Origin of the sequence: Stenotrophomonas sp. CFBP 13718, assembly GCF_014842145.1 — a bacterium.
Classification (GTDB): Bacteria; Pseudomonadota; Gammaproteobacteria; order Xanthomonadales; family Xanthomonadaceae; genus Stenotrophomonas.
In genome coordinates, this window is record NZ_JACYVC010000005.1 from 1 (window position 1) to 56,637 (window position 56,637).

Consider the following 56,637-nt stretch of genomic DNA (forward strand, 5'->3'; position numbering starts at 1 on the left):
CGCGACGCGGAGGCCATGATGGCCTCCGCCTGACAACACAGTTGCTACCGGGGATATCGGCTGCGCCGGCCACAAAAAAACAGCGGCCCGAAGGCCGCTGTTTTCGTTTGCGTCACCGCTGGAGATCAGCCCTGGGGCAGATTGTCCGGCTTGGCCTTCTCTTCATCCGCGTCGGCAGCCCGTGCGTTGGTCTGGCTGACGATCGCGGCCTGCTCGGCGGCGTCGGTGCCGCCGGCCAGGATCGCCGGTTCGGCAGCCGCAACGGCTTCGACCACGGCCGGGGTGGCGACCGCTGCAGGCAGCGGATCCGCAGCCGGCTCAACCGTCGGCTGGACGGCCGGCGTGCTGGCGACCGGACGTGCAACCGCGGCAGCTTCCTGTGCAGCCACCGGCGCACGGGCGGCAGGTGCGTTCACCGCGTCGAGCATGGTGGTCTGCACCGGGGCAGGCGATGCCACCGGCGAAGGCTTGACGGCTTCCGGTTCGGCGGCAGGCACGTGGGCGGGAGCCGACGGTGCCGGCTGCCAGGTCGGGGCGGTGTCGGTAGCAGCTGCCGGCGTCGCAGCAGCCACCGGGGCGTCAACCTTGCTGGCCTCAACCTTCGGGGCCTCGACCTTCGGAGCCTCAACCTTCGGAGCCTCCACCTTCGGAGCCTCGACCGGCGTTTCGACCTTCGGTGCCTCGACGGCCGCGACGGGCGGGGCCATCGGAGCTGCGGCAACGATCGGCGTCTCGACCTTGGGCAGTTCAGCCTTCGGTGCTACTTCCTTCGGCGCCTCGACCTTCGGCGCGGCCGGAGCCACGAAGGCGACCGGTGCGCTGCTGGCTGCCGGGCTGGCCGCGACCGGCACGATCGCCGCCGTGGTCATCACCGCAGCCGCACGCTTCTCGCGCTCGGCCGGCGCAGGCGCATCGCCTTCGTCATCGAAGTCGAACTCCGGCTGCGGACGCGACGACCTGGGTGCACGCGGTTCGGCCGAATCGCCGTCCTGCGCCTCAGCGCCCTGGGCGACGTCACCGTCCTCGTTGTCATCCTCGTCCGCATCATCCTGGCCGAGCGAATCGGTGGCGGTGCCTTCGGCATTGCCACGACGACGGCGACGACCACCACGACGGCCACGACGACGACGCGAGCCGCCTTCGCCTGCACCTTCATCACCGGCGGGCGGCAGTTCGCCGTCGGCCTGGGTGACCGTGTTGGTTTCGTCCGTGTCCGCTGCGTTGTCGGCAACAGCATGGGAAACCGCAGCAATGTCCTGTGCGGCCGGCATGACCGGCGTTGCCGCCACGTCCTGCCTGGACGGGTCGGCGGCAGTCGATGCGGCAGCAACGCCTGCCGTCGCGGTCGCAACGGTGGCGGCGATGGCGGCCGTGTCGATCTGCTCGGCCGCATCACGCTGCGGCTTCTCGCCATTGGCACGCTCGCCATCCTGCTGACGCGGCTGGCGCGGCTGCTTCACCTTCGGCTGCTGCTGGCCCTGTGCGGGCGCCTGGCCTGCGGCCTGCTCGCTGCGTTCGCCACGCGGCTTGCCCTGTTCTTGGCGCTGCTTGGGCTGCTGCTGGCCATTGCCGTTACCGTTTCCGGCAACCGGCTGGGCGGCGACCTGTGCATTGCCACCCTGTGCGTTGCCCTGGCGGCGTTCGCCGCGTTCGGCACGTTCACCGCGCTCGCCACGGTCCTTGTTGCGACCCTGGCCCGGTGCAGCAGCGTTGCCGGCTGCCGCTCCGTTGCGACCTTCATCACGGCGGTCCTTGCGGTCCTTGCCGTTGCGATCCTTGCCGCTGCGGTCCTTGCGGCCACTGTCGTTGCCGTTCGAGCGCGCGGCCGGTGCCGGCGCCGGCGCGGCGGCCGGTTCACCACCGAAGATGCGCTTGAACCAGCCGACCACACCGCCGGTAGCGGCCGGTGCGACAGCAACCGGAGCCGCGACGGGCGCGGGGGTCGGCTGCGGTGCGGCTTCGTCGCGGATCGGGGCGGGCGAGTTGTGCTGCACCTGGGTCACGGCCGGCGGCGGGATGTTCAGCTGGCCCTTGGTCAGGGCATGCACCGGCAGCTTGCGCGGGGTGCCGCGCTGGTAGCTCGGCTTGCCGCTTTCTTCACCCAGCTCGTTCTCACGCAGGCGGGTGACGGTGTAGTGCGGCGTGTGCAGCTGCTCGTCGGCGACGATCACGATCGGGGCTTCGTGACGCGCCTCGATCTCACGCAATGCGCTGCGCTTTTCGTTGAGCAGGTAGTTGGCGATTTCCACCGGGGCCTGGACCAGCACCTGTCCGGTGTTCTCCTTCATCGCGTGCTCTTCGGCGACGCGGATGATCGACAGCGACAGCGATTCGACGCTGCGCATGCGGCCATGGCCGTCGCACTGCGGGCAGACCAGCTGGCTGGATTCGCCCAGGCTCGGACGCAGGCGCTGGCGGCTCATTTCCAGCAGGCCGAAGCGCGAGATGCGCCCGACCTGCACGCGGGCACGGTCGTACTTCAGGGCCTGCGCCAGGCGGTTCTCGACCTCGCGCTGGTGCTTGTTGGACGACATGTCGATGAAGTCGATCACGACCAGGCCGCCCAGGTCGCGCAGGCGCAACTGGCGGGCCGCTTCGTCAGCCGCTTCCAGATTGGTCTGGAACGCGGTGTCCTCGATATCGCTGCCCTTGGTGGCGCGCGAGGAGTTGACGTCGATGGCGGTCAGCGCTTCGGTCTGGTCGACCACGATCGATCCGCCCGACGGCAGACGCACGTTGCGCTCGTAGGCGCCCTCGATCTGCGATTCGATCTGGAAGCGGTTGAACAGCGGGATGTCGTCGGTGTAATGCTTGAGCTTGCGCAGGGTCTGCGGCATCACCTGCTGCATGAACTCGCGGGCGTGCTCGTACATTTCTTCGGTATCGACCAGGATCTCGCCGATGTCCGCACGCAGGTAATCGCGCAGGGCACGCACGATCAGGCGCGATTCCTGGTAGATCAGGAACGGGGCCGGCTTGCTCAGTGCGGCTTCGGCAATGGCGCGCCACACGTTCAGCAGGTAATCCAGATCCCACTGCAGCTCTTCGGCATCACGGCCGACGCCGGCGGTACGGATGATCACGCCCATTTCGTCGGGAATGTTCAGCTTGTCCAGCGCGTCCTTCAGGGCGGCGCGGTCTTCACCTTCGATGCGACGCGACACGCCACCGGCGCTCGGCGAATTCGGCATCAGCACCATGTAGCGGCCGGCCAGCGAGATGAACGTGGTCAGGGCGGCGCCCTTGTTGCCGCGCTCATCCTTGTCGATCTGCACCACGATTTCCTGGCCTTCGCGCAGGAGCTCCTTGATGCCGGCCTTGTTGTGGTCCACACCGGCCTGGAAGTAATCGCGGGAGATTTCCTTCAGCGGCAGGAAGCCATGACGGCCACCGCCGTATTCAACGAAAGCCGCTTCCAGCGAGGGCTCGATGCGGAAGATCCGGCCCTTGTAGATGTTGGACTTCTTCTGTTCCTTGGCCGGCTGCTCGATGTCGATGTCATACAACGACTGGCCATCCACGATGGCGACGCGCAGCTCTTCAGCCTGCGTAGCGTTGATCAGCATTCGCTTCATTGTTGCGTTCCTCGCAAGCGGCTACCGCGCGGAACGCCATGGAGTTTCGCCTCTGGACACGGCTGGCCGCCCATTCGCGCAGGCGCGGGGAGGGAGGCCCGGGTTTCCAGCGCTACGACACCACGGCAGGCCGCGGGAGCGCTCTTCTTATCTGGTTTTGGTAGTACGGGACCGGCGGCAGCTGTCAGCCAAAACTGGAGCGCCACGCGGGACATGTTCAGCGCGATTACGTGTCAGGCAATCGGCGATGGCCGGGAGTGCCGATGAGCCGCTAACATGGCCGCCCCGGGGGCGGTGGTCGCGCACTGTGCCGGATTCGTCGGAAGACAGGCTTCTGGCCTGGAGTAACTTCCAACGAAATCAATCCCTTATCTCGCCGCCCGAGTGTAACAGAATAAACAGGCTGATGACTGCTCAAGACCCCGCAAGCCCCAATTCCGACAAGCCTTCCGTGCGCATGATCACCGTTCCCGATGACCGGGCGGGACAGCGGCTGGACAATTTCCTGCTCGGACAACTGAAGGGCGCTCCGCGCAGCCTGGTCTACAAGCTCGTCCGCAGCGGCCAGGTGCGGGTGAACGGCGGCCGCGCCAAGGCCGAGCGCAAGCTGGAGGGCGGTGAGGTGATCCGCATCCCTCCGGTTCATCTCAGCGAGGAGGGCGACAAGACCGGTCCGCCGGAATCGTTCATGCGGCGGCTGGAACAGGCCATCGTCTATGAGGACGAGCGCCTGCTCGCACTGAACAAGCCGTCGGGCGTGGCCAGCCACGGCGGCAGCGGGATCAGCTTCGGCGCCATCGAGACCTTGCGGGCCCTGCGCCCGGGCAGGACGTTGGAGCTGGTGCACCGGCTGGACCGTGACACCTCCGGCCTGCTGATCGTGGCCAAGAAGCGCTCGGCACTGAGCGAGCTGCAGGCCCTGCTGCGGGAAGACCATGGGGCGGGCATCCGCAAGAAGTACCTGACCCTGCTGGTCGGGCGCATGCCCGATGGCACGATGACCGTGGATGCGCCGCTGCACGTCGGCCTGCGGCAGGGCGGGGAGCGTCACGTGCAGGTGAATGCGATCGGCAAGGAGTCCATCAGCCACTTCAAGGTGCTTGAGCGTCGCGGTGGCCATTCTTATTGCGAGGTGCGCATCGAGACGGGCCGCACCCACCAGATCCGCGTGCACGCCCAGCACCTCGGGCATTCGGTAGCCGGTGACGACAAGTACGGCGATCCTGCAGTCAACAAGCGCTTTCGTGAGCAGATCGGGCTGAAGCGGCTGTTCCTGCACGCCGCGTCGCTGGAGTTCTCGCTGGACGCGGGTAAGACGCCCTATCTGCTCACTGCGCCGCTGGCCGAGGAGCTGGTCGAGGCGCTGGATCGGCTGAAGTAGGGATCAGCGAACGGCGCGGGTCCACGTGATCGCATTCGCGCTGCCGCTCCCACGCTTTGCTGCGCAAACCGCGGGCCCCGTCTCACCAGCACCCACACCCCGCCGCTTCGCGGCACGGGTCCACGTCATCGCATTCGCGCTGCCGCTCCCACGCTTTGCTTCGCAAACCGTGGGCCCCGTCTCACCAGCACCCACACCCCGCCGCTTCGCGGCCGCCCCTGACTCAGGGGCTCCCTCCACCAGACGGCTTGCCGTCATCGGACGGTTCCCGCCAACGGCCCGCTGCGCTCGCCGACCATGGGTCGGCGCTACCGCTTTTCTTTTTTTCTTACGCGGCTGGCGGCCACGGAATGTGTCAGGGGGCCGGGCGGTGGGGCGGGGCGGGGGCGTTGAGTGCCATGGATGGCACGAAACGAGGCCCGCATGGATGCGGCTCTTGCCGTCCCCCGCCCCGCCCCACCGCCCGGCCCCAAGCACGTAATCCGCTTTTCGCAGCAGCCCGCCGCGAGGGGGTCTTACCCGTTCGACTACCCACTCACCACTTGAACAGCACCAGGCTCAACGCCAGCGTCATCATGCCGGCCACCAGCCCGTAGACCGTTTCGTGACCCTTGGCGTAGCGCTTCGCGGCCGGCAGCAGCTCGTCCAAGGCCAGGAACACCATCACACCGGCGATCAGGCCGAACACCCAGCCGAAGGTCGCGTGGTTGAGTGACCCGGAAAGCAGGAAATATCCGATGGCCGCGCCAATCGGCTCGGCCAGGCCGGACAGCAGGCTCGCGGCGAACGCATAGAACTTGTTCTGTGTGGCGAAGTACACCGGGATCGCGATCGCGATGCCCTCCGGGATGTTGTGGATCGCGATGGCGAAGGCCAGCGGCATCCCGACCGAGGGGCTTTCCAGCGTCGCGAAGAACGTGGCAAGGCCTTCCGGAAAGTTGTGCGCGGTGATCGCAACGGCGGTCAGCAGCCCGACCCGCTTGATGTAGGCCTTGTTGTCGTCGCGAAAGGCCGGGTCTTTCTTGTCCAGGCTTTCGTGCGGATTCGGGATCAGGTGATCGATGCCCATGATCAGCAGGATGCCGAGCAGGAAGGCGAACGTGCCGAAGGTGAAGCCCAGTCGCGCGTCGTAGGCCTGGGTGAACGAGTCGATGGACTTGTTGAGAATCTCCGACAACGACACATACACCATGGCACCGCCGGCGAATGCCAGGCCGAATGCCAGCAGCCGGGGGTTCGGCCGCTTGGCGAACAGCACCATGAGGCTGCCGAGGGCCGTCGCCAATCCGGCGGCGAGGGTGACCCCCAGCGCCATCCAGACGTTTTCAGTGGAAATCTGCAACATGGGCCAGCGCGATCCTTCAGGGAGTGCGCGCCCCGCAGAGGCGGGGCGCAATGGGCAGGGAAGGCGGGCGCTGGCTGGCCTTGGGTGTCAGGAAAGGACGTCAGCCGCCGCGGCGCAGGCGCTCTTCCACCGCGAAGCATTCGGTGGGGCGCGGTTCGGGCGGGTTGAAGCTGACCGGTACCTGGATCGTCGCCGGTATCTTCTGGCCGTTGCGGCTGGCCGCATTGAACTGCCACGCCAGCACGGCGGTGCGTGCGTTTTCATCCAGCTGCGCATTGCCGCTGCCGGTCAGCACGGTCACTTCGGTCGGTTTGCCTTCAACGCCGACGACGACCTTCAGCGTGCTGGTGCCACCGACGCCGGTGCAGGCCAGCTCGATGGGGTATTGCGGCGGCGGGGTCTTCACCGCGGCCACCTCCGTCGGGGGCGTACGGGGTGCAGCCGGCGCATCCGCGGTGCCGGTGCCACCACACGCTGCCAACAGCGCCGCGGTGGTCAAGGGGACGATCAACAGGCGCAGTTTCATGGGGCTCACTCCGTCAGGGCCGATGCTTTGGCGGCGCAGATGAAATCATTTTCGCTGAGGCCGCCCACGTCATGGGTGGAGAAGCGCACCACGGCCCTGTCGTAATGAACCCCCAGGTCCGGGTGGTGGTCTTCACGGTGGGCCACGAACGCAAGCGCGTTCACGAAGGCCATCGTGCGGTGGTAATCGCTGAAACGGAACGTGCGCTGCAGGGCCTGGCCGTTCTCCACCAGTTCCCACCCGGGGATCTGCGGCAGCAGTTCCGTCACCCGGGCCTGGCCCAGACGGTGTTCGTTGCCGCGGCGCGGGATGCAGTGGGCCTGTGCCAAGGGGACCAGGTCGTTCATGGGACGCTCCACGTGTGAAAAAGTTGACTGAACAGTGCGCGGTCAGGTGTATAAACCGAATGAGCGCGAAATGATCGCCTGACAGGGTACTTGGTTAGAATAGCCCGATGATCCAGATATCCGACACTGCCCAGACCCATTTCAGTCGATTGATCGAACGCGAAGGCGTGCCCGGAATGGGCGTGCGGTTGAGCGCGGTCGATCCCGGTACGCCGCGTGCCGACGCGCGCTTGGAGTTCGCTGACCCCAGCGACCTGCAGGGCGATGAGTGGGCCGTGGACTGTAATGGCTTTACGTTGTACGTCGCCGCTGACAGCGTGGGCTGGCTGGATGGCGCGGAGATCGACATCGTCACCGGTGCGGCCGGCGGCCAGCAGCTGACCATCAAGGCACCGCGCATCAAGGGCGAAGCGCCCGGCGATGCGGCTTCCCTGGTCGAACGCGTGCACTGGGTCGTGGAGAACGAGATCAACCCGCAGCTTGCCTCGCATGGTGGCAAGGTCGCGGTGCAGGAGGTGTCGGCCGAAGGGGTCGTCCTGCTGCGTTTCGGTGGCGGTTGCCAGGGCTGCGGCATGGCCGATGTCACCCTGAAGCAGGGCATTGAAAAGACGTTGATGGGCCGCGTGCCGGGCATCACCGCAGTGCGCGACGCCACCGACCACGAAAGTGGCCAGGCGCCGTACATCCCCCGCGGCAACGCCGCCTGACGCCCGCTGCGTGCCGTCAGCCCGGGCGACACAGTTGATCGACGCCCTGCTGGCACGCCAGCAGGAGCCGCCCATCCTGGAGAAAAAGACCCGCCTGCCTTATGGCTGGGCGATCTGGTTCCGTGCGTTGTCTCCGTTGCCGCATCCGCTGCATGCACGCGAGATTGTCGCCGTCCTGGTACCACGCCCGCTGCCGGCATCGCCCGGCCGGTTGCCGCAACTCGGTGCGTGGACGGCCCTGCGTCGGCTGGCGTGGCAGCAATGGGAACCGGCACCCCGCGACCAGCGCTGGATGCGCTGGACCTCGGCGGCCGTCAGTGTCCTGCTGCATCTGCTCTTCGCATTCCTGCTGCTGTGGGTCGCGCTGGTGCGGTCGCCTACGCCTGAAACACAGGGCGGTGATGGCGAGCGCGTGCAGGTCGAGTTCGTCGGGCAGGGCGCGCAGGAGGGCGGAGGAGACCAGCCGGGTGGCGATCCCGCTGTGGCCGCCGCCGCCAGCGCAGCGCAGGCCGCGGCTGAGCCGTCGCCTGCTTCGAACGCTGCCGCCGATGCGTCCCCGCCGCCGGCCGAGACCGCCCCGGCGTCTGCTTCGGCAGCATCGCCGGCCGAGACGCAACCGTTGCCGCCACAGCCTGCGCCCGCTCCGCCTGTGCCGGCCGATCCCGCTCCCCCGGTGCAGGCCACCACGGTGGTCGAGCCGACAACCGATTTCATCGTGCCGCCGGTCACTGTGCCGCGTACCGAGGTCACGGTCGTACCGCGCGAGGTCGCGCCGACGGTGCGCGAGCGCGAGGTGCGGCCACTGTCCGTGCCCACGCCTGCCGTGCCCACGGTGACGACCGAGGTGCGCCCGCGACCGGTGACCCGCACCGTCCCGGAGGTGCGCGAGCGGGAAGTGACGCTGCCGGTACAGGCACCGACGCCCGTGCGTGTTGCACCGGCCGAGGTGACCGTTCGCGTGCCGATGCGTGAGCCTGCCCCTGTGCGCGAGCGCGAGGTCACGACGGTGACGGCACCAACCATCACGCTGCCGACGCTGAAGGGCAATGAGCCGGTGGTGCAGCCGCGCCCCGCCGCTGTGGCTGCGGTGCGCGAGCGCAGTGTGGCCAACGCAGTGGCGCCGTCCCCGTCGCGCCCATCGCCTGCCGCGTCATCCGCCTCCTCGTCGTCGTCATCGAATGCCGCCTCCCAGACCGCTGCACAGCAGCGCACGGGTGACCGTGCTGCCGCTGCGCCGGCGCGCGCTGGCGCTCAGCCCAGCCCGACGCCGGGCAACTGGGCGACACCGGCGCGCGGCGATGACTGGGGCGCGTCCAATCGCAACCAGGCCGGTGCTCCAGCGGGCGCGCAGGCGGGCCGCGCGGCCGGCAAGGGCGACGGTCTGTTCAACGCCGATGGCAGCACCCGCGTGCCGGGCCAGGACGGCAAGGGCGAAAGTGAACGTGGCGCGCCGGGCGGTGACAGCGACGGCTGGTCGCGAGAGCGCATCGCCGCCTCTGGTACGTGGCTGAAACGGCCGCCGTACGATTACACGCCGACCTCGTTCGATAAGTACTGGGTGCCGCAGGAATCGTTGTTGGCGGAGTGGGTACGCAAGGGGGTGCAATCGGTGGAGATCCCGATTCCCGGCACGAGCACGAAGATATCGTGCGTCATCTCGGTGCTGCAGTTCGGTGGCGGCTGCGGCCTGAACGATCCGAACATGCAGGAGCAGCCCGCCATCGCCCGCCCGCCGCCGGATATCCCGTTCAAGAAAGAGCTGCAGGAAGACAACGGCAGCCGCTGACGGCCAGCGGCCGTCACTACCTGACTACGGTGATCGGGCCGGTGTAGCGCCGAGCCACGCTCGGCGAGCGCGCAGCGCGGCGCCTTGGTTGGTCCGCCGAGCACGGCTCGGCGCTACCGGAGCACACGCGGGTGCCGATATCGGGTGGCGGGACCGGGGCCGGTGTAGCGCCGAGCCATGCTCGGCGAGCGCGCAGCGCGGCGCCTTCGCTGTTCCGCCGAGCACGGCTCGGCGCTACCGGCGCACACGCGGTTGCCGTTATCGGGTGGCGGTGATCGGGGTCGGTGTGGCGCCGAGCCACGCTCGGCGAGCGCGCAGCGCGGCGCCTTTGCTGTTCCGCCAAGCACGGCTCGGCGCTACCGAGGCACACGCGGGTGCCGTTATCGGGTGGCGGGACCGGGGTCGGTGTGGCGCCGAGCCACGCTCGGCGAGCGCGCAGCGCGGCGCCTTGGTTGTTCCGCCGAGCACGGCTCGGTGCTACCGACGCACACGCGGTTGCCGTCATCGGGCGGCGGGGCCGAGGCCGGTGTAGCGCCGAGCCACGCTCGGCGAGCGCGCAGCGCGGCGCCTTGGTTGTTCCGCCGAGCACGGCTCGGCGCTACCGGAGCACACGCGGGTGCCGTTATCGGGTGGCGGTGATCGGGGTCGGTGTGGCGCCGAGCCACGCTCGGCGAGCGCGCAGCGCGGCGCCTTTGCTGTTCCGCCAAGCACGGCTCGGCGCTACCGAGGCACACGCGGGTGCCGTTATCGGGTGGCGGGACCGGGGTCGGTGTGGCGCCGAGCCACGCTCGGCGAGCGCGCAGCGCGGCGCCTTGGTTGTTCCGCCGAGCACGGCTCGGCGCTACCGGAGCACACGCGGGTGCCGTTATCGGGTGGCGGTGATCGGGGTCGGTGTGGCGCCGAGCCACGCTCGGCGAGCGCGCAGCGCGGCGCCTTTGCTGTTCCGCCGAGCACGGCTCGGCGCTACCGACGCACACGCGGGTGCCGTCACCCGGCGTTGGGATCCGGCGCGGCGGAAAGAAACACCCACATCGGCACATCCTGCCCCAGCCAGAACTGGCTGGCCTCGTCCAGGATATCCAGCAACGTGTCGAAGCTTTTACTGTCCTGTGCGCGCAGTGCGTCGATGCGGTCGAAGAACAGGGCATGGCCCGTTTTCGAGCGCAACCACTGCAGGTCACGCAGGTTGTCCGCCAGCGCATCCCAGTTGCCACCGAAGCCGGCCGGGAAATCCAGCTGCGCCGACAGCCGCGCCAGCAACGTGCGCTTGTCTGCCACACCCTGCAGATCGATGCGGCGCACCTGCAACCCGGCATCGCGCATCGCCGCAGCCAGTGCCGCTTCGTCGCCTTCGGCAATCGCATAGACGCCGGCATTGTTGATGTCGTGCAGGCCGAGACCGAATGCATCCTGGCTCATCGTGTGGTCTCCCGCGCCGGGACGCTGAAGCTGCGGAACGACGCGTAGTGGTCGCTGGTGTAATACCAGCCGTCTGGCGGATCACCGCCGGTGATGATGCGGCGCGCGCCACGGTTCGAGGCGCCAGGCGTGCGCACCGTGTACTCGCGGTAATAGCCGCGCGGACGCTGCGGCAACTGCTGCTCGCGGTTGCCGAAGGTGCTGCCATCCTGCGCATGCGGGTAGGGGCCTCCGCGCTGGATCAGCGCGATGGTGTCCCGCGCCTCGCGCGGCAGGAACGACGGCAACGCGTCGTGCGTACTGCCACTCGCTTTTGCATCGGAGGCGGCCGGTGCGCCAGGCGCCGACAAGGAGGGCGCGAACTGCGGCTTGGCCGGGCGCTGCAGGTAGTGATTGCCGATCAGGCCCAGCAGCAGCAGGCCGATGGCGGTGATCAACAGCCGGGGGTTGCGCATGGTGGCGACGGAGAAAGGGAGGAAGGGGAATATCGTAGCGTCTGTCCGCTGCACCGGGGATGAGACGGCGGCTGTCGCACCACGGTCACCTGCAGGACGAAGTTTCCTTTACATCCCACTTGGTAATCTTCACGCCTGTCCCCATCCTTTACTGCGCACCGCCCGGCAGTCGCCGGGTCCCCAAGTTACAAGGAGATGCACCATGGCCTACACCCTGCCCAAGCTGTCCTACGCCTACGATGCCCTGGAACCGCATATCGATGCGGCCACCATGGAAATCCACCACACCAAGCATCACCAGACCTACATCAACAACGTCAACGCCGCGTTGGAAGGCACCGAGTTCGCCGATCTGCCGGTTGAAGAGCTGGTGAAGAAGCTGAAGTCGCTGCCGGAAAACCTGCAGGGGCCGGTGCGCAACAACGGCGGCGGCCATGCCAACCACTCGCTGTTCTGGACCGTGATGGCCCCCAATGCCGGTGGCAATCCGGTGGGCGACGTGGCCAAGGCGATCGACGCCGATGTCGGTGGTTTCGACAAGTTCAAGGACGCCTTCACCAAGGCCGCGCTGACCCGTTTCGGCAGCGGCTGGGCGTGGCTGAGCGTCACCCCGGACAAGAAGGTCGTGGTGGAAAGCACCGGCAACCAGGACAGCCCGCTGATGGAAGGCAACACGCCGATCCTGGGCCTGGACGTGTGGGAACACGCGTACTACCTGAAGTACCAGAACCGTCGCCCGGATTACATCGGCGCGTTCTTCAACGTCATCGACTGGAACGAAGTCGAGCGCCGTTACCAGGCCGCGATCGCCTGATCGCAGTTGCTGGGTGAAACGCAGGGGCCGTGCAGCGATGCGCGGCCCTTTTTTGTTGCTTGTGGGGCAGCGAGGGTCACTGCCGGTGCATCAGCCTGCCGGACTCTGCAGCCTCAGCACTGCCATGACGCCCAGCGGCAACAGGGGCTGCTCGCCTTCCGCGGCCAAGTCGACGCGTTGTTGACGCCGGCCGCTGAACGACTTCACCTGGAACAACACATCCAGGCCATGGCTGCCTTGGCTGCCATTGTTTCTGTCCGGATGCGCGGACGGATTTCGCCGCGAGGGCTGGAATCCGGGCATACCCCGCACCACTTCACTGCTGCCTGCGCCGAAGTCGCCCACGATCAGGCTCGGATGTCCTTCCGCCGTGGCCGCGATCCAGGCCATCAGGTCGTTGGCCTGGTGCTGCCGGTTGGCGGCCGAGTCCGGATCCGTACGCAGCCGCGCCGCATAGATGTTGACCTGGGTCTCGCCCAGTGCCACCCGCATCATGCCGGCCGCGCTGTAGGGCCCCGGCGGATGCAGCAGGGTCACCCCGTCTTCTTCGACCCGCAGGCGGCTGAGCAGGGCACTGCCATGGCGTTCTGCTTGGCTGGGCGGATCGGCGGTAATGAAATCGCAGCTGTAACGCAGGCGGCTGGCCAACCAGCAGGCCGGATTGCGTCGACCCTCCTGCAGTACCTGTTGTACCGAGATGACATCCGGCCGCAGCGTGGACAGCAACTGCGCGATGGCCTCCCGGCGCGCCAGCCAGGCCGGATCATCCTGTGCGGGAAGATGCAGGGTCGCCACAGTGAGCTCGGGAACCGGCGCGGACGCGGCAGGCTGCGCAGGTAATGCCAACGGAGTCAGCAGAAGGCCAAGGCAGAGCAACACAGGGGAGGGCAGGGCGCGCATAACGATAAGTTTACGCTTGTGCCGTGCAGGTATCGTGACCCCGGATCTACCATAGCTGCGCCTGCCACGCTTCCATTCGCGTGTCATGCAGCCCTGCAGCGTGCGCAGGGCTGGCCCATTCCGGTAACCTTGGCGCTTTCGTGTCCGCAGGAAAGCATCACAGGATGAGCCATAACGCAGCCGCCCCCGCCGGCAAGGGCACCATGCCGCGCCAGATTCCCTACATCATCGGCAACGAGGCCTGCGAACGGTTCAGTTTCTACGGGATGCGCAACATCCTCGTGCAGTTCCTCATCACCTCGCTGCTGCTGCAGGAGCTCACCGCGGAAGGGCGCGCCGGTGAGGCCAAAGACATCATGCACAGCTTCATGATCGGCGTGTATTTCTTCCCGCTGCTCGGTGGCTGGCTGGCCGACAAGTTCTTCGGCAAGTACCACACCATTCTGTGGTTCAGCCTCATCTACTGCCTGGGGCACCTGTGCCTGGCGCTGTTTGAAGGCAGCCGCGAAGGCTTCTTCTTCGGGCTTGGGTTGATCGCGCTCGGTGCCGGTGGCATCAAGCCGCTGGTCGCTTCGTTCATGGGCGACCAGTTCGACCAGAGCAACAAGCACCTGGCGAAACTGGTGTTCGATGCCTTCTACTGGATCATCAACTTCGGCTCGCTGTTCGCCTCGCTGCTGATTCCGTTGGTGCTGAAGAACTGGGGCCCGCAGTGGGCCTTCGGCATCCCCGGCATCCTGATGTTCATCGCGACCTTCGTGTTCTGGCTGGGGCGCAAGCGCTACGTGTTGACCCCGCTGCCGCCGAAGGACCCGCATTCCTTCTCCAACGTGGTGCGCACGGCACTGACCGCGCGCGTACCGGGCCGCGGTCGCCCCGGCCTGGCCATTGCGGTGGCCGGCATCGTGCTCGCGGTCGCCTCGTTCGGCCTGGTGGGATCGCTGGGCATCGTGATCTGCCTGTGCCTGGCGCTGGTGGCCATCCTGGCCGGCATCGGCGGCGGTACGTGGATGCAGCTGGATCGCGCACGCAGCGTACATCCGGCCGAGGCGGTGGAGGGCGTGCGCTCGGTTCTGCGCGTGCTGGTGATCTTCGCGCTGACCACGCCGTTCTTCTCGCTGTTCGACCAGAAAGCATCCACGTGGGTGCTGCAGGGGCAGCAGATGGAGATGCCGAGCTGGTTCACCGCCTCGCAGATGCAGGCGTTGAATCCGCTGCTGGTGATGATACTGATCCCGTTCAACAATCTGGTGCTGTACCCGGCACTGCGTCGCTTCGGTTTCGAGCCGACCGCGCTGCGCCGGATGACCGTGGGCATCGCCTTCAGTGGGCTGGCGTGGATCGTGGTGGGTGGCATCCAGGTGGTGATGGACGGCGGCAACGCGATGTCCATCTTCTGGCAGATGCTGCCGTATGCGCTGTTGACCTTCGGCGAAGTGCTGGTCTCGGCCACCGGCCTGGAGTTCGCCTACAGCCAGGCCCCGCAGGCGATGAAGGGCGTGGTGATGAGCTTCTGGAACCTGACCACGACGATCGGCAACCTGTGGGTGCTGCTGTCCAACGCCGCAGTGCGCAACGATACGGTGACCCATCGGATTGCCAGCACGGGGTTGAGCGAAGCCGCTTTCCTGATGTTCTTCTTCGCCGGCTTTGCGTTCGTGGCGGCACTGGTCTTCGGCTGGTATGCACGCCGTTACCGCATGGTCGACAACTACCGCGCTGCCTGAGCCTGACATGACGCCCGTAAATCTTCTCCTGATCGCCATCACCGTCATCGTGTCCTGGATGGCATTCAACAACCGCAAGCTGACGGACCGGCTGATCCTGTGGCCGCCGGCGGTGGACCGTCATCGTCAGTACGACCGCCTGATCACGTATGGCTTCCTGCATGCGGACTGGCCGCATCTGATCTTCAACATGATCACGTTGTTCTTCTTTGGTGGTCAGATCGAAGGCTTGATGGTGCGGTTGTCAGGCAGCTATCTGACGTATCCGGCGTTCTATCTGGGTGCGCTGGTGATCTCCATCCTGCCGAGCTACATCAAGAACCAGAAGAACCCGAACTACCTGAGCCTGGGTGCATCGGGCGCGGTGTCGGCGGTGCTGTTCGCCTTCATCCTGCTCAGCCCGTGGACGCGCATCTTCGTGTTCTTCATCCCGGCACCGGCGATCCTCTACGCGGTCTTCTATGTCGGCTACAGCATCTGGATGGACAAGCGCGGTGGCGATCAGGTCAACCACAGTGCCCACTTGGCCGGCGCCGCGTTCGGCGTGCTGTTCATGCTCGCGATGCAGCCCAGCATCTTCAACCACTTCCTGACCGAGCTGGCGAACCCGCGCTTCGGCCTCGTCGGCTGACACGCGTGCGGGTAGAGCCGACTTCAGTCGACTGCGCAGGAAACAGCGGTAGAGCCGACTTCAGTCGGCTGGGCGGATAAACCAGCGGTAGAGCCGACTTCAGTCGGCTGGGCAGGAAACAGCGGTAGAGCCGACTTCAGTCGGCTGGGCGGAGCGCGTGCAACATCAGCCGACTGAAGTCGGCTCTACCAGGGCAGGGCGCGTGCAACGTCAGCCGACTGAAGTCGGCTCTACCAAGGCAGGGCGCGTGCAACGTCAGCCGACTGAAGTCGGCTACCTGGGCAGGGCGCGTGCAACGTCAGCCGAATGAAGTCGGCTCTACCAGGGCGGAGCGCGTGCAACGTCAGCCGACTGAAGTCGGCTCTACCAGGGCGGAGCGCGTGCAACGTCAGCCGACTGAAGTCGGCTCTACCCTAGGGGTCTGGCGGTTACCGTGAGGCGGTGTCTACGCCATAGGTATCCAACAGGCGGGTGAAGACTTCCTCGCCGATCTGCTGGAACTGACGGTCGTCGGTATGGCCTTCCACGGCGAGTTGCAGCAGCCCTTCCAGCAGGGTGGCATCGCTGGCTGTTCCGTCGGGGGCCGGGGTGGGGGAGTGGCGCATCAGAACCTCCTTGGTACGGGGGCGGGGTGCAGCGGCAAGCCACCCCATCGACCCTGTGAGCGGCCGCGCGGCGGTTTTCTTTAGCGTGGCCGCCTGCGACCCCACCAAACCCCTTGCCCCTGTTCAGGCTTCACACGATCATGGCGGCTGGCTGCGCACCATCGGCAGTGCCGCCCAAGGAGTAAGGTCCATGGCTTCGGTCACGCCCCCCGGATTGGCCTATGAGGTCGACCATGATCTGGCCGGCCACCGCTTCACCGCCCGTGTCCGCGGGCATCTGGCGTTGCTGGAGTACCAGCTGAAGCGCCGCCGCATGGTGATCACCCATACGGAAGTGCCCGAGGCGATCGGGGGCCGCGGTGTTGCCGGCGAGCTGACCAGGGTGGCGCTGCGCTGGGCGCGCGAGAACAAATACAAGGTGGTCCCCGCCTGCGCATACGCAGAGGCGTTCTTTGACCGCCACGAGGAGTTTCATGACCTGTTGGCCGGATGACCCGGCAAGGTCCGTTCTAGCAAGGGAACCACAGTGATGTTGTCTGAAAATCAGGGGAAATGCATGGAGCCGGCACCGCGCCGAATTCTCACCGCCTCGCTGCTGAGCCTGGCGGTCACCGTCGTGCTGCTGGCCGGCTGCGGTCGCCAGGGCGATGCAGACGGCACCGCGCAGGCACCGGCGTCGTCGGCGGAGAGTGCCCTGCCTGCGCCGGTGGCCGAGGCCCCGGCCGACGCTCCGGTTGCGTTGACCGATGTCATCGAGACCAGCGGACAAGCGGTGGTAGGCATCAGTTATGCCGCCGGGCTGGATCGTTACCCCGGTCTGGCCAAGGCGTTGCAGGATTACGCCGCCGCCGCGCGTGGCGAGCTGCAGCAGGCGGTGGACGGGTTGGGTAACGACAAACCGAGCATGCCGTACGAGCTGTCACTGGCCTTCGAGAAGCAGTTGGAGACCGCTGACCTGGTCGTGGTCAAAGCGGAGGGAAGCCGGTACACCGGCGGGGCGCACGGCGAACCCTTGGTGGCACGCTTCGTCTGGCTGCCGCAGCAGGGCCGGATGCTGACCGCCGATGAGCTGGTGGCCGATGCGAAGGGATGGAAAGCGATCAGCGATCACGTGGCCGACCAGCTGCGCGAGCGCGTGGCAACCCGCCTGAGCAGCGAGGACATGGAGCCGGGCGAACTGCAGGAGTCGTTGCGCAGCGCATCGCGGATGATCGCCGATGGCACCGGCGCGAAGGCGGACAATTTCCGTCAGTTCGAACCGCTGACCGACGCCAGCGGCAAGGTCACCGCGCTGCGGTTCGTGTTCCCGCCCTATCAGGTGGGACCGTATTCCGAAGGCACGCAGACCGCCGACGTGCCGGCGGCCGTACTCGCGCCGCTGGTCGCGCCGGAGTACGCCCCCTTGTTCGCGCACGGCTGACCGGGGGACAGGGTGGACGCGGCGCTGCAGGCACGTGTCACCACCCTCCTGCATGACGCCGGCATCGAGGTCGGCGGGCCATGTGGACACGATATCCAGGTGCATGACCGGCGCTTCTTCGCGCGGGTCATCGCCGGTGGTTCGCTGGCGCTGGGCGAAAGCTACATGGACGGCTGGTGGGACGCGCGCCAGCTTGACGGTCTGCTGCTGCGTTTGATGCAGGCGCGTCTGGACCAGCGCGTGCAGGGATGGCGCGACCTGGCCGATGCAGTGCGTGCACGGGTGCTCAATGCGCAGGCGGGCCAGGGCAGCTACGAGGTCGGTCGGCGACATTATGATCTGGGCAATGATCTCTACCAGGCGATGCTGGGCCGACGCTTGGTTTACAGCTGTGGCTACTGGCCCAAGGCGCGCGACCTGGATGCCGCGCAGGAGGCCAAGCTGGACCTGGTGTGCCGCAAGCTTGGCCTGCGCCCAGGGCAGCGTGTGCTGGACATCGGCTGTGGCTGGGGCGAGGCACTGAAGTTCGCCAGTGAACGGTATGGCGTAAGCGGCGTCGGGGTGACCATCTCCGAAGAGCAGGCGACGCACGCACGCGAGCTGTGTGCGGGGCTACCTGTGGAGATCCGCCTGCAGGACTATCGCCAACTGGACGAGCGCTTCGACGCGGTGTTTTCGATCGGCATGTTCGAGCATGTCGGCGTGCGCAATTACCGGCATTTCTTCGACGTGGCACGGCGCTGCCTGGCACCGGACGGATTGCTGTTGCTGCACACCATCGGCGGTAATGTCAGCCGCTATCGCACCGATCCCTGGATCGCCCGCTACATCTTCCCCAACTCGATGCTGCCATCCGCCGCGCAGATCACCCGCGCATTCGAAGGACGCTTCGTGTTGGAGGACTGGCACGGTTTCGGCACGGACTACGACCTCACCCTGCAGGCGTGGCGAAGCAACATTGAAAGCGCGTGGGCGTCGCTGGATCCCCGGCGTTACGACGAGCGGTTCAAGCGGATGTGGCGGTTCTATCTTGCTGCGTCGATGGCCAGCTTCCGCTGTCGCCACGCCCAGTTGTGGCAGCTGGTCCTGTCGCCTGATGGCGTGCCGGGTGGTTACACCGCGGCACGTTGAAAAAAAAATCGCCCGGTTTCCCGGGCGATTCTGGTCACACGTTACGTTTCACGCTGAGTCGCTCAGTTGCCAGCGCCGGTCAGGCCACGCTTCTCCAGCAGCGGCTCGATCTGCGGCTCGTGGCCAGCAAAATCGCGGAACAGCTGCATGGCATCGACACTACCGCCGCGCGACAGCAGGGTCTTGCGGAAATGGTCACCGTTCTTGCGGCTGAGGCCGCCGTTCTCGTTGAACCACTTCTGCGTGTTGGCATCCAGCACTTCCGACCAGATGTAGGCGTAATAGCCGGCCGAGTAGCCGCCCATGATGTGGCTGAAGTACGGGGTCTTGTAGCGCGGCGGAACCGGCGCGTAGAAGATGCCGTCCTTGACCAGCGCATCGGCTTCGAACTTCATCACATCCGCTGGCGCCGGCACCTGGTCGGCACTGATCTGGTGCCAACGCTGGTCGAGCATGGCTGCACCCAGATACTCGGTGGTGGCGAAGCCCTGATTGAACTTGGCAGCCGCCACGACCTTGTCCAGCAGCGCCTGCGGCATCGCCGAACCATTCTGGTAGTGCTTGGCGTAGTTCTTCAGGATGACCGGATTGTCGGCCCACATTTCATTGACCTGCGAGGGGAACTCGACGAAGTCGCGCGGCACGGCGGTGCCGGAGAAATACGGGTACTTCACATCGGAGAACATGCCATGCAGGGCGTGGCCGAACTCATGGAAGGTGGTGGTCACTTCGTCCCAGGTCAGCAGCGTCGGCTTGCCGGCCGGCGGCTTGGGGATGTTGAGGTGGTTGGCCACCACCGGCTTGAAGCCGGTCAGTTCGGACTGGGACACATACGAGTTCATCCACGCGCCACCGCGCTTGGACGCGCGCGCATACGGGTCGAAGATGAAGATCGCCAGCTGGCTGCCATCGGCATCGAACACGTCATACACGGTGACATCGTCGTGGTACACCGGCAGGTCGGTGCGCTGCTTGAAGGTCAGGCCGAACTCCAGCTGCGCGGCATGGAACACGCCGTTTTCCAGCACGTTCTTCATCTCGAAGTACGGCTTCAGCTGCGATTCGTCGAAGTTGTACTTCGCCTGGCGCACCTTCTCGCTGTAGAACGCCCAGTCCCAGGCTTCCAGCTTGAAGGTCGGCTTGCCGGCGGCCTTCTGCTCCTGGTCGATCATCGCCTGCAGGTCGGCGGCTTCGCGCTTGGCATTGGCCACGGCGGCCGGTGCCAGCTGACCCAGCATCGCATTGACCGCTTCCGGCGTCTTCGCGGTCTGGTTGGTCAGGTTGTAGGCAGCGAAATTCGGGAAGCCCATCAGCTTGGCCTTGTCGGCGCGCAGCTGCATGATCCGCGATACCAGCGCGGTGTTGTCGAACTCACCGCCGCGGCTGCCGCGGGTCGTCGATGCCTCGAAGATCTTCTGGCGCAGCGCACGGTTGGCCAGGTTGGTCAGCGGCGGCTGGCCGGTGGTGTTGAGCAGGGTGATCACGTACTTGCCGTCCAGGCCGCGTGCCTTGGCGGCTTCGGCAGCGGCGCTGATCTGCTCCTGCGACAGGCCGTCGAGTTCCTTGACGTCATCCACGGTGAGCGCCGAGGCATTCACTTCGGACTGCACGTTCTGGCTGAACTTCGTGCCCAGGTTGGCCAGCTCGGCATTCATTTCCTTGAGCTTGGTCTTGTCCGCCTCGGACAGCTTGGCACCGGCGCGGACGTAGTTCTCGTAGTACTTCTCGACCAGACGCACGCCCTCGGCGTCCAGGCCCAGCTTCTGGCGGCCGTCGTACAGCGCCTGGATGCGAGCGAACAGCTTGCCGTTCAGTGCGATGGTGTCGCTGTGCGCGGCGAAGCGGGCCGAGTAGTCAGCCTGCAGCTTCTTGCGCGCATCGTTGGTATCGGCACCGACCAGCGAGAAGAACACAGTGGTGGCACGATCCAGCGTCTCACCGCTCTTTTCCAGCGCGATCAGCGTGTTTTCAAAGGTCGGCTTGGCCTTGTTGTTGGCGATCGCCTCCACTTCCTTCAGCTGCTGCGCCATGCCGGCGTCGAAAGCCGGGGCGAAGTCGCTATCGGTGATCTTGTCGAACTGCGGGTAGTGCAGCGCAAGGGGGCTGTCAGCGAAGAACGGGTTGGCCTGCTGTGCGGCAGGGCTGGCTGCCGGGGTGGCGGCGCCGGCCGAATAGGCGGGCAGGGCAAGGCCGAGGGTCATGGCCACGGCAAGGGCAAGGCGGGTGGTCAAGGTCAGTACTCCACGAAAACAAGTCCCCGAGGGTAACCCGGCGTTGAACGGGGCGGCTTGTGTCGAAAGGCATGGACGTTCAGGCTGGGCTGTCTCCTTTCCGGACCGGACCGCCATGGGCAGTGCCTACGACTTCGACATCACGACCCTGGAGGGGGAAACGTACGCGTTGTCCCGGTATCGCGGTCAGCCCTTGCTGCTGGTCAACGTGGCCAGCCGCTGCGGCTTCACCCCGCAATACGCGGGGTTGGAACAGCTATGGCAGGAGCGGCGTGGACAGGGGCTGGTGGTCATCGGCTTTCCGTGCAACCAGTTCGGCGCGCAGGAACCGGGCGACGCCGCGCAGATCCGTGCCTTCTGCTCGCTGGAGTATCCGGTGACCTTCCCGCTGTCGGCCAAGATCGACGTCAACGGTCCGCACGCCGACCCGCTCTGGCAATGGCTGTCCACGCAGAAGCGTGGCGTGCTGGGCACCGCGCGTATCAAGTGGAACTTCACCAAGTTCCTGATCGACCGCGAGGGCCAGGTCGAGGCACGCTTTGCCCCGACCACGAAGCCGGAGCAGATCTTCTGAAACGTGAAAAAGGGGACGGATCCCGGTAGCGCCGAGCCATGCTCGGCGGGCTTTTTTCGGTGCCACGGCCCGCTGCGCTCGCCGAGCGTGGCTCGGCGCTACCGCTCTTCAGCCGGCTTCTGCTTATTTTTCGACGAAGGCGCGTTCGAAGACGTAGTGGCCGGGGCTGCCGATGCGCGGGGAGACCTGGAAGCCCTTGGCATCCAACACCGTACGCAGGTCAGCGAGCATCTGCGGGCTGCCGCAGATCATGGCGCGGTCATTGGCCGGATCAAGTTCCGCAAGGCCCAGCGTGCGCTGCATTTCGCCGCTCTCCATGAGCGAGGTCAGGCGGCCCTGGTTGGCGAACGGTTCGCGCGTGACCGCCGGGTAATACAGCAGCTTGTCGCCGATCATCTCGCCCAGGAACTCATGCTCGCGCAGCTCCTTCTCGAAGTAATCGCGGTAAGCGAGGTCCTTTTCGTAACGCACGCCGTGGGTCAGGATCACCTTGTCGAAACGCTCGTAGGTTTCCGGGTCCTTGATGATCGACAGCCACGGTGCCATGCCGGTGCCGGTGCCCAGCAGGTACAGGTTCTTGCCCGGGTGCAGGTCGCTGATCAGCAGCGTGCCGGTCGGCTTCTTGCCCACCAGCACCTTGTCACCCGGTTTGATGTGCTGCAGGCGCGAGGTCAGGGGGCCGTCCTGCACCTTGATGCTGAAGAACTCCAGGTTCTCTTCCCAGTTCGCGCTGGCGATCGAGTACGCACGCAGCAGCGGGCGCGCTTCGGTCTCAAGGCCGATCATCACGAACTGGCCGTTCTCGAAGCGGAACCCGCTGTCACGGGTGAGGGTGAAACTGAAGTAGGCATCGGTCCAGTGGCGGACCTCAAGCACCGTCTCGGCGCCGAAAGCAGCAGACATGGGGGTAGCGTATCCAGGAAATCGTCCGCGACATTCTACCTCAAATGAGACAGGTTCTCATTGAGGGAAATGAGAGTCGTTCGTGATGGTCCCTCAGCGGTAGCCAGCGGCCTGCAGTTCGAACAGTTCGGCATAGCGGCCACCCTCGGCCATCAGCTGCGCATGGCTGCCACTGGCCTCGATCCGACCATCGGCCAGCACCAGGATGCGGTCGGCCATGCGTACCGACGAGAAACGATGCGAGATCAGCACTGCCGTACGTTGTTCGGACAGTTCGCGGAAGCGCTGGAACACCTCGTACTCGGCCCGTGCATCCAGCGCCGCGGTGGGCTCGTCGAGGATCATCACCTGCGCCTGGCGCATGTAGGCACGGGCAATGGCGATTTTCTGCCACTGGCCGCCCGACAGGTCCACCCCCTGTTTGAAGCGCCGGCCGATGACCTGCTGGTAGCCGCCCGGCAGTGCCTCGATGACATCGGCGGCCATGCCACGGCGGGCGGCCTCGCGGATGCGTTGTTCGTCATCCAGCGCGTCGACCTGGCCCACGCCGATGTTCTCGCCGGCGGTCAGGTTGTAGCGCACGAAGTCCTGGAAGATCACCCCCATGTTCGCCCGCAGATCGTCCAGGTCGTAGTCGCGCAGGTCACGTCCGTCCAGCAGGATGCGCCCTTCATCGGGGTCGTACAGACGGGCCAGCAGTTTCACCAGTGTGGTTTTGCCTGCCCCGTTCTCACCCACCAGCGCCAACACTTCGCCAGCGTGCAGCTGGAAATCCAGATGGCGCACCGCCCAGGTCTCTGCATCCGGGTAGCGGAACCCCACGTCTTCGAAGACGAAGCCCTGGCGGATCGGGCGCGGTATCGGCACGGCATCGGCGCGGCTGTGGATCTCCGGTTGGATCTGGAAGAACGTGAACAGGTCATCCAGGTACAGCGCCTGGCTGGCGACCTGCGAGAAGCCGATCAGCAGCCCTTCCAGCAGTTGCCGCAGGCGCAGGAAGCTGCCGGCGAGAAAGGTGAGGTCGCCGATGCTGAAATCGCCGCGCACCGTGCGCCATGCGATATACGCATAGGCGGTGTAGTAGCCCAGCGTACCCAGCGCGGCCAGCAGCGTGCCCCATATCGCACGTCGCCGTGCCAGCGTCCGGTTGGCCAGGAAGAAGCGGTCGGCGAGCAACTTGTAGCGGTTGATCAGGAAGCGGTGGAGGTTGAAGATCTTCACCTCTTTCGCGGTCTCGACGCTGGCGCCCACCTGACGCAGGTAATCCAACTGACGGCGCTCGGGCGTCCACTGGAAATTGAGGCTGTAGCCGGCGGCGTTGAAGTGCGACTCGCCGATGAACGCCGGCACCAGGGCGAGGGCGAGCAGCACGATCAGCCAAGGCGCATACACCAGTAGGCCCACGGCAAGGCTGGCCACTGTGATCGCATCCTGTACCTGGCCGAACAGCTGGCTCATCAGGTTCATCCGGCCCATGGTCTGGCGCCGCGCACGGTCCAGCTTGTCCTGCAGTTCCGGGTCTTCGAAGTCTTCCAGGTCCAGCGATGCGGCGTGCTCCATCAGACGCACGCTGGTGACATTGGTGAACAGCTCCGACAGCAGGGCATCGGCGTAGCTGACGATGCGCCCCAACAGGTCCGACGCGATCGCCAGGCCGAACTCGAGCGCCAGCAGATACAACAGGGGATTGAGCAGGCCGCTGGCGAGTGCATCACCGAAAGGCGGGAAGCCGGCATCGTGCTGGCTGAGCTGCACCGCCGAGTCGATGATGAGCTTGCCGACGTACAGCATCGCCACCGGCAGCAGCGCGCGGATGATGCGCAGGCCAAGGCTGGCACTGGCCAGGCCCGGACTGGTCTGCCACACCTGGCGCAGGAACGGTGGCAGGTTGCGCATGGCGGAGAAGCGCTGGCGCAGGCTGGGGCGGGCGGACGCGGGGATATCGGGCATGCCGGTAGTGTGCGCCGTCATGGCGTGACGAGGGTATAGCCGACCGGTAGAGCCGCCGGGTAGAGCCGACCGGTAGAGCCGACTTCAGTCGGCTGCGTTGCCCACGGCAGCCGACCGGTAGAGCCGACTTCAGTCGGCTACCTTGCCCACGGCAGCCGACTGAAGTCGGCTCTACCCATCCAATCCCCAGCCGACGGAAGTCGGCTCTACCCGGTCGGCTCTACCGGCCGACATCGCAGCGGGCTTAAGCCAGCGGCGGCAGCAGCCCGGCGCCCAGCCGGTTCCATGCGTTGATCACGGCCACCGCCATGCTCAGGTCGCTGATCGCCTGCTCATCGAAATGCGGTGCCAGCGCATTGAACGCGGCATCGGACGGGGCACCGTCGGGCAGCCGGGTGAGGGCCTCGGCCCAGCCCAGGGCCGCGCGCTCGCGTGCATCGAAGAAGCGGCTCTCGCGCCACGCCGCAACGGTATCCAGCTTGCGCGGTTCGACGCCAGCTTTCCGCAGCGCTGTCGCGTGCATGTCCAGGCAGTAAGCGCAGCCGTTGATCTGCGAGACGCGCAGGAACACCAACTGCTGCAGCTCACTGTCCAAGGGGCTGCCATGGACCGTACGGCTGACCGCCAGCAGGCCGTTATAGGCGTCGGCCGATAGGCGGGTGTAGGGAACGCGCGGGGTGGTGTGACTCATGTCAAAGCTCCAAGGGCGCGCCGGAATGGCCGCCTCTCATGCCAAAGACGCGTCGCCACCGCGCGCTGTGACAGCCCCGCGCAATTTATTTGGATTCAGCACGCTGTACACCGCACTGATGCGATCGTCTTCCACCACGATGGTGGTGACCGACTGCAGCCGCGTACCGTCGAAACGCAGGATGGCCGGCTCGCCGTTCACTGTCCCCAACTGCGCCGGCAACGCACCACCGCGACGCGCGATCGCCCAGTACAAGCGACCGATGCGTTCGGCGCCGAGCAGGGGGCGGATACCGGCGGTAACCAGGCCGCCGCCATCGGAGACATGCCGGGCGTTGGCATGCAGCAAAGCCTGGATCGCCTCGCTGTCGCCGCGCTGGGACGCGTCCAGGAAGCGCGCGAGCAGGCGGCGATGCTGTCCGGCATCGGCGCTGAAGCGGGGCCGGCCTTCCTGCAGGCGCCTGCGCGCCCGATGCACCATCTGCCGGCAGTTGGCTTGGCTGTGCCCCAGCAGGGCGGCCACCTGCGGGTAGTCGTGGTCGAAGACCTCCTTCAGCAGAAAGGCCGCGCGCTCTTCGGGGGCCAGTTGCTCCAGCAACGCGAGGAAGGCCAGTGATACGTCTTCGGCCACGGCATGCACCTGCGCCGGATCGGGCTCAGGTGGCAGGTCGAGGGCGATATGCAGGGGTTCGGGCAGCCAAGGGCCCACATAGTCCGTGCGTTGACGCTTGACGACGCGCAGGCGATCCAGCCCCAGCCGGGTGGTAGCGGTCACCAGCCATGCCAGTGGATCGACGATGTGCGCATGATCGGCGCCGGCCCAGCGCAGCCACGCATCCTGCACCACGTCCTCGGCATCGGCACGGCTGCCCAGCAGGCGATAGGCCAGCGCCAGCAGGCGGGGGCGGTGCTCATGGAAAGCGGATTCGGTGCTCATGGACCCAGGACGCGGCGGCGGCATGCGGTGTGACAGCCATGGCGGCAAGTGAAGCACGGTTCGCGTTTGCGGGATGGCGGGAGTCGGCTCTACCCGCGGCGCGAACGGTTGAAGCCACATGCGCGGGCGCGCGGGGGTAAAATGGGCGGATTACCCCGCCAGCCCCCAGCAAGCGAGCAGCCCGTGACATCGATCAAGCAGGAAGACCTCATCCAGTCCATCGCCGACGCGTTGCAGTACATTTCGTACTACCACCCGGTCGACTACATCAAGAGCCTGTCCGCTGCTTACGAGCGCGAGGAATCGCCGGCGGCCAAGGAAGCGATGGCGCAGATCCTGATCAATTCGCGGATGTGCGCCGAGGGCCACCGGCCGATCTGCCAGGACACGGGCATCGTCACCGTATTCCTGGAAATCGGCATGAGCGTGCGCTGGGACGACGCCACGATGGGCGTGGAAGACATGGCCAACGAAGGCGTGCGCCGTGCCTACAACCATCCAGACAACAAGCTGCGCGCTTCGGTATTGGCTGATCCCGCTGGCAAGCGCACCAACACCAAGGACAACACTCCGGGCGTGGTGAACGTCAAGGTGGTGCCGGGCAATACGGTGGACGTCATCGTCGCGGCCAAGGGCGGTGGCTCGGAAGCGAAGAGCAAGTTCGCGATGCTCAATCCCTCCGACTCGATCGTCGACTGGGTGTTGAAGACGGTGCCGACCATGGGCGCTGGCTGGTGCCCGCCGGGCATGCTCGGTATCGGCATCGGCGGCACGGCCGAAAAGGCGATGCTGTTGGCGAAGGAGTCGCTGATGGAGCCGATCGACATCAACGAACTGAAGGCACGCGGAGCGTCAAACCGCGCCGAAGAGCTGCGCCTTGAGCTGTTCGACAAGGTCAACGCGCTGGGCATCGGCGCGCAGGGCCTGGGCGGCCTGACCACGGTGCTGGACATCAAGGTCAAGGACTTCCCGACCCATGCGGCGAACCTGCCGGTGGCGATGATTCCGAATTGCGCGGCGACCCGCCATGCGCACTTCACCCTGGATGGCAGCGGTCCGGTGATGCTGGACCCGCCATCGTTGGCCGACTGGCCGCAGATCACCTATGACGCATCCAAGGGCACGCGCGTTGACCTGGATACGATCACCCCGGACGACGTGGCCAGCTGGAAGCCGGGCCAGACCCTGCTGCTCAACGGCAAGCTGCTGACCGGGCGCGACGCAGCGCACAAGCGCATCGTGGAGATGCTGGACAAGGGCGAGCCGCTGCCGGTGGACCTGAAGGGACGCTTCATCTACTACGTCGGCCCGGTGGATCCGGTACGCGACGAAGTCGTGGGCCCAGCCGGCCCGACCACCGCAACGCGGATGGACAAGTTCACCCGTCAGGTGCTGGAACAGACCGGCCTGCTGGGCATGGTGGGCAAGGCCGAGCGCGGCCCGGCGGCGATCGAGGCGATCCGTGACAACAAGTCGGCCTATCTGATGGCCGTGGGCGGATCGGCGTACCTGGTGTCCAAGGCGATCAAGGCTGCCAAGGTGGTGGGTTTCGCCGACCTGGGCATGGAAGCCATCTACGAGTTCACGGTGGAGGACATGCCGGTGACCGTGGCGGTGGATTCCACCGGCGAATCGGTGCACATCACCGGCCCGCGCGAATGGCAGGCCCGCATCGGCAAGATCCCGCTCGTGGTGGTGTAAGCCACCACGCCCGCAATGCGCGTGCATTCCACGGTAGCGCCGAGCCACGCTCGGCGAGCGCAGCGGCCTCGCGGCAAGGATCCGTACGGTAGCGCCGAGCCATGCTCGGCGAGCGCAGCGGGGTTTTTGCAGACCCGGGGGAGCCGACTGAAGTCGGCTCTACCAGGGCGGCTCTACCCGCCAGCACTCAAAGGATGTCCAGCACCCGTTCCGGCGGGCGACACAGGCGCGTGCCCTTGTCGGTGATCACCATGGGCCGGTTGATCAGGCGCGGATGGGCGGCCATTGCCGCCACCAGAGCAGCTTCGTCCGCACCGGACAGGCCCAACTCGGTGAACAGCGGTTCCTTGCTGCGCACCAGTTCCAGCGCGCCCAGCCCGGCATCGTCGAGCACCCGGCGCAACGTCGCCGCATCGGGCGGTGTCGCCACATAGTCCACGATGACCGGCTCCACGCCGGCATCGCGGATCAGCTTCAACGCACCGCGCGAGTTGCCGCACGCCGCGTTGTGCCAGATCGTCACCGCCATCAGAACCATTCCAGCAGCGACACACCCACGCCGATGTAGGTGGCCTTGTGGTTGTAGTCGATCATGCTCTCGCCATAGCCGTCGAACACCTGCACATGGCCGCGCAGCAGGTTGCTGATGGGGAAGCCATAATCCAGCTGCAGCGCACCGTGCGAGCGGTCGCCGCCGCGCAGCGAGTGGCGGGCCAGCAGCGCGACCTCGTGGCCCTTGTGGTTCCAGACCAGGGTGGCATCGCCACGGCCCATGTAATCTTCGATGTCCGGATTGTTGTCTTCGCTGCGCGACTCGGGAATGCGGTACCACGGACGCAGGGTCAGGGCCCAGTTCTCGCGGTCCAGGCCGACACTGACGATCACCCGGTTCCAGCTGCGCGAGAACGGATCGGAGCGTCCATTGGACTGATGGTTGACGCCGATCGTGCTCATCCGGCCACGCCAGCCGCCGATGGAATAACCGTTGCGGAACACGGCCATGACCTCCGGCTCATAGTTCGTTTCGCGGAACGGTCGCGAGTTGTCTGCGTTGTAGGCCTGCCAGCGCGAGCTCTGCGTGTAACCGGCCCAGATATCGCCGTTGTCGCCGAACAGGTTCTCGACGATCTTGGTCTTGAAGCTGAGCTGGAACTTCAGCTCGTTGCTGTCCAGCAGCTGCGGCGTGGTCACCGTGTTCGCCGGGTTCGGCGACTGCGGCATCAGGTTCTTGTCGCTGGTCCAGAAGGCGGGCAGCAGATAGACCGGCTTGTAGGCGCGCAGCTGGAAGGGGCCGAGCTTGGAAGCCTCCGCCAGTTCCCAGCGGCTGTCCAGCAGCGAGCCGCGACCGGCATTGGCCACCGCTTCATCGTGCGGGGCGGGGCGAAACAGATCGCCCACGCGCGAGCGGATCTTTTCCTCGCCCTCGCTCACCCGCACGGTCTGGCGTTCTTCGCGACGGTCCTGCTTGGCCGCTTCGGCAGCCGCGTCGGCCTGCGCGGTGGTTTCCTGGGTCGGACCGAACAGCTGGTCATAGCACGCAAGGCGCGCGGCATCGACGGTGATGGCGGCGCAACCGGTGGGCGTGGTCGCTGCAGAGGAAGTGAACTCCTGCGCGGCCAACGGCGCGCTGGCCATGGCGAGCACCAGCGGGGCGATGCGGGGAAAGGGAGAGGTGAGGGTCATTGCTGCGGGCCCTTGCCCAGGAGGCGAAGTAAGGAGAATGGGCGACAGTGTGCTGCCTGCGGTGCATGCAGGCCAGTACCGGCGGCGATATGCCCGCCACTATCGTGAGGTGACCGTGAAGGCGGTGCGTTCAGAGGAACCAGGCAAACGCGAACAGGCCCAGCATCGCCACCACCAACGCAAGCTTGAGCGCGAGGCCCAGCAGGATACCCAGCCAGGTGGACAGCCCCACGCGCGTAGAGCGGCCGAGTTCGCGGGTATGCCAGTACTCCCCCAGCAGCGCACCGACCAACGGGCCGAGGAACAGGCCGATCGGCATGAAGAACAACCCCGCGATGCTCCCGACGAAGGTGCCCCACAGCGCTTTGCGACTGGCCCCCACCCGCTTGGCACCGACGACCGTCGCCAGGATGTCGACCACGAAGGACAGTACGGTCAGCAGGGCCAGCACGAGCAGGGTGGGCCAGCCGACATGGACGAATCCGTCAGCCCATGCGGCAAGCAGCAGGCCGAGAAAGACAAGCGGGATACCCGGTAGGGCGGGCAGGGCAATGCCCGCGATGCCGACAACAACGAGGAGTGCCGCTAGCAGGTACAAGATGAATGAAAGGTCCATGCTTATCCGTAGGGAGGTCGAAATGGTCTTGACACCCGGCAAATCTACCCGTTGCAAATTCGTTTTGCTCGGGTTAAGTTGACCTCGCTGAGCTTGGCAAGGTCACCGTGGATCGTGGCCTGGTGTTGGTGGATCGTCACGAACCGCTGCATCGTTGCACCTCGCTTCCCCCTTGCTGTCAGCCGCCTGCCAGGGCGTATCCAACAACAAGACAGTCAGGGAGTAGGCAAGATGAGTGAGAAGGGCACCGTCAAGTGGTTCAACGACGCCAAGGGCTTTGGTTTCATCAGCCGTGAGAGCGGCGAAGATGTGTTCGTGCACTTCCGTGCGATCGAATCCCAGGGCTTCAAAAGCCTGAAGGAAGGTCAAGAGGTCGAGTTCGAAGTCGTGACCGGCCAGAAGGGTCTGCAGGCGGACAAGGTGAAGCCGCTCTAAGCGCGCACCGCACATCCTGCGGGAGAGACACCAGAAGGGCCCGCTCGCGCGGGCCCTTCTTTGCTTTCATCCGCTTGGAATGCAGAGCAGGCGGACGATCAGCGCAGGATCACGCGGCCATTCACGACGCGAACGTAAGTGTTCTCGCGGATGCCGGCCAGGTCACGCTGGTTGACCACGATGGTGCGGCCGTCGTCCATGCGCACCGAGATGTCGTAGGTATCGCTGGTGACGTTCTTCTGGATCTGGTTGCCTGCCAGGGCACCACCGACCGCGCCTGCTGCAGCGGCGATGTTCTTGTTGCCGCGGCTGCCGCCGGTGTGGTCGGAGATCTCATGGCCGGCAACGGCGCCGACGATGCCACCCAGCACGGCGCCGGTGGCGGTCGGTGCCGCCCGGCCGGAGGCGACGGTGTTGATGCGGGTCACGATGCCGCAGTCCGCACAGCGATTGGTGTTGTAGTTGCCGCCGCTGTTGCCGTAGCTGTTGTTGTTGTTGTAACCGCCGCCGCCGTAACCCGGGGAGGTGGCACAACCGGCCAGGGCGAGCGTGGCAATGGCACTTGCGGCGATGAGCTGGATCTTCATGGTGGTTCTCCTGGCCAGAATGAGGTGGTGGAGCGTCTGGTGCGCGTGGGGGGATCGTCCTGCTTTGAACGTGAACGGAGCGCCAACCACGCCAGGTTTAGATGGCTGGCGGATGAACCGTTTCCGCTTGGCCCCTCGAATGAGCGGGATGCGAGGGAACGCGCGAGCCGCTTTACACTATGCCGATGAATGAATCGATCAAAGAGCGCTTCGCCGGCGTTGAACGGCTGTATGGGCGGGGGGCACTGGAGACGCTGCAGGCACGCCGGGTCGCGGTGGTCGGCATGGGAGGGGTGGGGTCGTGGGTGGTGGAGGCACTGGCGCGGTCGGCCGTGGGCCACCTGACGCTGATCGACGCCGATGACATCTGTGTCTCCAACACCAACCGGCAACTGCCCGCGCTGGAAGGCAACTACGGCCGTAACAAGGCGATCGCGATGGCGGAACGGTGTCGCGCCATCAATCCTGCCATCGACGTGGCCGCGGTCGAGTCGTTCTTGACCCCTGCGAACATGGCGGACCTGCTGGACCACGGATTCGATCTGGTGATCGATGCCTGTGACAGCTTCCGGGTGAAGGTGGAAACCATCGCCTGGTGCCGCCGGCGCAAGCTGCCGCTGCTGACCGTGGGCGCGGCCGGTGGACGCACCGACCCCACCCTGGTGCGCGTGCGTGATGTGTCGCGCACCGAGCACGATGCCATGTTGGCGATGATCCGCAAGAAGCTGCGCAGTGAGTTCAATTTCCCGAAGAACGCGAAGCGCTATTTCGGCGTCCCGGCGGTGTATTCGCTGGAGAACGTGCGTTACCCGCAGGCCGATGGCAGTGTCTGCGGGATCCGGCCGAACCTGGGCGCCGATGCGGCGATGAAGCTCGATTGCGGTGCCGGGCTGGGTGCAGCCACCCACATCACCGGCGCCTTCGCCTTCGTTGCCGTGGCCAAGGCACTGGAGATGCTGCTGGCCCCGGCAAAGCCGTAACGACCGCCGCCATCGGCGGCATGAGCCAGTTGGTGCGATCCGGGCGGCGCGATCCAGGTGGCGCGACCCAGGCGGGGTGATCCGGGCGGCGCGATCCAGGTAGAACCGACTTCAGTCGGCTGCTTAGGGGCGACCGTCCCGGTAGCGCCGAGCCACGCTCGGCGAGCGCAGCGGCAGCGCTGTCACGATCCGCGGTCGGGGCCACGATACGAATCCGCAGGACAGCAGCCGACTGAAGTCGGCTCTACCAGGTCAGCTCTACTCCGTGCCGGTTACACCGCAGGTGGGGCCGAAACGCCGGCCGCCTTCAGCGGCGCGATCCAGGTAGAGCCGACTTCAGTCGGCTGCTCGGGCGACCGCCCCGGTGGCGCCGAGCCACGCTCGGGCGAGCGCAGCGGCAGCGTTGTCACGATATGCGGCCGTGGCCACGATACGGATGCGCGGGACAGCAGCCGACTGAAGTCGGCTCTACCCAGTCGGCTCTATCCAATGCCGGTTACACCGCGGGCAGGCCGAACAGTCGCTGCGCGTTCGCCGTGGTCGCTTCGGCAAGGGCATCGAGCGAAATGCCGCGTAGCGCCGCAATCTCGCTGGCGATGTGATGCAACCGCGCCGGTTCGTTGCGCTCGCCCCGTATACCGCTGTCCGGCTGATCGGGTGCATCGGTCTCCAGCAGCAATTGTTCCAGCGGCATGTTCTGTACCAGGCGGTGCAGCCGCTGCGCGCGGTCGTAGGTGACCGGTCCGCCCAGGCCGAGCAGGAAGCCGGCCTTGTGCAGCAGCGAGGCCTGCTCGGGGCTGCCGGAGAAGCTGTGCACTACACCGCGCAGCCCGCCGACCCGTCGGATGGCGGCGATCACCGCATCGACCGCGCGCCGTGCGTGCACGATCACCGGCAGATCGAACGCGCGTGCCAACTCCAGCTGTCCCACGAAGTACAACTGCTGCTGCTCGCGGTCCAGGTCCTCGATGAAGAAGTCCAGCCCGCACTCGCCGATGGCACAAGGACGCTCGCGCTCGATCCACTCACGCAGCGTCGCCAGATCGGCAGGAACGTGGTCGGCGAGGAAGACAGGATGCAACCCATAGGCGGGGAACAACCCCGCGTCCTGCTGGCAGACCGCCCGCAGCTTCGGCCAACTGGCGGCGGTGACGGCGGGTACCACCTGCTGCCGCACCCCGGCCGCGCGTGCCCTCGCCACTACCGCGCTGCGGTCAATATCGAACTCGCCCGCGTCCAGATGGCAATGGCTGTCGATCAGCACGGTCAGCGCAGCTCCAACGGCGGCGCCGCAGGTTTGCGCGTTTTCCAGCTCGCCAGCAACAGCGTGCCCATGCCCAGCAGGAGTTCGTCGACAAAGGGAATCGGATCGGGCACCACCAAGGTGATCGCAAACAGCCCGGCAGTGAGCTTGAACAGGGTGGGGAAGCGCAGGCGGCGCGCCCAGCCCAGCACGGGCAGCAGCATCGGATTGGCCATCTTGGATTTCCTCGCGGGACAGGCTGCAAACGCTACCACGGCGTCCGGATGGCCGTTTCCTGAATGGGAGGCGGAAAGATAAAGGTCTTGTCGAGATTCCGTTCAGGGAGCGCGTGCTGCAATCCGCATCGTGAACGTTGCGGGTGGTCCGCAAGGAGCAGGTCATGAAAACTACTACTACTACGGTCTTGGTCGCTGCAGGTGCATTGCTGGTCGGTGGCATTGCCACGGCTGCCTTCATGAAAAGCGGCGACAAGAGCCCGGGTTACGTGACCGCCGCCGATGGAACGGTGCTGCCGGACGCTGCGCTGGCCGATGACGGCGCGCGCACCGACGCGCTGGATGTCGATGCCAAGCGCGGTCTGGAATATGCCGACGTGATGAAGGTCGCCCCGATCACCCAGAAAGAAAAAGCCTATGCGACCGTGATCGGGACCGAGGCGGTGCGCCAGACCTCCAGCACCCAGACCCCCCATGAAGTCTGCGAAGACGTCGTGGTGCAGGAACGACTGCCCGAGCGCGACGGCAACGTGGGTGGCACGGTCGCCGGTGCGGTGATCGGCGGCCTGCTGGGCAACCAGGTAGGCGGCGGCAACGGCCGCAAGGTCGCCACCGCAGCGGGCGCCGTGGCGGGTGGCATGATCGGCAACAACGTCGACAAGCGCCACGTCGGCGGTCGCGTGGTCAATCGCACCGAGCGCCAGTGCCACACCGAAACCACCACCTCCGAGTCCAGCCAGGTCACCGGCTACAACGTGACCTATCGCAACGAAGACGGCACCACCGGGACGATGCGCATGGACAGCAAGCCGGGCACCCGGATCGCCATGGGGACCTCCGATGTGGTCAAGGGCTACGACGTGACCTATCGCTACGACGGCGCTGAGAAGACCATCCGCATGAACGACAAGCCGGCCAGCGATCGTCTGCCGGTGGTCGATGGCCAGCTGGTGACCCAGACCGCTGCAGCCGCGAGCAACCACCAGTAACGCGCTTCACTGACCGCGGTCGCTGCAAGGACGAGGCCGGCGCAAGCCGGCCTTTTCCGTATCCAGCGCTGGCCGCAGCCCGCTTGGCAAGGCGGCGCACAGTTGCCAGACTGCCCAGCACGCGCCGGCGTGGCTGGCGGCCCAGAGGGAGTGCAGTGATGGCGGATGAGCGGGTAGGTCTGACAGTCCATGGGATGTCCGTATCGGGCAACTGCCACAAGGTGCGCCTGCTGCTGGAGCAGCTCGGCACGCGCTATCGCTGGGTAGAGGTGGACAGCGCGCACGGACAGACCCACGAGCCCGGGTTTCTGGCGCTCAACTTGAATGCCAAGGTCCCCGTCGTGGTGCGCGATGACGGGCGGGTACTGCCCGAGTCCAACGCCATTCTGTTCTGGTTGGCGGAAGGCACGCCGTTCCTGTCCAGTGATGGCTGGGAGCGCGCACAGACCCTGCGCTGGATGTTCTTCGAACAGTACAGTCATGAGCCATACGTCGCCGTGGCGCGCTTCATCCGCGGATGGGTGGCTGCGGATTCGCCGCGGCATGCAGAGCTGCCGCAGTTGCGCGAGCGCGCGGCGCAGTCGCTCGCCGTGATGGAGCAGCACCTGGCCGGCGCATCGTGGTTCAGTGGCCGCCAGTACGGGATCGCCGACATCGCACTGTTCGCCTATACGCACGTCGCGGGCGATGGCGGCATTTCCCTGCAGGCGTTTCCGTTGATCAGCGCATGGCTGCACCGTGTCCGCGCGCAGCCTGGGTTCGTGCCGATGCCTGCGGTGACGGCCGAGGTGCAGGCGCGGTTCGACGCGCAATAGCCGGGCCGGTCATGGACCCGCCCTGCGCCACGGGCGACAATGTGCAGGTAGCGTCCCATCGCCCTGGGCGCAGGAAGCAGATGCATGTGTGGATTGGCGGGAATGCTGTTGCCGGCACCTTCGATGGAGGCCGGACCCCTGCAGGCGCTGGCCGGGCGGATGGGCGATGCGCTGCTGCATCGCGGACCGGATGATCGCGGTGTGTGGGCTGATGAAGCGGCGGGCGTGGCCCTCGCACATCGTCGCCTGAGCATCCTCGACCTTTCACCGCTGGGCCACCAGCCGATGGCCTCGGCCGATGGCCGCTACGTGATGGCCTACAACGGCGAGGTCTACAACTTCGCTGCGCTGCGTGCCGAGCTGGAGCCGCATGGCCACCCGTTCCGGGGTCACTCCGATACCGAAGTGCTGCTCGCGGCGATCCTGCAATGGGGGCTGGACGACACCCTGCAGCGCTGCAACGGCATGTTCGCCATCGCGCTCTGGGATCGCCACGAGCAGTGCCTGTGGCTGGCGCGCGATCGCGTCGGCAAGAAACCGCTGTATTACGGCTGGGCGGGCAGCACGCTGGTGTTCGGATCGGAGTTGAAAGCGCTGTGGCAGCATCCCGATTTCGACAACGACATCGACCGCGACGCGCTGACCCTGCTGCTGCGGCTGGACTACATTCCCGCGCCGCACAGCATCCACCAGGCGTGCTTCAAGATGATGCCGGGCCGTGTGCTGCGGCTGGATGCGGCCATGGTGGAGGCGGGCGCCTCCGCGCATCGGCCGGAGCAGGCGCAACGTCCGTTCTGGGACGCGCGTGCGCGCATGCAGGCTGCCTTGGCCAACCCCTTCCGCGGCAGCATCGACGACGCCGAACAGCAGCTCGATACCTTGCTGCAGGATGCGGTTGGCCTGCGCATGGTCGCCGACGTGCCGGTCGGCGTGTTCTTGTCCGGCGGCACCGATTCTTCGCTGGTCGCCGCGCTCATGCAGGCGCAGAGCAGCAAGCCGGTGCACAGCTTCAGCATCGGCTTCAGTGATTCGCACCACGATGAAGCGCCGCTGGCCAAGGAGCTGGCCGCGCACTTGGGTTGCGACCACACCGAGCTGTATGTCAGTGGGGCCGATGCGTTGGCGGTGGTGCCGCAGCTGCCGACGATGTTCGATGAACCCTTCGCCGACGCCTCGCAGGTACCGACGGCCCTGGTGGCCCGGCTGGCGCGGCAGGGCGTCACCGTAGCGTTGTCCGGTGATGGCGGCGATGAACTGTTCTTCGGCTACATGCGCTACGTGCGCGCGCTGCGCAACTGGCAGATGCTCGGCCGTGTCCCGGCCCCGCTGCGGCGCTGGCTGTGTGCGCGTTCAACGGGGCAGGGCGAGGCCTCGCGCACGGGGGGGCTTGCGGCATTGCTGGCCGAGACCGGCGCGCGCGGCATCGGCGATGTGTACCGCAACCGGATCTCACGCTGGCGCGACCCGCTGGCTGCCGTGCAGGGTGCCCGCGGGGCAGGGAGTTTCTATGACCTGGCCGATCCGCTGCATGGCGCCGGCACACCCGCCGACGCGATGATGCTGGCCGATTTCGTGAGCTATCTGCCCGATGACCTGCTGTGCAAGGTCGACCGCACCTCGATGGCGGTCAGCCTGGAAGCGCGTGCGCCCCTGCTGGACTGGCGGGTGGCTGAGTTTGCGTGGTCGTTGCCGCTGGCGTTCAAGCGCCAGGACGATGTGAGCAAGGTACTGCTGAAGCGCGTACTGGGACGCTATGTGCCGCAGTCGATGGTGCACCGACCCAAGCGCGGGTTCGGCGCGCCGGTCAGCGACTGGCTGCGTGGCGACCTGCGCCCGTGGGCCGAGGCGCTGCTGGATCCGGGCCGGCTGCAGCGCGAGGGCGTGCTGTCCGCTGCGGCCATCCAGCCGCTGTGGCAGCAGTTCATCGGCGGCCAGCGCAAGTGGCATACCCACCTGTGGAACGTGCTGATGTTCCAGGCGTGGCAGGCGCACTGGCGCGAGACACGCGCCAGCATCGGTGCAGCCTGCCGGCAGGACGGATCTGTGTGACTGCGCGAGCGGGCAACACAGGCCTGCTCGCGTGCCTTCACCCAGCCACAAGGCGGCCGCCACTAGGGTGAAACATCCCCAACGCGAGACCATCCCATGGCCGAGTTCACCATTGCCGTCCTTGTCGGCAGCCTTCGAAAAGAGTCGATCAACCGCAAGCTGGCGCGCGCGCTGGAAAAACTGGCAGCGGGCAAGGCGCGCTTCGACTTCGTGCAGATCGGCGACCTGCCGCTGTATGACCAGGATTTCGACAGCGACTATCCGGCCGAAGGCAAGCGGCTGAAGGACCAGATCAAGCAGGCGGACGCCGTGCTGTTCGTCAGCCCTGAATACAATCGCTCCGTGCCCGGTGTGCTGAAGAACGCCATCGACATCGGTTCCCGGCCGTATGGACACAGCGCGTTCGCTGGCAAGCCCGCCGCCGTGATCGGTGCCTCCATCGGCGTCATCGGGACGGCGGTCGCCCAGCAGCACCTGCGCAACATCCTGGCCTACCTGGACATGCAGGTGCTGGGTCAGCCAGAGGCCTTCCTGCATTTCAAGGAAGGGCTGATCGATGACAACGGCACGATCACCAACGAAGGGACGCAGAAGTTCCTGCAGGACTTCGTCGACCGTTTCATCGCGCTGGTGCAGGTCCACGCCAAGGCTGCCTGAACACCCCTGTCGCGGTCGCCGGCTGGCGGCCGCGATCTGCGATAATGCACCACGCGGGCGTCGCAACGATGCCTGCCATCGGCACCACGACATCGCAGCGCCACGTTGGTCATGCACCGGTGGATATCCCCCGTTTGCCCACGGCTTATCCACAGGCTTGTCCATGGCGGCAGGGGTTCGCGCGTGCCTACACTGATCTCGCCAACCCGTAGGAAATTCCGCCGTATGTCTGCCCGTTCCGGCTTCCGTTCCGACCGTCGTGAGCGTTCCGACCGCCACGACCGCGATGACTCGCGCATTGATTCGCTGCGTGTGCCGCCGCATTCGGTGGAAGCCGAACAGGCCGTGCTGGGCGGCCTGATGCTCGCGCCGGAGGCCTTCGACCGCGTCAATGAGCAACTGGCCGAGGGAGACTTCTACCGGCGCGACCACCAGATGATCTACCGCGCCATCCGCGAGCTGTCCGAGCGTGACCGTCCGTTCGATGCGGTCACGCTGGGCGAGTGGTTCGAGTCGCAGGGCAAGATGGAGCTGGTCGGCGACGGTGCCTACCTCATCGAGCTGGCCAGCACCACGCCATCGGCGGCGAACATCGTGGCCTACGCGGAGATCGTGCGTGACAAGGCGGTGCTGCGCCAGTTGATCCAGGTCGGCACGGACATCGTCAACGACGGCTTCCAGCCCGAAGGCCGCGAAAGCAGCGAACTGCTGGCCAGCGCGGAAAAATCCGTGTTCGCCATCGCCGAGCAGGGCGCTCGCGGCCGGACGGATTTCGTGGCGATGCCGGGTGCGCTGAAGGACGCCTTCGAGGAGCTGCGCAACCGCTTCGAAAACGGCGGCAACATCACCGGGCTGCCGACCGGGTACAACGATTTCGATGCGATGACCGCCGGCCTGCAACCGACCGACCTGATCATCCTCGCGGCACGTCCCGCGATGGGAAAGACGACCCTGGCGCTGAACATCGCCGAGTACGCAGCGATCAAGTCGAAGAAGGGCGTCGCGATCTTTTCGATGGAAATGTCGGCGTCGCAGTTGGCGATGCGCCTGATTTCGTCGAATGGCCGCATCAACGCCCAGCGCCTGCGCACCGGCCAGCTGGAAGATGAGGATTGGAGCCGGGTGACCGGCGCCATCCGCATGCTGAAAGAGACCAAGATCTTCATCGACGATACGCCCGGCGTGTCGCCGGAGATCCTGCGGTCCAAATGCCGTCGTCTGAAGCGCGAGCATGACCTGGGCCTGATCGTGATCGACTACCTGCAGCTGATGAGCGTGCCGGGCAACAGCGAAAACCGCGCGACGGAAATCTCCGAAATCTCGCGAGGCCTGAAGGGCCTGGCGAAGGAGCTCAACGTGCCGGTAATCGCGCTGTCCCAGCTCAACCGATCGCTGGAAACGCGTACCGACAAGCGCCCGGTGATGGCCGATCTTCGCGAATCCGGCGCTATCGAGCAGGATGCGGACATGATCGTCTTCATCTACCGCGATGATTACTACAACAAAGAAAACTCGCCGGACAAGGGCTTGGCCGAGATCATCATCGGCAAGCACCGTGGTGGCCCCACCGGCTCGTGCAAACTGAAGTTCTTCGGTGAGTACACCCGGTTCGACAACCTGTCGCATGATTCGGTGGGGTCGTTCGAGTAAGGGCATAGCGCCGAGCCCTGCTCGGCCGCCGTACGTCTGCCGCCACACCGTCCGCTCGCTACGCGCATTCCGCCGAGCATGGCTCGGCGCTACCAGCATCATGGATGCGCGCGCAGGGTTCGTCGGCGCATCCGGCGTTTCGTCGCATCCCGCTTGCACCGCGCACAGCGGGAGGGAAGGATGGTCTCCAGGCGGCGCGGTGCCGTCGTAGGAGCCCCTGTCATGAAGACCCTGTTCGCGCTCGGCGTGTGGTGCCTGCTGTTCGTGCTGTGCTGGCCGCTGGCGATACTCGCCCTGATCGCGTGGCCGTTCGTGTGGTTGATCAGCCTGCCGTTCCGCCTGGTGGGAGCGACCCTGTCGGCCGTGTTCGCGTTCCTGTCGGCGGTGTTGATGCTGCCCGCGCGCCTGCTCGGCGGTGGGCGACAGCCAGCCGCCGCTCGGTAGAGCCGACTTCAGTCGGCTGGCCGTCGTCGGTGATGCACCCCGCAGCCGGCCGGCCTGACAGCCGCCGCTCGGTAGAGCCGACTTCAGTCGGCTGGCCGTCGTAGGTCATGCACCCCGCAGCCGGCCGGCCTCACCGCCGCCGCTCGGTAGAGCCGACTTCAGTCGGCTGGCCGTCGTCGGTGATGCACCCCGCAGCCGGCCGGCCTGACCGCCGCCGCTCGGTAGAGCCGACTTCAGTCGGCTGGCCGTCGTCGGTGATGCACCCCGCAGCCGACTGAAGTCGGCTCTACCCAAGGCAAAGCAGCCGGCCGGCCTGACAGCCGCCGCTCGGTAGAGCTGACTTCAGTCGGCTGGCGGTCATCGGTCATGCAACCGGCAGCCGACTGAAGTCGGCTCTACCCCAGGGCAAAGCAGCCGGCCGGCACCCTGAGGCCACAAAAAAAACCCCGCCGAAGCGGGGTTTTTCGTTACGCCACCAAGGCGGTATCAGTTCGCCTTGTGGATCGCGCGCTTGCTGACGGCCATCGCCGCGTCGTGCACCACTTCCGACAGCGACGGATGGGCGTGGCAGATGCGCGCCAGATCATCGGCCGAACCGCTGAACTCCATGGTCAGCACGCCTTCGTGCACCAGCTCGGACACATTCGCGCCGACCAGGTGCATGCCCAGGATGCGATCGGTTTCGGCATGTGCCAGCACCTTGACGAAGCCGGTCGGCTCGATCATCGCAACCGCACGGCCATTGGCGGCGAACGGGAAGCTGCCGGCCTTGTACGGAATGCCTTCCGCCTTCAGCTGCTGCTCCGTCTTGCCGACCCAGGCCAGCTCCGGCTCGGTGTAGATGACCCACGGGATGGTGTCGAAATTGACGTGGCCCGGCAGGCCCGCGATCAGCTCGGCCACGGCGATGCCTTCCTCGAAGCCCTTGTGTGCCAGCATCGGGCCGCGCACGCAGTCACCGACCGCCCACACGCCATTGACGCCGGTGTGGCAATGCGCGTCCACTGCGATCTGGCCGCGCTCGTTGATCTTGACGCCGGTGCCTTCAGCCAGCAGGCCCTTGGTCGCTGCGCGACGGCCGACGGCCACCAGCAGCTTGTCCACGGTCAGCGACTTCTCGCCTTCGCTGTCGGCATAGGTCAGCGCGACTTCGGCTTTCTTGCCCTTGCCGGTGACTTCAGCCTTGGACACCTTGGCGCCCAGCTTGATGTCCAGGCCCTGCTTCTTGAACTCCTTCAGCGCGACCTTGCCCACTTCGGCGTCGGCGGCGGCCAGGAAGTCCGGCAGGGCTTCCAGGATCGTCACTTCCGAACCCAGGCGCTTCCACACGCTGCCCAGTTCCAGGCCGATCACACCGGCGCCGATCACGGCCAGACGCTTCGGGACTTCGGTGAAATCCAGGCCGCCGACGTTGTCGACGATGGTCTCACCGTCGAACTTGGCGAACGGCAGTTCGATCGAGTCCGAGCCGGCGGCGATGATCACGTTGGTGCCCTTCAGCTCGACGATCGAGCCGTCGTGCTGGGTCACCTTGACCACGTTGTCCTTCTGCAGCTCGCCGAAACCGTAATACGCAGCCACCTTGTTCGCCTTGAACAGCATGGCGATGCCACCGGTGAACTGCTTGACGATCTTGTCCTTGCGGCCAACCATCGCCTCGACGTCCATCTTGGCATCCTTGAAGCTGATGCCGTGGTCGCCAAAGATGTGGCCCATGTTCCAGTACTGGCGCGAGGAATCCAGCAGCGCCTTGGACGGGATGCAGCCCACGCGCAGGCAGGTGCCGCCGAGTGCCGGCTTGCCGTCCTTGCCCAGCGCCGCGTCGATGCAGGCCGTCTTCAGGCCCAGCTGCGCGGCACGGATGGCGGCGTGGTAACCGGCCGGGCCGGCACCGATGACGACGACGTCGAATTGTTCAGCCATTTGAAGGTTCCTTGTTGCATTCCTCGACCCGTGGAACGGATCGGTGGCGCGAGGCGCCGGGAGGCGGGCAGGGCGGTGGCCGTGCCCCTGAATCGACAGACCCCTCCCGCGGGCGGGAGGGGTCGGCGGGTCTTACAGGCCGAACAGCATGCGGCCCGGGTTTTCCAGCTGGTTCTTGATGTCCACCAGGAACTGCACCGAATCCTTGCCGTCGATGATGCGGTGGTCGTAGGACAGCGCCAGATACATCATCGGCGCGATCACGACCTGGCCGTTCTCGGCGATCGGACGTTCCTTGATCGCGTGCATGCCCAGGATGGCGCTCTGCGGCGGGTTGATGATCGGGGTGGACAGCAGCGAACCGAAGGTGCCGCCGTTGGTCACGGTGAAGGTGCCACCCTGCAGGTCGTCCAGGCTCAGCTTGCCGTCACGCGCCTTCTTGGCGTACTCGGCGATGCCCTTTTCGATATCGGCGAACGACTGGCGTTCGACGTTGCGCAGTACCGGAGTGACCAGGCCCTTTTCGGTGGACACCGCGATGGAGATGTCCGAGAAGCCGTGATAGATGATGTCGCTGCCGTCGATGGACGCATTGACCAGCGGGAAGCGCTGCAGCGCGTTGGCGGCGGCCTTGACGAAGAAGCTCATGAAGCCGAGCTTGATGCCGTGCGCCTTCTGGAACTCTTCCTGCAGTTCCTTGCGCGCGGCCGATACCTTGGCGAGGTTGACCTCGTTGAAGGTGGTCAGCATCGCGGTGCCGTTCTTGGATTCCATCAGGCGGTCGGCGATGCGCTTGCGCATGCGGGTCATCGGCACGCGTTCTTCCGGACGCGCACCACCGGCCTTGCCAGCGCCGCCGTTGCGGGCGTAGTTGACGATGTCTTCCTTGGTCACCGCGCCACGACGACCGGTACCGTCCACGTCAGCCGGGTTCACACCTTCGGTGATCGCCGAGAAACGGGCGCCCGGGGGCAGCGAATCGGCGGCGGACTTCGCAGCCGGTGCCGGAGCGGCAGCGGCCTTCGGTGCGTCGGTGGCCTGTGCCGGTGCAGCTTCGGCCTTCTTTTCTTCAGCGGCCGGGGCCGGGGCTGCGGCTTCAGCCACGGCACCTTCCTCGATGATCGCCAGCACCTGGGAGCTGGTGACGGTGTCACCTTCCTGGAACTTGATTTCCTTCAGCACGCCGTCGACGGTCGACGGGACTTCCAGAACGACCTTGTCGGTCTCCAGGTCAACCAGATTCTCGTCACGCTTGACGGCGTCGCCGACCTTCTTGTGCCAGGTGGCGATGGTGCCGTCGGAGACGGATTCGGGCAGTACCGGGACTTTGACTTCGGTGGCCATGCGGGGGCTTCCTGGGTTCTTTTTTCGTGGAATGGGGAGGTTATTCGGCGACCGAGTCGTCGAACGGGTTGACCAGCGCATCGGCGACCAGCTTCTGCTGCTCGATGACGTGGTCAGCCATGTGGCCGGCTGCCGGCGATGCCGACCGTGCACGACCTGCGTAATGGAGGTTCTGGCCTTCGCCGACGCAGAACTGCAGGTGGTGGCGGATCTGGTACCACGCACCCTGGTTCTGCGGCTCTTCCTGCGTCCACACCACGTCGGTGGCATTGCCGTACTTCTTCAGTTCGGCAGCCAGCAGCGCGCGCGGGAACGGGTACAGCTGCTCCACGCGGATGATCGCCACGTCGTCCTGGCCCCGCTTGGTCTGGTCTTCCAGCAGGTCGTAGTAGACCTTGCCCGAGCACAGCACCACGCGCTTGACCTTCTTCGGATCTGCCTTGGCATCACCGATGAGGTGCTGGAACTCGCCATTGGCCAGTTCTTCCAGCGTCGACACGGCCAGCTTGTGGCGCAGCAGCGACTTGGGCGACATCACGATCAGCGGCTTGCGCGTGGTCAGGTGCTGCTGGCGACGCAGCATGTGGAAGGCCTGCGCCGGCGTGGACGGGACCACCACCAGCATGTTCTCCAGCGCGCACAGCTGCAGGAAGCGCTCAAGGCGTGCCGAGCTGTGTTCCGGACCCTGGCCTTCATACCCATGCGGCAAAAGCAGGGTCAGACCGGTCAGGCGGCCCCACTTGGCTTCACCGGCGGCGATGAACTGGTCGATCACCACCTGGGCGCCGTTGGCGAAATCGCCGAACTGGCCTTCCCAGATGCACAGGGTGCCCGGGTCGGTGGTGGAGAACCCGTACTCGAATGCCATCACGGCTTCTTCGCTGAGCAGCGAATCGATGATGGTGGCTTTTTCCGGCGCGTCCACCAGCTGCCGCAGCGGCAGGTAGTAGTTGTCGGTGTTCTGGTCGTGCAGGATCGCGTGGCGGTGCGTGAACGTACCGCGGCCGACGTCCTGACCGACCAGACGCAGGCGATGGCCTTCGTCGAGCAGGGTGGCGTAGGCCAGGTTTTCCGCAAAGCCCCAGTCGCCCGGAATCTCGCCGGCGGCCATCTTGCGACGGTCGTCATACACCTTGGCGACGCGCGAATGGACCTGCACGCTTTCCGGGATGGTGGTGATCCGCTTGGCCAGATCGGTCAGCTTCTCCATGCCCACCGCGGTGCTGATGCTGTCCGACAGCTTGCCGTCCAGCAGCTTCGGCCAGTCCACGAACAGCGGGCTCGTCGGCGGGGTCTTCTCCACCTTGGCCAGCTCGGTGGTGTACTCGCCGCTGTCCAGCTTGACGCGGTAGCCATCCACCAGTGCCTTGCCGCCACCGGATTCGATCACGCCGGCCTGCTCAAGCTGCTCGGCGTACATCTCGCGGGTGGTCTTGTGCTTGCGGATCACCTGGTACATCAACGGCTGGGTGATGGCCGGCTCATCGGCTTCGTTATGGCCCCAGCGGCGGTAGCACATCAGGTCGATGACCACGTCCTTGGCAAACTTCTGCCGGAACTCGAAGGCCAGCTTGGCAGCGAACACCACGGCCTCGGGATCATCACCGTTCACGTGGAAGACCGGTGCGGCGATCATCTTGGCCACATCGGTGCAGTACAGCGTGGAGCGCGAGTCTTCCGGGTTCGACGTGGTGAAGCCGACCTGGTTGTTGACCACGATATGCACGGTGCCGCCGACGGCGAAACCGCGCGCCTGCGACATCTGGAACAGCTCCATCACCACGCCCTGACCGGCAAACGCCGCATCACCGTGGATCAGGATCGGCATCACCTGCTTGCGCTCGGTGTCGCTGCGGCGTTCCTGGCGCGACCGCACCGAACCGGCCACCACCGGATCGGCGATTTCCAGGTGCGACGGGTTGAACGCCAGCGCCAGATGAACCGGGCCGCCGTCAGTGCTGACATCGGCGGAGAAGCCCATGTGGTACTTCACGTCACCAGCGGAGGCATGGTTGTCGTGCTCGAACTTGCCTTCGAATTCGTCGAACAGCTTGCGCGGGTTCTTGCCCAGCGTATTGACCAGCACGTTCAAGCGGCCACGATGGGCCATGCCGATCACCACGTCCTTGACGCCGTCCTTGCCGGCATCACGGATGATGGTGTCCATCATCGGGATCAGCGCGTCGCCGCCTTCCAGCGAAAAGCGCTTCTGGCCCACGTACTTGGTGTGCAGGTAGCGTTCCAGGCCTTCCGCAGCGGTCAGGCGCTCCAGCGTGCGGCGCTTGGTATCCGCATCCAGCGCGTAGTCGCCACCGGCGAGCTCGAGCTTTTTGTAGATCCACTGGCGCTGCTCGACCTCGGAGATGTGCATGAACTCCGCACCGATCGAACCGGTGTAGGTCGCCTTCAGGCGCGCCAGCAGGTCACGCAGTTTCATGCGCGGCTGGCCACCCACGCCGCCGGTGCTGAACTCTGCGTTCAGGTCACCATCGGACAGGCTGTGGAAGGGCAAGCCCAGGTCCGGCGGGTTGGTCGGTTCGGCCAGGCCGAGCGGATCCAGGCGCGCACCGAGGTGGCCACGCGAACGGTAGGCGGTGATCAGGCGGCCGACATTGCGCTCGCGCTCGTCACCGGCACCTTCGCCCGTACCGCTCTTCAGCGCACCCTTGGCGGCGTCTGCGATGTGCGCAATGACGGCCGAGTGCGGGATGTCACCGGCTTCGCGACCCTGGAAGCCATCGAAGTAGGCCTTCCATTTGGGATCGACACTGTCCGGCGAGACGAGGTACTGCTCGTACAGATCCTCGACATAGGAGGCGTTGCCGCCGGCGAGTTGCGATGATTGCGCAAACTGCTTCAGTAGATTGTCCACGATGGAGAGTGATTATTCGCTTGTGGGGTAGGGCTCTGGAAGTACCCGGCCGACTGGATGAATAGCCATGCACGGGCGCGTTCAAACACTTGAATTGTACCCCTATCCGCCGAATGAAGGGGCGCTGCGGGGTGCTTTGGGTGGCCTGCCGTGCCGCTGGCAGACAGGTTGCAGTGGGGTGCCGGGCTCAGATCCCGAGAGCCCGCAGCTCGTTGCATTCACGCGAACGGTCCCAGACCCGCTGCAATTGTTGCTCGAACGGCTGCGAACGTGATGGCAGGGCAATGCCCGCTTCGCCGTCCAGTCGATGGCCCATCAGACGAAAGTAGTAGTCGCCGCTGTCATTGCAGGCACAGGCCGATGCCAGTGCGCGGTCGACCGGGTCGCTGACCTCGCGGAACTGGAAGACGCTGGGCAGCCGTTGCGCCAGCGCCAGCAGCGGTGCGCCCGCTGCCTGCACCGCGGCCGCATCGTGCACGATCACCCGCACCTGCTTGTCGTGCGTACGGGTGGCAAAGCGTCGCAGCGCCTGCTGCACGGCGGGTGCGTCCAGCAGGCCGGGGTCCAGCTGGCGGCTGTGGATCCACAGGCGGCGGCGCGCGCGATGGAGGATGGCCGTGGTCACCGCCAGCGCGGCCTCGCGACCTTCGACCGCCATCGGTGCACCCAGCGCGCGGCGCATCTGCAGGTGGGTGATGCCGGCCTCTTCGAACCGGCCGCCCTCCGGCACGAAGCCCTGCCGCGCATAGAAGTCGCAGGCGGGCAACTGCGCATGCAGGCTGACCTGTGGCAGGCCGGCGTCCGTGGCTGCCTGGACCAAGGCCTGCAGCAGCGCTTCGCCCACGCCCCGGCTGCGCCATCCCCGCAGCACCGCCATCCGGCCGATGCGGCCATCGGGCAGCAGGCGGCCGGTGCCGATCGGCGCGCCGTCGGCGTCGCGGGCCAGTACCTGCACGCAGACCGCGTCCAGTTCGTCGCGCTCCAGATCAGCGGGCACGCTCTGCTCGACGACGAACACCTGATGGCGCACGCGGTGAAGGTCGGCGTGGTGGAGCGCATAGTCAGCGCGCTCGACGTGGAAGGCCGTCATGCTCAGTGGCGGCGCTGGCCGGCGCCGTCCTCCTGCTCGTCTTCTTCATCGTCCTCGTCGAAGCTCACCACCACTTCCACGCCGTCTTCGTGCACGTTGACTTCGCGCACATCGTCGGAGAAGTCGTCGACCTCGATGGTCTCGACCGTTTCCACCGCCGCGACCACCTCCGCGCTGGCATCCAGCACGTCGTCCTGCTCGTCGTCCGTATCGCGGGGATCGGTGAGCTGGTAGAAGCCCAGCACCATCAGCTCCTGCAGCGCTTGGTGCCCCTTCGCCGACAGGCCGCGCCAAGCTGCCTCGTCCAGCCGTTCGGCCGCCGCGATGCGCTGCGCGTCCTTGACCGGCACACTCAGGTCCAGGCCGCTGCAATACAGGCTGGCACCGCGCTTGGCACGACGCCATGCCAGCCGCGCCCAGGGGTGCCGCTCCAGCAGCAGCCCATGCGCCAGCGCCTGGTCGACCTCGTCCAACGACGGTGCCGGCCCGCTGGGCATGACTTCACCGGCGGCCCGGTAGGTGGTGATGAACCGGCCGAACCAGTCACCCAGCTTGTCCGGGTCATTCATCCGGATGGCATTGAGCGCGGCGACGACCCGGTTCATGGCCGCCACGTCGATTTCGTTGGGATCTTCCGGCAGCTTCAGGTCCGGATCCTGATAGCGGATGGACTCGTCGGCGTCCACGACCAGCGTATCCAGGTAATCGCTGATCAGCTCGGCCGAGGCCGGCGCGCGCATGCCGAAGGAGAACGTCAGGCACGCATCCTCGGCCACGCCGTTGTGCGGTACGTTCGGCGGCAGGTAGAGCATGTCGCCCGGCGCCAGCACCCAGTCGTGGGTCGGCTTGAATTTCGTGAGCTGCTTGAGCTCGATGTCGGGGCGGAAATCCAGCGCTGGCCGCTTGCCCTTGGTGGATTCGCTGGCGTCGATCTGCCAGCGCCGGTGGCCGTGGCCCTGCAGCAGGAACACGTCGTACTGGTCCACGTGCGCGCCCACCGAGCCGCCGGCGGCAGCGAAGCTGATCATCACGTCGTCCATCCGCCAGCGGGGCAGGAAGTCGAACCGTGCGATCAGCGCCCGCACGTCCGGGTCCCACTTGTCCACGTCCTGCACCAGCAGGGTCCAGTCCTGTTCGGGCAGGGCAGGGAACACCGCTTCCTGGAAGGGACCGGTACGCACGCGCCAGCTGTCGGTGCCGCGGTCGTGTTCGATCAGGCGGGCCAGCACGCCGTCCTCGCAGGCCAGGCCGGCCAGGTCTTCCGGGGTCACCGGGGTCTGGAAATCAGCGAAGGCGTTGCGGATGAGCAGCGGGCGCTTCTGCCAGTAGTCGCGCAGGAAGGTCGCGGGGGCCATGCCCAGCGGCTTGGCGGCGGTCGCGTGGACTTCGATGGCGAAGGGCTTGGGGCGGGGTGCGGGTGTGCGTGCGGCCATGGGGGAGATCCTTGCAGCGGAAACAGGGGGCGGCCTGTCGGGGCCGCTGATGGCCTATTGTCCGCGCTCGGGCGGGGTGGTGTCGAACGGGTGGGACCCCCTCGCGGTGGGCGGCTGCGAAAGCGGGTTACGTGCTTGGGGCCGGGCGGTGGGGCTGGGCGGGGGACGGCAAGAGCCGCATCCATGCGGGCCTCGTTTCGCGCCATCCATGGCGCTCAACGCCCCCGCCCAGCCCCACCGCCCGGCCCTCTGACAGATTCCGTGGCCGCCAGCCGCGTAATAAAGAAAAAGGAAAAGCGGTAGCGCCGACCCATGGTCGGCGAGCGCAGCGGGGTTGGCGGAGACATTCCGCCGAGCACGGCTCGGCGCTACCGCAGACCCCATTGACCCATCTGGTGGAGGGAGCCCCTGAGTCAGGGGCGGCCGCGAAGCGGCGGGGTGTGGGTGCTGGTGAGACGGGGCCCGCGGTTTGCGAAGCAAAGCGTGGGAGCGGCAGCGCGAATGCGATGACGTGGACCCCGCCATGGATGGCGCGCAACGAGGCCCGCAGGATGCGGCTCTTGCCGTCCCCCGCCAGCCCAGCCCCGCCCCGCCAACAAGCAGCCCTGCAGCCTTTGACGTTGCTGTTGCTGTAGCTTTGAAAGCAGGTGCCGGGCGCAGCCCGGCACACACTCAGATTGCGCGGGCGAGGTCGGCCGCCAGGCCGGCGTAGCCGCCTGGGGTCAGTTCGCGCAGGCGCTGCTTGGCGTCTTCCGGCAGTTCCAGCGATTCCACGAACGCGCGCATCGACTCGGCCGTGATGCCCTGGCCGCGGGTCAGCGCCTTCAGCTGCTCGTACGGATTGGGCAGGCCATGGCGACGCATCACCGTCTGCACGGCCTCGGCCAGCACTTCCCACGCACCGTCCAGGTCCGCATCCAGACGCTGCGGGTTCACTTCCAGCTTGCCGATGCCCTTGGCCAACGAATCCAGCGCCACCTGGGTGTGGCCGAACGCCGTGCCCAGTGCCCGCAGCACGGTGGAGTCGGTCAGGTCACGCTGCCAGCGGCTGATCGGCAGCTTGGCGCTGAAATGCTCGAACAACGCGTTGGCGATGCCGAAGTTGCCCTCGGCGTTCTCGAAGTCGATCGGGTTGACCTTGTGCGGCATGGTGGACGAGCCGACCTCGCCTTCCTTCAGGCGCTGCTTGAAATAGCCCAGTGAGATGTAGCCCCACACGTCGCGGGAGAGGTCGATCAGGATGGTGTTGGCGCGACGTGCGGCATCACCGATCTCGGCCACGTTGTCATGCGGCTCGATCTGCGTGGTGTACGGGTTGAACACCAGGCCCAGGCCTTCGACGAAGCGCTGGGCGAACAGCGGCCAGTCCACGTCCGGGTAGCTGACCACGTGCGCGTTGTAGTTGCCCACTGCGCCGTTGATCTTGCCGGTCAGCTCGACCGCGGCGATCTGACGACGCTGGCGTTCCAAGCGGGCGACCACATTGGCCAGCTCTTTGCCCAGGGTGGTCGGCGAGGCGGTCTGGCCGTGGGTGCGCGACAGCATCGGCTGCGCGGCCTGTGCATGGGCGAGGCTGCGCAGCGATGCCGCGATGCCATCGAGGGTCGGCAGCAGCACCTCGCGGCGGGCCTGCTCCAGCATCAGGCCGTAGCTGAGGTTGTTGATGTCTTCGCTGGTGCAGGCGAAGTGCACGAACTCCAGCGCCGGGGCCAGCTCGGCATCGTCCTTCAGCTGTTCCTTGATGAAGTATTCCACCGCCTTGACGTCATGGTTGGTGGTGCGCTCGATGTCCTTCACGCGTGCGGCCTGCGCGGGGCTGAAGCCATCGGCCAGCGCACGCAGGCGGGTGGTGGCGGCTGCCGAGAACGGTGCCAGCTCCACGATGGCCGGCTCGGCGGCGAGCGCCAGCAGCCATTCCACTTCCACCTTGATGCGCGCCTTGATCAGGCCGTACTCGGAAAAGATCGGGCGCAGGGCATCGACCTTGCCGGCATAACGGCCATCGAGCGGGGACAGGGCGAGCAGGGCAGATTCGGACATGTCGGCAGGCAGCTGGGAAACGGCGGGGGGCATAGTCTAATCCAGCTGGGCATGCGGCATGCCCCGCAGGCCGCCGCCGGTTGCCGCCGCCAGTGCGTTGACGGCCCGTCGCCATCCCCACGCGGTATCCTGAAACCAGACGCCAGCCAGGGACTCTGCCCGATGCCAGCCGCAGTGTCCCTTTCCCCCTGAAAGATTGCGGAGTTGATCGATGAGCAAGCGTTCCAGCACCATTTCCAGCACCGGTTTCCGGACCGAACATGACAGCATGGGCGAGCTGCAGGTGCCCGCGGACGCCCTGTGGGGCGCGCAGACCCAGCGTGCCGTGGACAACTTCCCGGTGTCCGGCCAGCGCATGCCGCGGGGCTTCATCCGCGCACTCGGCCTGGTCAAGGGCGCGGCCGCCGAGGTCAATGCCGATCTGGGCCACCTGCCGAAGAACATCGCCAAGGCCGTGCAGTTGGCGGCGGCCGAAGTGGCGGGTGGCGAGTGGGACGCGCACTTCCCGATCGATGTCTACCAGACCGGCTCGGGTACCTCCTCGAACATGAATGCCAACGAGGTCATCGCCACGCTGGCCAACCGCGCCGGCAAGGCGGGCCGCATCACGGTGCACCCCAATGACCACGTCAACCAGGGCCAGAGCTCGAACGATGTGATTCCCACTGCGCTGCGGGTGTCCGCCGCGCTGGCGGCACAGGAAGACCTGCTGCCCGCGCTGGCCCACCTGCGCAAGGTCATCGACCGCAAGGGCCGCAGCCTGCGCAAGGTGGTCAAGACGGGCCGTACCCATCTCATGGATGCGATGCCGCTGACCTTCGAGCAGGAATTCTCGGCGTGGTCGGCCCAGTTGGCGTCGGCACAGGACCGGTTCGACGACAGCCTGAAGCGTCTGCGCCGCCTGCCGTTGGGAGGCACCGCCATCGGTACCGGCATCAACGCCGACCCGCGTTTCGGCGAGCGCGTGGCCAAGGTCCTGAAAAGCAGTACCGGGGTGAAGTTCGAGAGCGCCGCCAACAAGTTCGAAGGGCTCGCCGCGCAGGATGATGCGGTGGAGATCTCCGGCCAGCTCAACGCCCTTGCGGTAGCGCTGATCAAGATCGCCAACGACCTGCGCTGGATGAATGCCGGTCCGTTGGCCGGTCTGGGCGAGATCGAGCTGCCCGCGCTGCAGCCTGGCAGCTCGATCATGCCGGGCAAGGTCAACCCGGTGATTCCGGAAGCGACGGTAATGGCCTGCGCGCAGGTGATCGGCCACCACACGGCGATCACCGTGGCCGGGCAGACGGGCAACTTCCAGTTGAACGTGACCCTGCCGCTGATCGCGGTGAACCTGCTGGACAGCATCAACCTGCTGGCGAATGTGTCACGGCTGCTTGCCGACAGCGCCATCGACGGACTGACCGTGCGCGAGGACCGCGTGCGTGAGGCGCTGGACCGCAATCCGATCCTGGTCACCGCGCTGAATCCGATCATCGGCTATGAAAAAGCGGCGGCGATCGCCAAGCGCGCGTACAAGGAGCAGCGTCCGGTGCTGGACGTCGCAGTGGAAGACAGCGGCCTGGAGGAAGCCGAGCTGCGTCGGCTGCTGGATCCGAAGGCCTTGACCGCTGGCGGAATCCCCGCCGGCGGTTGATTTACCGGCGCCGGACGGTCTGCGTCGCCGAGCGTGGCTCGGCGCTCCAGACTGTCCGGATCCTGCGTGATCGGTCGGCCCTCAGCGGCGGTCGGCCTGCAGGTTGCCGAACGTCTCGGTGTAATCCTTGAACTCCGGGATCACCTGCACCAGGTCGGCCGGGATCGGATTGCTTCCTTCGGGGGGCACGATCTTCACCGGCTTCCTGTCCGGGTCGGCCGGCGCATCGACCAGCGTGTTCTGCCGCAGTACCTGCAGGTGGCCGAACATCTGCTGCAGCATCTGCTGCTGGTTGGGCTGCAACGGTATCTCGATCTCGTCCACCTTCATGTGGCCGTTGGCCAGGATGATGATGTTGGGCGCTGGCGCGCGGCGCACGGTGACCATCGTGTCGCTGACGGTGATCTTGGGCTTGCTGCGCTCCACGCGGTGGTTGCGGTACTCCTGGTCACAGCCAGCGAGCATCAGGCAGGACAGGGCGGCCAGCAGCAGGAACAGCTTCTTCATGGCGGTCCAGAGAGGGAGGGGAGCCGCCTAGTGTAATACCGGTAACGCGCTCCAGCCGCCGCCGCAGGGGCGGTGGCGGCCGGGTGCGCTCATTTGCCGCAGTCGACGATGTCGTTGTGGTCCATCTTCGCGTAAGGCGCAAACTCGGGCAGCGTCGCCGCGAGGGCCTGCTGGGACGCCATCATTGCGGGCAGCTGGTCGCAGATGCCTTTTGCCTGTTCTTTCATCTTGTCGGCCTCGGCGTTGATGCGCTCTTCGATGCCGTCGGTCTTTCCGCTGAAGACCCCTTTCAGCGCCTCACCGGCTGCCTTGACGCCCAGGTTCGCCCCGGACACGCCGATCTGCATGCCGGCTTCGGCAATGCGTTCGATCTGGTGCCGGTACTCCAGCAGTTGGGCGCGTTGTTCGGCGGTGGTCACCACGTCCTTGCCCTGGATCAGCAAGCCCCCCTGCGGGGTGATCTCCGCCGTCGGCAGCCCGTCGACGGTCAGCTTGAAGTTGGTGGTCGCCATTTCTTTACGCGCCGTGTCGGTGGCTTCCTGCACCGTGCGGCCGATGGTGCTGGTGGAGTCGGTAACCGATTTGGCTGCATCGTTCCCTGCCCGGTCGCAGGCGGTGAGGGACAGGGCGAGCAGGGCAGGCAGGAGCAGGGGGCGCAGGTTCATGATGGGATTCCGTGTCAAAGGATCAGGGGTTACTTGCCACGCGGCAGGCTGACAGTGCCGCGCACGCCGTCATGGCGGATGCTGCCGCTGCCACTGCGTTCGACGGTCAGGTTGCCGCCGACACCGTTGACCCGTACATCCCCCGAGCCGTGTGCGCCGACCTTCAGGTTGCCGGTGATGTCGCGCAGCTCGACGTCACCGGAGCCGACCACGCCGATGTCCGCATTGCCGCCTACCACGCGCACGTCCGCGTCGCCCGATCCGATGGTGTCGATGCGCACGTTGCCGCCGATATCACGCAGGTCCGCATCGCCGGAACCGATGGTGCCCACCTGCAGGTCGCGACGGACATGCGACACCTTGGCGTCGCCAGAGCCGACCGACAGCAGGTTCACGCTCTCGGCGCCGTCGATCATCAGATCGCCCGAGCCCACCGTCGCGTGCACGGCGCCCTGTGTGCGCAGGACATCGGCATCGCCGGAGCCCACGTCCACGCTCAGCGACCGGGCGCCATCGACGTGTGCATCACCGGAACCCACCTTCAGCTGCACCATCACATCGGCCGGCACGCTGCCGCGGATATCCAGCCAGGCATAGCTGTCCGTTCCCATCGACCACGACTGCTTGCCCTCGCGGCGCAGGCTCACCACCAGCTTGTCGCCACTGCGCTGCTGGGTCAGCGTCAACTCGCGCAGCCAGTCGGCATTGGAGGCGCAGGCCCGGCCAGACAACTGGGCGGGACCCTTGCCGGCCAGCAGATGCAGGTCGTGCTGGTTGACCTCGAAGACGACCGTCTTCGCACCGTCAAGCTGCAGGGTGAGGTCCCGGGTCTCGGTGAACTTGCAGGGCGCGTCGTTGGCCAGGGCGGACAGCGGCAGCAGCATCAGCGTGGTGAAAGCGAGCAGGGTACGCATGGCGGGTGGCTCCTTGGAGTTAGATTTCGCCAGCGCGACGGCGCAGGCGGATGGCGATGAAGATGAAGACGATGCCGACGGCGGCGCCGATCCAGATCTCCGGCAGGGCCAGTGCACCCAGCTGATGCGACGGCGACAGCAGCTCGACGATCGAATCACGCGACATCGCAGCCTCGGGCCGGTAGGCCAGTTCCACGCCCGGGATGGTGCCCAGCAGCAGGCGGCCGACGATGTGCTGCCAGAACCAGCCGCTGGTCATGTCAAACAGGCCCATCACCTTGGTCGTGCTGACCACGATGCCGGCGAACAGCGGCAGCATCACCGCCCACAGGAAGGGCTTGCTCTTGGCCCACGACGAGCACAGCAGCAGCCAGCCCACGGTCGGCAGCGACCACAGCATGAACACCGGGATCCAGCTGAGGTGGCCGGCGGCGAGCAGCAGCGGGCTGGAGGGGCCCCAGATCAGTGCCATCGGATCACCGCCATGGGTCAGGGCGACGATCGAGATCACCACCAGGAAGCACAGCATGGTCACGATCGACGCCACTACGGCGATGATCGGCGCCACCAGCACCGCACTGATCAGCTTGGACAGCACCGTCTGGGTATCGGACAGCGGCAGCGACTTCCAGAACAGGATGCTGCGGTCGCGGCGGTCGTCATACAGCGCGCCCAGGCAGTAGAAGAACACCACGAAGCCAAGCACCACGAAGGGCCATGCCGAACTCAGGGCCAGGGTAGCGTCCAGGCCGTTGCCCAGTTCGACCAGGTCCTTCGGATCGAGCTGGCGGGTCAGCAGGTCCAGGTCCAGGCCATTGACCTGGATGTCACTGTTGTTGATGTGCAGGTCGCCCTGCGAGGCGGCGCGGCGCAGGACGAACAGGCCGATGACGATGCCGACCGTGCTCATCACCAGCGAGGCGATGCCCGCGATGAAAGGGGCATACAGGAAACCGCCGCGGTTTTCCCAGTATTCGCGCTTGAGCAGCCAGCGCAGCGTGGAGACCTTGCTGATGGGATGGTTCACGGCGTTCATGCGTAGGTTCCCTTCATGATGGCAACGAACAGATCGGCCAGGCCGGGGCTGCGGATTTCGCCCAGGGTGGACAGCTGCGTGCGCGGTACGTTGTCGAACAACAGCACGGATTTGCCGAACGGCAGGGCGCGCTCGTCGATGGGCTTCAGCGCGCGGGCGTTGTCGACCTGGTCGGCGTTCACCAGCACCTCGGTGTAGCGCTCGCCCACTTCATCCATCTCGGCACTGAGCACGACCTTGCCATCACGGATGAACATCACGTCGGTAAGGATGTGCTCGATCTCTTCCACCTGGTGGGTGGTGACGATGATCGTCTTCTGTTCGTCGAAGTAGTCTTCCAGCAAGCGCTGGTAGAACTCCTTGCGGTACAGGATGTCCAGGCCAAGTGTGGGCTCGTCGAGCACCAGCACGCGTGCGTCGATGGCCATCACCAGGGCCAGGTGCAGCTGCACGATCATGCCCTTGGACAGTTCGCGTACCCGCTGCTTCGGCTGCAGCTTGGTGGTGGACAGAAAGCGTTCGCAGCGGGCACGGTCAAAGCGCGGGTGCACGCCGGCGACAAAGTCGATCGCCTCGCGCACCTTCAGCCAGCGCGGCAGCACGGCAACGTCGGCGATGAAGCAGATGTCATTCATCAGCTCATCGCGGTGGGTGCGCGGATCCTTGCCCAGTACGCTCAGCTCGCCCTCCACCGCGGTCAGGCCAAGCAGGGCCTTCAGCGCGGTGGTCTTGCCGGCACCGTTGGGTCCGATCAGGCCGACGATGCGGCCGGACGGAATGCTGAAACTGGTGTTGTCCAGGGCCAGCGTGCGCTTGTAGGCCTTGCGCAGGCCCCGCGCGGTAATGACATCCACATCCTGGGTTGCTACGGCATTCATTGGATTTTCCCCTGGGTCAGCAGATCGTTGACGTTCAGGCCCAGGCGCTGGATGCGCTCGAGCACGGCCGGCCACTCTTCGTTGAGGAAACGGTCGCGTTCGCTGCTGCGCAGCTGCGTGGCCGCTTCTTCGGTCATGAACATGCCCAGACCGCGGCGCT

The 56,637-nt window shown here is 66.1% G+C and carries 51 protein-coding genes (1 of these 51 only partly in view); 20 read left to right on the plus strand and 31 right to left on the minus strand.

Translation table 11 applies throughout. From position 1 onward, the window contains the following. Window positions 1–125: 125 nt before the first annotated feature. A complete protein-coding gene (locus tag IFT58_RS09555; protein ID WP_192094563.1) occupies window positions 126–3,575 on the minus strand; it encodes an Rne/Rng family ribonuclease in 3,450 nt (1,149 codons plus the stop codon). Window positions 3,576–3,981: 406 nt separating this feature from the next. On the opposite strand from IFT58_RS09555, the gene IFT58_RS09560 reads away from it, so the two are divergent. Continuing rightward, entirely contained in the window at window positions 3,982–4,956 is a 975-nt protein-coding gene (locus IFT58_RS09560) for an RluA family pseudouridine synthase (protein ID WP_188326844.1), read from the plus strand. A gap of 535 nt (window positions 4,957–5,491) precedes the next feature. Here IFT58_RS09560 and zupT read toward each other — a convergent pair. The 3 genes from zupT to IFT58_RS09575 form a co-directional block, all read right to left on the minus strand. Beyond that, the gene (gene zupT / locus IFT58_RS09565) at window positions 5,492–6,301 is read right to left on the minus strand and encodes a zinc transporter ZupT (RefSeq protein WP_188326845.1); all 810 of its coding nucleotides are present in this window, start codon (window positions 6,299–6,301) and stop codon (window positions 5,492–5,494) included. A 100-nt stretch (window positions 6,302–6,401) separates the two neighbouring features. Further along, the gene (locus tag IFT58_RS09570; protein ID WP_192094564.1) at window positions 6,402–6,827 is read right to left on the minus strand and encodes an energy transducer TonB; all 426 of its coding nucleotides are present in this window, start codon (window positions 6,825–6,827) and stop codon (window positions 6,402–6,404) included. A gap of 5 nt (window positions 6,828–6,832) precedes the next feature. Continuing rightward, window positions 6,833–7,174 (minus strand): 4a-hydroxytetrahydrobiopterin dehydratase, encoded by a 342-nt coding sequence (locus IFT58_RS09575; protein WP_188326847.1) that lies wholly within the window; start codon window positions 7,172–7,174, stop codon window positions 6,833–6,835. 107 nt (window positions 7,175–7,281) lie between these two features. On the opposite strand from IFT58_RS09575, the gene IFT58_RS09580 reads away from it, so the two are divergent. Both IFT58_RS09580 and IFT58_RS09585 read left to right on the plus strand, forming a co-directional pair. After that, the gene (locus IFT58_RS09580) at window positions 7,282–7,881 is read left to right on the plus strand and encodes an NfuA family Fe-S biogenesis protein (RefSeq protein ID WP_188326848.1); all 600 of its coding nucleotides are present in this window, start codon (window positions 7,282–7,284) and stop codon (window positions 7,879–7,881) included. Between the two features lie 34 nt (window positions 7,882–7,915). Further along, window positions 7,916–9,667: a hypothetical protein gene (locus tag IFT58_RS09585; RefSeq protein ID WP_197974588.1), complete on the plus strand. Its 1,752-nt coding sequence runs from the start codon at window positions 7,916–7,918 to the stop codon at window positions 9,665–9,667. Window positions 9,668–10,654: 987 nt separating this feature from the next. On the opposite strand, the gene IFT58_RS09590 is transcribed toward IFT58_RS09585, so the two are convergent. Both IFT58_RS09590 and IFT58_RS09595 read right to left on the minus strand, forming a co-directional pair. Beyond that, window positions 10,655–11,086, minus strand: coding sequence for a barstar family protein (locus IFT58_RS09590; protein WP_192081383.1), 432 nt, complete (start codon window positions 11,084–11,086; stop codon window positions 10,655–10,657). Then, the gene (locus IFT58_RS09595) at window positions 11,083–11,541 is read right to left on the minus strand and encodes a ribonuclease domain-containing protein (protein WP_192094566.1); all 459 of its coding nucleotides are present in this window, start codon (window positions 11,539–11,541) and stop codon (window positions 11,083–11,085) included. Before IFT58_RS09595 ends, IFT58_RS09590 begins: the two co-directional genes overlap by 4 nt. 202 nt (window positions 11,542–11,743) lie before the next feature. On the opposite strand from IFT58_RS09595, the gene IFT58_RS09600 reads away from it, so the two are divergent. Continuing rightward, on the plus strand, window positions 11,744–12,355 hold the full coding sequence (locus tag IFT58_RS09600) for a superoxide dismutase (protein WP_188326852.1): 612 nt from the start codon (window positions 11,744–11,746) through the stop codon (window positions 12,353–12,355). Between the two features lie 90 nt (window positions 12,356–12,445). Here IFT58_RS09600 and IFT58_RS09605 read toward each other — a convergent pair whose 3' ends face one another. Next, complete coding sequence (locus IFT58_RS09605; protein ID WP_192094567.1) at window positions 12,446–13,255, minus strand: endonuclease/exonuclease/phosphatase family protein; 810 nt, start codon at window positions 13,253–13,255, stop codon at window positions 12,446–12,448. Window positions 13,256–13,419: 164 nt separating this feature from the next. On the opposite strand from IFT58_RS09605, the gene IFT58_RS09610 reads away from it, so the two are divergent. Continuing rightward, window positions 13,420–14,982, plus strand: a complete 1,563-nt coding sequence (locus tag IFT58_RS09610; RefSeq protein ID WP_192094568.1) for an oligopeptide:H+ symporter — start codon at window positions 13,420–13,422, stop codon at window positions 14,980–14,982. A 7-nt stretch (window positions 14,983–14,989) separates the two neighbouring features. Further along, window positions 14,990–15,613, plus strand: a complete 624-nt coding sequence (locus IFT58_RS09615; RefSeq protein WP_192094569.1) for a rhomboid family intramembrane serine protease — start codon at window positions 14,990–14,992, stop codon at window positions 15,611–15,613. A gap of 428 nt (window positions 15,614–16,041) precedes the next feature. On the opposite strand, the gene IFT58_RS09620 is transcribed toward IFT58_RS09615, so the two are convergent. After that, the gene (locus IFT58_RS09620; protein WP_192081378.1) at window positions 16,042–16,218 is read right to left on the minus strand and encodes a hypothetical protein; all 177 of its coding nucleotides are present in this window, start codon (window positions 16,216–16,218) and stop codon (window positions 16,042–16,044) included. 190 nt (window positions 16,219–16,408) lie between these two features. On the opposite strand from IFT58_RS09620, the gene IFT58_RS09625 reads away from it, so the two are divergent. Genes IFT58_RS09625 through cfa form a run of 3 tightly spaced genes read left to right on the plus strand, consistent with a single transcriptional unit; the run spans window position 16,409 to window position 18,769 of the window. Next, complete coding sequence (locus tag IFT58_RS09625; protein ID WP_192081377.1) at window positions 16,409–16,711, plus strand: GNAT family N-acetyltransferase; 303 nt, start codon at window positions 16,409–16,411, stop codon at window positions 16,709–16,711. Window positions 16,712–16,747: 36 nt separating this feature from the next. Continuing rightward, window positions 16,748–17,638 carry a DUF3298 and DUF4163 domain-containing protein gene (locus IFT58_RS09630; protein WP_249405131.1) on the plus strand — a complete coding sequence of 297 codons (891 nt, stop codon included), beginning with the start codon at window positions 16,748–16,750 and terminating at the stop codon, window positions 17,636–17,638. A gap of 12 nt (window positions 17,639–17,650) precedes the next feature. Beyond that, window positions 17,651–18,769 carry a cyclopropane fatty acyl phospholipid synthase gene (gene cfa / locus IFT58_RS09635; protein WP_192094570.1) on the plus strand — a complete coding sequence of 373 codons (1,119 nt, stop codon included), beginning with the start codon at window positions 17,651–17,653 and terminating at the stop codon, window positions 18,767–18,769. A gap of 62 nt (window positions 18,770–18,831) precedes the next feature. Here the strand turns inward: cfa and IFT58_RS09640 are convergent, their stop codons facing one another. Beyond that, window positions 18,832–21,000, minus strand: coding sequence for a M3 family metallopeptidase (locus IFT58_RS09640; RefSeq protein ID WP_192081375.1), 2,169 nt, complete (start codon window positions 20,998–21,000; stop codon window positions 18,832–18,834). A gap of 115 nt (window positions 21,001–21,115) precedes the next feature. Between IFT58_RS09640 and IFT58_RS09645 the strand changes: the two genes are divergently transcribed. After that, complete coding sequence (locus tag IFT58_RS09645) at window positions 21,116–21,574, plus strand: glutathione peroxidase (protein ID WP_192081374.1); 459 nt, start codon at window positions 21,116–21,118, stop codon at window positions 21,572–21,574. A 123-nt stretch (window positions 21,575–21,697) separates the two neighbouring features. On the opposite strand, the gene IFT58_RS09650 is transcribed toward IFT58_RS09645, so the two are convergent. The 4 genes from IFT58_RS09650 to sigJ form a co-directional block, all read right to left on the minus strand. After that, window positions 21,698–22,477: a ferredoxin--NADP reductase gene (locus IFT58_RS09650; RefSeq protein WP_192081373.1), complete on the minus strand. Its 780-nt coding sequence runs from the start codon at window positions 22,475–22,477 to the stop codon at window positions 21,698–21,700. A 93-nt stretch (window positions 22,478–22,570) separates the two neighbouring features. After that, window positions 22,571–24,427: an ABC transporter ATP-binding protein gene (locus IFT58_RS09655; protein ID WP_249405137.1), complete on the minus strand. Its 1,857-nt coding sequence runs from the start codon at window positions 24,425–24,427 to the stop codon at window positions 22,571–22,573. 244 nt (window positions 24,428–24,671) lie between these two features. Further along, window positions 24,672–25,118 (minus strand): carboxymuconolactone decarboxylase family protein, encoded by a 447-nt coding sequence (locus tag IFT58_RS09660; RefSeq protein ID WP_192094571.1) that lies wholly within the window; start codon window positions 25,116–25,118, stop codon window positions 24,672–24,674. Between the two features lie 36 nt (window positions 25,119–25,154). Beyond that, window positions 25,155–26,054: an RNA polymerase sigma factor SigJ gene (sigJ, locus tag IFT58_RS09665; RefSeq protein WP_192094572.1), complete on the minus strand. Its 900-nt coding sequence runs from the start codon at window positions 26,052–26,054 to the stop codon at window positions 25,155–25,157. 183 nt (window positions 26,055–26,237) lie between these two features. Here sigJ and IFT58_RS09670 point away from each other — a divergent pair, with 183 nt between their 5' ends. Then, window positions 26,238–27,755 carry a FumA C-terminus/TtdB family hydratase beta subunit gene (locus IFT58_RS09670; RefSeq protein WP_192094573.1) on the plus strand — a complete coding sequence of 506 codons (1,518 nt, stop codon included), beginning with the start codon at window positions 26,238–26,240 and terminating at the stop codon, window positions 27,753–27,755. A 187-nt stretch (window positions 27,756–27,942) separates the two neighbouring features. On the opposite strand, the gene arsC is transcribed toward IFT58_RS09670, so the two are convergent. From arsC to IFT58_RS09685, 3 genes are all read right to left on the minus strand, one after another. Next, window positions 27,943–28,284, minus strand: a complete 342-nt coding sequence (gene arsC / locus IFT58_RS09675; protein WP_192094574.1) for an arsenate reductase (glutaredoxin) — start codon at window positions 28,282–28,284, stop codon at window positions 27,943–27,945. Continuing rightward, window positions 28,284–29,438, minus strand: a complete 1,155-nt coding sequence (locus IFT58_RS09680; RefSeq protein WP_192094575.1) for a phospholipase A — start codon at window positions 29,436–29,438, stop codon at window positions 28,284–28,286. The genes arsC and IFT58_RS09680 overlap by 1 nt, the downstream gene beginning before the upstream one ends. Window positions 29,439–29,568: 130 nt before the next feature. After that, window positions 29,569–30,054: a DUF456 domain-containing protein gene (locus tag IFT58_RS09685; protein ID WP_192081366.1), complete on the minus strand. Its 486-nt coding sequence runs from the start codon at window positions 30,052–30,054 to the stop codon at window positions 29,569–29,571. Window positions 30,055–30,285: 231 nt separating this feature from the next. Here IFT58_RS09685 and IFT58_RS09690 point away from each other — a divergent pair, with 231 nt between their 5' ends. Further along, window positions 30,286–30,489, plus strand: coding sequence for a cold-shock protein (locus tag IFT58_RS09690; protein WP_188326869.1), 204 nt, complete (start codon window positions 30,286–30,288; stop codon window positions 30,487–30,489). A gap of 98 nt (window positions 30,490–30,587) precedes the next feature. Here IFT58_RS09690 and IFT58_RS09695 read toward each other — a convergent pair whose 3' ends face one another. Further along, the gene (locus IFT58_RS09695) at window positions 30,588–31,076 is read right to left on the minus strand and encodes a glycine zipper 2TM domain-containing protein (protein ID WP_192081365.1); all 489 of its coding nucleotides are present in this window, start codon (window positions 31,074–31,076) and stop codon (window positions 30,588–30,590) included. Between the two features lie 185 nt (window positions 31,077–31,261). Between IFT58_RS09695 and IFT58_RS09700 the strand changes: the two genes are divergently transcribed. Beyond that, the gene (locus IFT58_RS09700) at window positions 31,262–32,056 is read left to right on the plus strand and encodes a tRNA threonylcarbamoyladenosine dehydratase (protein WP_192094576.1); all 795 of its coding nucleotides are present in this window, start codon (window positions 31,262–31,264) and stop codon (window positions 32,054–32,056) included. Between the two features lie 496 nt (window positions 32,057–32,552). Here the strand turns inward: IFT58_RS09700 and IFT58_RS09705 are convergent, their stop codons facing one another. Together IFT58_RS09705 and IFT58_RS09710 are read right to left on the minus strand one after the other, a co-directional pair. After that, window positions 32,553–33,326 (minus strand): TatD family hydrolase, encoded by a 774-nt coding sequence (locus IFT58_RS09705; protein WP_192094893.1) that lies wholly within the window; start codon window positions 33,324–33,326, stop codon window positions 32,553–32,555. After that, window positions 33,323–33,535: a DUF6116 family protein gene (locus IFT58_RS09710; RefSeq protein ID WP_188327238.1), complete on the minus strand. Its 213-nt coding sequence runs from the start codon at window positions 33,533–33,535 to the stop codon at window positions 33,323–33,325. The genes IFT58_RS09705 and IFT58_RS09710 overlap by 4 nt, the downstream gene beginning before the upstream one ends. Window positions 33,536–33,699: 164 nt before the next feature. Here IFT58_RS09710 and IFT58_RS09715 point away from each other — a divergent pair, with 164 nt between their 5' ends. From IFT58_RS09715 to IFT58_RS09740, 6 genes are all read left to right on the plus strand, one after another. Then, entirely contained in the window at window positions 33,700–34,524 is an 825-nt protein-coding gene (locus IFT58_RS09715) for a glycine zipper 2TM domain-containing protein (protein WP_274602778.1), read from the plus strand. 158 nt (window positions 34,525–34,682) lie between these two features. Continuing rightward, window positions 34,683–35,339, plus strand: a complete 657-nt coding sequence (locus tag IFT58_RS09720) for a glutathione S-transferase family protein (RefSeq protein WP_192080056.1) — start codon at window positions 34,683–34,685, stop codon at window positions 35,337–35,339. 84 nt (window positions 35,340–35,423) lie between these two features. Beyond that, entirely contained in the window at window positions 35,424–37,388 is a 1,965-nt protein-coding gene (gene asnB / locus IFT58_RS09725; protein ID WP_192094577.1) for an asparagine synthase (glutamine-hydrolyzing), read from the plus strand. Window positions 37,389–37,484: 96 nt separating this feature from the next. Beyond that, on the plus strand, window positions 37,485–38,045 hold the full coding sequence (locus IFT58_RS09730) for an NAD(P)H-dependent oxidoreductase (RefSeq protein ID WP_192080052.1): 561 nt from the start codon (window positions 37,485–37,487) through the stop codon (window positions 38,043–38,045). A gap of 225 nt (window positions 38,046–38,270) precedes the next feature. After that, a complete protein-coding gene (locus IFT58_RS09735; protein WP_188326875.1) occupies window positions 38,271–39,695 on the plus strand; it encodes a replicative DNA helicase in 1,425 nt (474 codons plus the stop codon). A 222-nt stretch (window positions 39,696–39,917) separates the two neighbouring features. After that, window positions 39,918–40,139: a hypothetical protein gene (locus tag IFT58_RS09740; RefSeq protein ID WP_192094578.1), complete on the plus strand. Its 222-nt coding sequence runs from the start codon at window positions 39,918–39,920 to the stop codon at window positions 40,137–40,139. A gap of 486 nt (window positions 40,140–40,625) precedes the next feature. Here the strand turns inward: IFT58_RS09740 and lpdA are convergent, their stop codons facing one another. From lpdA to purB, 6 genes are all read right to left on the minus strand, one after another. Next, window positions 40,626–42,062 (minus strand): dihydrolipoyl dehydrogenase, encoded by a 1,437-nt coding sequence (gene lpdA / locus IFT58_RS09745; protein WP_192094579.1) that lies wholly within the window; start codon window positions 42,060–42,062, stop codon window positions 40,626–40,628. Between the two features lie 132 nt (window positions 42,063–42,194). After that, window positions 42,195–43,406 carry a dihydrolipoyllysine-residue succinyltransferase gene (gene sucB / locus IFT58_RS09750; protein ID WP_188326878.1) on the minus strand — a complete coding sequence of 404 codons (1,212 nt, stop codon included), beginning with the start codon at window positions 43,404–43,406 and terminating at the stop codon, window positions 42,195–42,197. Window positions 43,407–43,446: 40 nt separating this feature from the next. Then, window positions 43,447–46,278: a 2-oxoglutarate dehydrogenase E1 component gene (locus tag IFT58_RS09755; protein ID WP_192094580.1), complete on the minus strand. Its 2,832-nt coding sequence runs from the start codon at window positions 46,276–46,278 to the stop codon at window positions 43,447–43,449. Between the two features lie 187 nt (window positions 46,279–46,465). Next, window positions 46,466–47,368 carry a GNAT family N-acetyltransferase gene (locus tag IFT58_RS09760; protein ID WP_192094581.1) on the minus strand — a complete coding sequence of 301 codons (903 nt, stop codon included), beginning with the start codon at window positions 47,366–47,368 and terminating at the stop codon, window positions 46,466–46,468. 2 nt (window positions 47,369–47,370) lie between these two features. After that, on the minus strand, window positions 47,371–48,801 hold the full coding sequence (locus tag IFT58_RS09765; protein WP_192094582.1) for a cupin domain-containing protein: 1,431 nt from the start codon (window positions 48,799–48,801) through the stop codon (window positions 47,371–47,373). 672 nt (window positions 48,802–49,473) lie between these two features. Further along, window positions 49,474–50,841, minus strand: coding sequence for an adenylosuccinate lyase (purB, locus tag IFT58_RS09770; RefSeq protein ID WP_188326882.1), 1,368 nt, complete (start codon window positions 50,839–50,841; stop codon window positions 49,474–49,476). A 211-nt stretch (window positions 50,842–51,052) separates the two neighbouring features. Between purB and IFT58_RS09775 the strand changes: the two genes are divergently transcribed. Next, entirely contained in the window at window positions 51,053–52,477 is a 1,425-nt protein-coding gene (locus IFT58_RS09775) for a class II fumarate hydratase (RefSeq protein ID WP_192094583.1), read from the plus strand. 81 nt (window positions 52,478–52,558) lie between these two features. Here IFT58_RS09775 and IFT58_RS09780 read toward each other — a convergent pair whose 3' ends face one another. The 6 genes from IFT58_RS09780 to IFT58_RS09805 all read right to left on the minus strand — a co-directional run. After that, the gene (locus IFT58_RS09780; RefSeq protein WP_192094584.1) at window positions 52,559–52,984 is read right to left on the minus strand and encodes a hypothetical protein; all 426 of its coding nucleotides are present in this window, start codon (window positions 52,982–52,984) and stop codon (window positions 52,559–52,561) included. Window positions 52,985–53,073: 89 nt separating this feature from the next. Then, window positions 53,074–53,649, minus strand: coding sequence for a hypothetical protein (locus IFT58_RS09785; RefSeq protein ID WP_188326885.1), 576 nt, complete (start codon window positions 53,647–53,649; stop codon window positions 53,074–53,076). A gap of 29 nt (window positions 53,650–53,678) precedes the next feature. Beyond that, window positions 53,679–54,563: a DUF2807 domain-containing protein gene (locus tag IFT58_RS09790; RefSeq protein WP_192094585.1), complete on the minus strand. Its 885-nt coding sequence runs from the start codon at window positions 54,561–54,563 to the stop codon at window positions 53,679–53,681. Between the two features lie 19 nt (window positions 54,564–54,582). Beyond that, entirely contained in the window at window positions 54,583–55,599 is a 1,017-nt protein-coding gene (locus tag IFT58_RS09795) for an ABC-2 transporter permease (protein WP_192094586.1), read from the minus strand. Next, complete coding sequence (locus IFT58_RS09800) at window positions 55,596–56,477, minus strand: ABC transporter ATP-binding protein (RefSeq protein WP_188326888.1); 882 nt, start codon at window positions 56,475–56,477, stop codon at window positions 55,596–55,598. Before IFT58_RS09800 ends, IFT58_RS09795 begins: the two co-directional genes overlap by 4 nt. Further along, window positions 56,474–56,637 carry the end of a GntR family transcriptional regulator gene (locus IFT58_RS09805; RefSeq protein ID WP_188326889.1) on the minus strand. It continues 199 nt past the right edge of the window, so the window shows 164 of its 363 coding nt (coding positions 200–363); its start codon lies beyond the right edge, outside the window; its stop codon occupies window positions 56,474–56,476. Before IFT58_RS09805 ends, IFT58_RS09800 begins: the two co-directional genes overlap by 4 nt.

Bases quoted from the DNA above. Each gene is read 5' to 3' on its own strand.
- lpdA (WP_192094579.1), bottom strand. From the start codon at position 42,062: ATGGCTGAACAATTCGACGTCGTCGTCATCGGTGCCGGCCCGGCCGGT.
- IFT58_RS09760 (WP_192094581.1), bottom strand. From the start codon at position 47,368: ATGACGGCCTTCCACGTCGAGCGCGCTGACTATGCGCTCCACCACGCC.
- IFT58_RS09625 (WP_192081377.1), top strand. From the start codon at position 16,409: ATGGCTTCGGTCACGCCCCCCGGATTGGCCTATGAGGTCGACCATGAT.
- IFT58_RS09610 (WP_192094568.1), top strand. From the start codon at position 13,420: ATGAGCCATAACGCAGCCGCCCCCGCCGGCAAGGGCACCATGCCGCGC.
- sucB (WP_188326878.1), bottom strand. From the start codon at position 43,406: ATGGCCACCGAAGTCAAAGTCCCGGTACTGCCCGAATCCGTCTCCGAC.
- IFT58_RS09695 (WP_192081365.1), bottom strand. From the start codon at position 31,076: ATGAAGATCCAGCTCATCGCCGCAAGTGCCATTGCCACGCTCGCCCTG.
- IFT58_RS09730 (WP_192080052.1), top strand. From the start codon at position 37,485: ATGGCCGAGTTCACCATTGCCGTCCTTGTCGGCAGCCTTCGAAAAGAG.
- IFT58_RS09720 (WP_192080056.1), top strand. From the start codon at position 34,683: ATGGCGGATGAGCGGGTAGGTCTGACAGTCCATGGGATGTCCGTATCG.
- IFT58_RS09655 (WP_249405137.1), bottom strand. From the start codon at position 24,427: ATGCCCGATATCCCCGCGTCCGCCCGCCCCAGCCTGCGCCAGCGCTTC.
- IFT58_RS09735 (WP_188326875.1), top strand. From the start codon at position 38,271: ATGTCTGCCCGTTCCGGCTTCCGTTCCGACCGTCGTGAGCGTTCCGAC.
- IFT58_RS09580 (WP_188326848.1), top strand. From the start codon at position 7,282: ATGATCCAGATATCCGACACTGCCCAGACCCATTTCAGTCGATTGATC.
- IFT58_RS09775 (WP_192094583.1), top strand. From the start codon at position 51,053: ATGAGCAAGCGTTCCAGCACCATTTCCAGCACCGGTTTCCGGACCGAA.
- IFT58_RS09595 (WP_192094566.1), bottom strand. From the start codon at position 11,541: ATGCGCAACCCCCGGCTGTTGATCACCGCCATCGGCCTGCTGCTGCTG.
- IFT58_RS09650 (WP_192081373.1), bottom strand. From the start codon at position 22,477: ATGTCTGCTGCTTTCGGCGCCGAGACGGTGCTTGAGGTCCGCCACTGG.
- sigJ (WP_192094572.1), bottom strand. From the start codon at position 26,054: ATGAGCACCGAATCCGCTTTCCATGAGCACCGCCCCCGCCTGCTGGCG.
- IFT58_RS09710 (WP_188327238.1), bottom strand. From the start codon at position 33,535: ATGGCCAATCCGATGCTGCTGCCCGTGCTGGGCTGGGCGCGCCGCCTG.
- IFT58_RS09790 (WP_192094585.1), bottom strand. From the start codon at position 54,563: ATGCGTACCCTGCTCGCTTTCACCACGCTGATGCTGCTGCCGCTGTCC.
- IFT58_RS09765 (WP_192094582.1), bottom strand. From the start codon at position 48,801: ATGGCCGCACGCACACCCGCACCCCGCCCCAAGCCCTTCGCCATCGAA.
- IFT58_RS09645 (WP_192081374.1), top strand. From the start codon at position 21,116: ATGGGCAGTGCCTACGACTTCGACATCACGACCCTGGAGGGGGAAACG.
- arsC (WP_192094574.1), bottom strand. From the start codon at position 28,284: ATGGCGGTGACGATCTGGCACAACGCGGCGTGCGGCAACTCGCGCGGT.
- IFT58_RS09685 (WP_192081366.1), bottom strand. From the start codon at position 30,054: ATGGACCTTTCATTCATCTTGTACCTGCTAGCGGCACTCCTCGTTGTT.
- IFT58_RS09615 (WP_192094569.1), top strand. From the start codon at position 14,990: ATGACGCCCGTAAATCTTCTCCTGATCGCCATCACCGTCATCGTGTCC.
- IFT58_RS09715 (WP_274602778.1), top strand. From the start codon at position 33,700: ATGAAAACTACTACTACTACGGTCTTGGTCGCTGCAGGTGCATTGCTG.
- IFT58_RS09800 (WP_188326888.1), bottom strand. From the start codon at position 56,477: ATGAATGCCGTAGCAACCCAGGATGTGGATGTCATTACCGCGCGGGGC.
- IFT58_RS09740 (WP_192094578.1), top strand. From the start codon at position 39,918: ATGAAGACCCTGTTCGCGCTCGGCGTGTGGTGCCTGCTGTTCGTGCTG.
- IFT58_RS09570 (WP_192094564.1), bottom strand. From the start codon at position 6,827: ATGAAACTGCGCCTGTTGATCGTCCCCTTGACCACCGCGGCGCTGTTG.
- IFT58_RS09575 (WP_188326847.1), bottom strand. From the start codon at position 7,174: ATGAACGACCTGGTCCCCTTGGCACAGGCCCACTGCATCCCGCGCCGC.
- zupT (WP_188326845.1), bottom strand. From the start codon at position 6,301: ATGTTGCAGATTTCCACTGAAAACGTCTGGATGGCGCTGGGGGTCACC.
- purB (WP_188326882.1), bottom strand. From the start codon at position 50,841: ATGTCCGAATCTGCCCTGCTCGCCCTGTCCCCGCTCGATGGCCGTTAT.
- IFT58_RS09620 (WP_192081378.1), bottom strand. From the start codon at position 16,218: ATGCGCCACTCCCCCACCCCGGCCCCCGACGGAACAGCCAGCGATGCC.
- IFT58_RS09605 (WP_192094567.1), bottom strand. From the start codon at position 13,255: ATGCGCGCCCTGCCCTCCCCTGTGTTGCTCTGCCTTGGCCTTCTGCTG.
- IFT58_RS09700 (WP_192094576.1), top strand. From the start codon at position 31,262: ATGAATGAATCGATCAAAGAGCGCTTCGCCGGCGTTGAACGGCTGTAT.
- IFT58_RS09795 (WP_192094586.1), bottom strand. From the start codon at position 55,599: ATGAACGCCGTGAACCATCCCATCAGCAAGGTCTCCACGCTGCGCTGG.
- asnB (WP_192094577.1), top strand. From the start codon at position 35,424: ATGTGTGGATTGGCGGGAATGCTGTTGCCGGCACCTTCGATGGAGGCC.
- IFT58_RS09560 (WP_188326844.1), top strand. From the start codon at position 3,982: ATGACTGCTCAAGACCCCGCAAGCCCCAATTCCGACAAGCCTTCCGTG.
- IFT58_RS09660 (WP_192094571.1), bottom strand. From the start codon at position 25,118: ATGAGTCACACCACCCCGCGCGTTCCCTACACCCGCCTATCGGCCGAC.
- IFT58_RS09600 (WP_188326852.1), top strand. From the start codon at position 11,744: ATGGCCTACACCCTGCCCAAGCTGTCCTACGCCTACGATGCCCTGGAA.
- IFT58_RS09780 (WP_192094584.1), bottom strand. From the start codon at position 52,984: ATGAAGAAGCTGTTCCTGCTGCTGGCCGCCCTGTCCTGCCTGATGCTC.
- IFT58_RS09680 (WP_192094575.1), bottom strand. From the start codon at position 29,438: ATGACCCTCACCTCTCCCTTTCCCCGCATCGCCCCGCTGGTGCTCGCC.
- IFT58_RS09590 (WP_192081383.1), bottom strand. From the start codon at position 11,086: ATGAGCCAGGATGCATTCGGTCTCGGCCTGCACGACATCAACAATGCC.
- IFT58_RS09555 (WP_192094563.1), bottom strand. From the start codon at position 3,575: ATGAAGCGAATGCTGATCAACGCTACGCAGGCTGAAGAGCTGCGCGTC.
- IFT58_RS09785 (WP_188326885.1), bottom strand. From the start codon at position 53,649: ATGAACCTGCGCCCCCTGCTCCTGCCTGCCCTGCTCGCCCTGTCCCTC.
- IFT58_RS09690 (WP_188326869.1), top strand. From the start codon at position 30,286: ATGAGTGAGAAGGGCACCGTCAAGTGGTTCAACGACGCCAAGGGCTTT.
- IFT58_RS09630 (WP_249405131.1), top strand. From the start codon at position 16,748: ATGTTGTCTGAAAATCAGGGGAAATGCATGGAGCCGGCACCGCGCCGA.